The 57,671-nt window shown below is 41.8% G+C and carries 50 protein-coding genes and 3 tRNA genes; 40 read left to right on the forward strand and 13 right to left on the reverse strand.

The window, feature by feature from the left end:
* Nucleotides 1-46: 46 nt before the first annotated feature.
* The 3 genes from NLF92_RS08120 to NLF92_RS08130 all read right to left on the reverse strand — a co-directional run bounded on the left by NLF92_RS08120 (nt 47) and on the right by NLF92_RS08130 (nt 4,067).
* Complete coding sequence (locus NLF92_RS08120) at nt 47-1,378, reverse strand: sensor histidine kinase (protein ID WP_254100687.1); 1,332 nt, start codon at nt 1,376-1,378, stop codon at nt 47-49.
* A 409-nt stretch (nt 1,379-1,787) separates the two neighbouring features.
* Nucleotides 1,788-3,428 carry an MASE1 domain-containing protein gene (locus tag NLF92_RS08125; RefSeq protein ID WP_254100689.1) on the reverse strand — a complete coding sequence of 547 codons (1,641 nt, stop codon included), beginning with the start codon at nt 3,426-3,428 and terminating at the stop codon, nt 1,788-1,790.
* Between the two features lie 3 nt (nt 3,429-3,431).
* The gene (locus tag NLF92_RS08130) at nt 3,432-4,067 is read right to left on the reverse strand and encodes a response regulator transcription factor (protein WP_254100691.1); all 636 of its coding nucleotides are present in this window, start codon (nt 4,065-4,067) and stop codon (nt 3,432-3,434) included.
* A 193-nt stretch (nt 4,068-4,260) separates the two neighbouring features.
* Between NLF92_RS08130 and NLF92_RS08135 the strand changes: the two genes are divergently transcribed.
* The 11 genes from NLF92_RS08135 to NLF92_RS08185 all read left to right on the forward strand — a co-directional run bounded on the left by NLF92_RS08135 (nt 4,261) and on the right by NLF92_RS08185 (nt 16,822).
* A complete protein-coding gene (locus tag NLF92_RS08135; protein ID WP_254100693.1) occupies nt 4,261-5,487 on the forward strand; it encodes an HlyD family secretion protein in 1,227 nt (408 codons plus the stop codon).
* Between the two features lie 9 nt (nt 5,488-5,496).
* Nucleotides 5,497-7,644 (forward strand): peptidase domain-containing ABC transporter, encoded by a 2,148-nt coding sequence (locus NLF92_RS08140; protein WP_254100694.1) that lies wholly within the window; start codon nt 5,497-5,499, stop codon nt 7,642-7,644.
* 109 nt (nt 7,645-7,753) lie between these two features.
* A tRNA-His gene (locus NLF92_RS08145) sits at nt 7,754-7,829 on the forward strand.
* 53 nt (nt 7,830-7,882) lie between these two features.
* Nucleotides 7,883-7,967 (forward strand) — tRNA-Leu (locus NLF92_RS08150).
* Nucleotides 7,968-7,978: 11 nt separating this feature from the next.
* Nucleotides 7,979-8,055 (forward strand) — tRNA-Pro (locus NLF92_RS08155).
* A gap of 346 nt (nt 8,056-8,401) precedes the next feature.
* A complete protein-coding gene (gene tig / locus NLF92_RS08160) occupies nt 8,402-9,712 on the forward strand; it encodes a trigger factor (RefSeq protein WP_254100696.1) in 1,311 nt (436 codons plus the stop codon).
* 90 nt (nt 9,713-9,802) lie between these two features.
* Nucleotides 9,803-10,420 (forward strand): ATP-dependent Clp endopeptidase proteolytic subunit ClpP, encoded by a 618-nt coding sequence (gene clpP, locus NLF92_RS08165; protein WP_284700398.1) that lies wholly within the window; start codon nt 9,803-9,805, stop codon nt 10,418-10,420.
* Nucleotides 10,421-10,509: 89 nt separating this feature from the next.
* Complete coding sequence (gene clpX / locus NLF92_RS08170; RefSeq protein WP_254100698.1) at nt 10,510-11,790, forward strand: ATP-dependent protease ATP-binding subunit ClpX; 1,281 nt, start codon at nt 10,510-10,512, stop codon at nt 11,788-11,790.
* A 189-nt stretch (nt 11,791-11,979) separates the two neighbouring features.
* Nucleotides 11,980-14,331 carry an endopeptidase La gene (gene lon / locus NLF92_RS08175; RefSeq protein ID WP_254100700.1) on the forward strand — a complete coding sequence of 784 codons (2,352 nt, stop codon included), beginning with the start codon at nt 11,980-11,982 and terminating at the stop codon, nt 14,329-14,331.
* Between the two features lie 276 nt (nt 14,332-14,607).
* Nucleotides 14,608-14,880, forward strand: coding sequence for an HU family DNA-binding protein (locus NLF92_RS08180; protein WP_254100702.1), 273 nt, complete (start codon nt 14,608-14,610; stop codon nt 14,878-14,880).
* An 88-nt stretch (nt 14,881-14,968) separates the two neighbouring features.
* Nucleotides 14,969-16,822, forward strand: a complete 1,854-nt coding sequence (locus NLF92_RS08185) for a SurA N-terminal domain-containing protein (protein WP_254100704.1) — start codon at nt 14,969-14,971, stop codon at nt 16,820-16,822.
* Between the two features lie 118 nt (nt 16,823-16,940).
* On the opposite strand, the gene NLF92_RS08190 is transcribed toward NLF92_RS08185, so the two are convergent.
* From NLF92_RS08190 to rpsT, 3 genes are all read right to left on the reverse strand, one after another.
* A complete protein-coding gene (locus tag NLF92_RS08190; protein WP_254100706.1) occupies nt 16,941-17,117 on the reverse strand; it encodes a hypothetical protein in 177 nt (58 codons plus the stop codon).
* A gap of 17 nt (nt 17,118-17,134) precedes the next feature.
* A complete protein-coding gene (locus NLF92_RS08195; RefSeq protein WP_254100707.1) occupies nt 17,135-18,613 on the reverse strand; it encodes a M20/M25/M40 family metallo-hydrolase in 1,479 nt (492 codons plus the stop codon).
* Nucleotides 18,614-18,808: 195 nt separating this feature from the next.
* Nucleotides 18,809-19,069, reverse strand: coding sequence for a 30S ribosomal protein S20 (gene rpsT / locus NLF92_RS08200; protein WP_254100709.1), 261 nt, complete (start codon nt 19,067-19,069; stop codon nt 18,809-18,811).
* A gap of 169 nt (nt 19,070-19,238) precedes the next feature.
* Between rpsT and murJ the strand changes: the two genes are divergently transcribed.
* The 13 genes from murJ to NLF92_RS08265 all read left to right on the forward strand — a co-directional run bounded on the left by murJ (nt 19,239) and on the right by NLF92_RS08265 (nt 34,545).
* Nucleotides 19,239-20,792, forward strand: a complete 1,554-nt coding sequence (murJ, locus tag NLF92_RS08205; RefSeq protein WP_254100711.1) for a murein biosynthesis integral membrane protein MurJ — start codon at nt 19,239-19,241, stop codon at nt 20,790-20,792.
* 91 nt (nt 20,793-20,883) lie between these two features.
* Nucleotides 20,884-21,294, forward strand: a complete 411-nt coding sequence (locus NLF92_RS08210; protein WP_254100713.1) for a hypothetical protein — start codon at nt 20,884-20,886, stop codon at nt 21,292-21,294.
* Complete coding sequence (locus tag NLF92_RS08215; RefSeq protein WP_254100715.1) at nt 21,291-21,494, forward strand: helix-turn-helix transcriptional regulator; 204 nt, start codon at nt 21,291-21,293, stop codon at nt 21,492-21,494. Before NLF92_RS08210 ends, NLF92_RS08215 begins: the two co-directional genes overlap by 4 nt.
* A gap of 126 nt (nt 21,495-21,620) precedes the next feature.
* Complete coding sequence (ribF, locus tag NLF92_RS08220) at nt 21,621-22,541, forward strand: bifunctional riboflavin kinase/FAD synthetase (RefSeq protein WP_254100717.1); 921 nt, start codon at nt 21,621-21,623, stop codon at nt 22,539-22,541.
* A 21-nt stretch (nt 22,542-22,562) separates the two neighbouring features.
* Nucleotides 22,563-25,385, forward strand: a complete 2,823-nt coding sequence (ileS, locus tag NLF92_RS08225; RefSeq protein ID WP_254100719.1) for an isoleucine--tRNA ligase — start codon at nt 22,563-22,565, stop codon at nt 25,383-25,385.
* A gap of 28 nt (nt 25,386-25,413) precedes the next feature.
* Nucleotides 25,414-25,908, forward strand: a complete 495-nt coding sequence (lspA, locus tag NLF92_RS08230) for a signal peptidase II (protein WP_254100834.1) — start codon at nt 25,414-25,416, stop codon at nt 25,906-25,908.
* Nucleotides 25,909-26,352, forward strand: a complete 444-nt coding sequence (fkpB, locus tag NLF92_RS08235; RefSeq protein ID WP_254100721.1) for an FKBP-type peptidyl-prolyl cis-trans isomerase — start codon at nt 25,909-25,911, stop codon at nt 26,350-26,352. It abuts the gene before it with no gap.
* 13 nt (nt 26,353-26,365) lie between these two features.
* On the forward strand, nt 26,366-27,310 hold the full coding sequence (gene ispH, locus NLF92_RS08240) for a 4-hydroxy-3-methylbut-2-enyl diphosphate reductase (protein WP_254100723.1): 945 nt from the start codon (nt 26,366-26,368) through the stop codon (nt 27,308-27,310).
* 575 nt (nt 27,311-27,885) lie between these two features.
* Entirely contained in the window at nt 27,886-28,524 is a 639-nt protein-coding gene (locus tag NLF92_RS08245; protein ID WP_254100725.1) for a PilV family protein, read from the forward strand.
* Nucleotides 28,521-29,384 carry a PilW family protein gene (locus NLF92_RS08250; protein ID WP_254100727.1) on the forward strand — a complete coding sequence of 288 codons (864 nt, stop codon included), beginning with the start codon at nt 28,521-28,523 and terminating at the stop codon, nt 29,382-29,384. The genes NLF92_RS08245 and NLF92_RS08250 overlap by 4 nt, the downstream gene beginning before the upstream one ends.
* Nucleotides 29,385-29,389: 5 nt before the next feature.
* Nucleotides 29,390-29,956: a PilX N-terminal domain-containing pilus assembly protein gene (locus NLF92_RS08255; RefSeq protein ID WP_254100836.1), complete on the forward strand. Its 567-nt coding sequence runs from the start codon at nt 29,390-29,392 to the stop codon at nt 29,954-29,956.
* A gap of 13 nt (nt 29,957-29,969) precedes the next feature.
* Nucleotides 29,970-34,070 (forward strand): PilC/PilY family type IV pilus protein, encoded by a 4,101-nt coding sequence (locus NLF92_RS08260; protein WP_254100729.1) that lies wholly within the window; start codon nt 29,970-29,972, stop codon nt 34,068-34,070.
* Nucleotides 34,071-34,083: 13 nt separating this feature from the next.
* Nucleotides 34,084-34,545: a type IV pilin protein gene (locus NLF92_RS08265; protein ID WP_254100731.1), complete on the forward strand. Its 462-nt coding sequence runs from the start codon at nt 34,084-34,086 to the stop codon at nt 34,543-34,545.
* Between the two features lie 6 nt (nt 34,546-34,551).
* Here the strand turns inward: NLF92_RS08265 and NLF92_RS08270 are convergent, their stop codons facing one another.
* The gene (locus NLF92_RS08270) at nt 34,552-35,094 is read right to left on the reverse strand and encodes a GspH/FimT family pseudopilin (RefSeq protein WP_254100733.1); all 543 of its coding nucleotides are present in this window, start codon (nt 35,092-35,094) and stop codon (nt 34,552-34,554) included.
* A 233-nt stretch (nt 35,095-35,327) separates the two neighbouring features.
* On the opposite strand from NLF92_RS08270, the gene nadE reads away from it, so the two are divergent.
* Together nadE and NLF92_RS08280 are read left to right on the forward strand one after the other, a co-directional pair.
* Entirely contained in the window at nt 35,328-36,173 is an 846-nt protein-coding gene (gene nadE / locus NLF92_RS08275; protein ID WP_254100735.1) for an NAD(+) synthase, read from the forward strand.
* Complete coding sequence (locus NLF92_RS08280; protein WP_254100737.1) at nt 36,174-36,512, forward strand: P-II family nitrogen regulator; 339 nt, start codon at nt 36,174-36,176, stop codon at nt 36,510-36,512.
* A 167-nt stretch (nt 36,513-36,679) separates the two neighbouring features.
* Here the strand turns inward: NLF92_RS08280 and NLF92_RS08285 are convergent, their stop codons facing one another.
* Nucleotides 36,680-37,165 (reverse strand): FKBP-type peptidyl-prolyl cis-trans isomerase, encoded by a 486-nt coding sequence (locus NLF92_RS08285; RefSeq protein ID WP_254100739.1) that lies wholly within the window; start codon nt 37,163-37,165, stop codon nt 36,680-36,682.
* 17 nt (nt 37,166-37,182) lie between these two features.
* A complete protein-coding gene (gene ygfZ, locus NLF92_RS08290) occupies nt 37,183-38,109 on the reverse strand; it encodes a tRNA-modifying protein YgfZ (protein ID WP_254100741.1) in 927 nt (308 codons plus the stop codon).
* A gap of 118 nt (nt 38,110-38,227) precedes the next feature.
* Between ygfZ and NLF92_RS08295 the strand changes: the two genes are divergently transcribed.
* Nucleotides 38,228-38,479, forward strand: coding sequence for an FAD assembly factor SdhE (locus NLF92_RS08295; RefSeq protein WP_254100743.1), 252 nt, complete (start codon nt 38,228-38,230; stop codon nt 38,477-38,479).
* Between the two features lie 594 nt (nt 38,480-39,073).
* Entirely contained in the window at nt 39,074-40,093 is a 1,020-nt protein-coding gene (locus tag NLF92_RS08300) for a MaoC/PaaZ C-terminal domain-containing protein (RefSeq protein WP_254100745.1), read from the forward strand.
* A 51-nt stretch (nt 40,094-40,144) separates the two neighbouring features.
* Here NLF92_RS08300 and NLF92_RS08305 read toward each other — a convergent pair whose 3' ends face one another.
* Nucleotides 40,145-40,927 (reverse strand): sulfite exporter TauE/SafE family protein, encoded by a 783-nt coding sequence (locus tag NLF92_RS08305; RefSeq protein ID WP_254100746.1) that lies wholly within the window; start codon nt 40,925-40,927, stop codon nt 40,145-40,147.
* Between the two features lie 60 nt (nt 40,928-40,987).
* Nucleotides 40,988-42,589 carry an L-aspartate oxidase gene (nadB, locus tag NLF92_RS08310; protein ID WP_254100748.1) on the reverse strand — a complete coding sequence of 534 codons (1,602 nt, stop codon included), beginning with the start codon at nt 42,587-42,589 and terminating at the stop codon, nt 40,988-40,990.
* 214 nt (nt 42,590-42,803) lie between these two features.
* Between nadB and rpoE the strand changes: the two genes are divergently transcribed.
* The 10 genes from rpoE to NLF92_RS08360 all read left to right on the forward strand — a co-directional run bounded on the left by rpoE (nt 42,804) and on the right by NLF92_RS08360 (nt 51,739).
* Nucleotides 42,804-43,382: an RNA polymerase sigma factor RpoE gene (rpoE, locus tag NLF92_RS08315; RefSeq protein WP_254100750.1), complete on the forward strand. Its 579-nt coding sequence runs from the start codon at nt 42,804-42,806 to the stop codon at nt 43,380-43,382.
* Nucleotides 43,383-43,476: 94 nt separating this feature from the next.
* The gene (locus NLF92_RS08320; RefSeq protein ID WP_254100752.1) at nt 43,477-44,049 is read left to right on the forward strand and encodes a sigma-E factor negative regulatory protein; all 573 of its coding nucleotides are present in this window, start codon (nt 43,477-43,479) and stop codon (nt 44,047-44,049) included.
* The gene (locus tag NLF92_RS08325) at nt 44,049-45,152 is read left to right on the forward strand and encodes a MucB/RseB C-terminal domain-containing protein (RefSeq protein ID WP_254100754.1); all 1,104 of its coding nucleotides are present in this window, start codon (nt 44,049-44,051) and stop codon (nt 45,150-45,152) included. Before NLF92_RS08320 ends, NLF92_RS08325 begins: the two co-directional genes overlap by 1 nt.
* 12 nt (nt 45,153-45,164) lie before the next feature.
* A complete protein-coding gene (locus NLF92_RS08330) occupies nt 45,165-45,680 on the forward strand; it encodes a SoxR reducing system RseC family protein (RefSeq protein ID WP_254100756.1) in 516 nt (171 codons plus the stop codon).
* Nucleotides 45,681-45,853: 173 nt separating this feature from the next.
* Nucleotides 45,854-47,650 (forward strand): translation elongation factor 4, encoded by a 1,797-nt coding sequence (gene lepA / locus NLF92_RS08335; RefSeq protein ID WP_254100758.1) that lies wholly within the window; start codon nt 45,854-45,856, stop codon nt 47,648-47,650.
* Entirely contained in the window at nt 47,650-48,537 is an 888-nt protein-coding gene (gene lepB, locus NLF92_RS08340; RefSeq protein WP_254100760.1) for a signal peptidase I, read from the forward strand. Before lepA ends, lepB begins: the two co-directional genes overlap by 1 nt.
* Nucleotides 48,538-48,572: 35 nt before the next feature.
* Nucleotides 48,573-49,265 (forward strand): ribonuclease III, encoded by a 693-nt coding sequence (gene rnc / locus NLF92_RS08345; RefSeq protein ID WP_254100838.1) that lies wholly within the window; start codon nt 48,573-48,575, stop codon nt 49,263-49,265.
* A complete protein-coding gene (gene era, locus NLF92_RS08350) occupies nt 49,258-50,169 on the forward strand; it encodes a GTPase Era (protein WP_254100762.1) in 912 nt (303 codons plus the stop codon). The genes rnc and era overlap by 8 nt, the downstream gene beginning before the upstream one ends.
* 102 nt (nt 50,170-50,271) lie before the next feature.
* Complete coding sequence (pdxH, locus tag NLF92_RS08355; RefSeq protein WP_254100765.1) at nt 50,272-50,913, forward strand: pyridoxamine 5'-phosphate oxidase; 642 nt, start codon at nt 50,272-50,274, stop codon at nt 50,911-50,913.
* A gap of 34 nt (nt 50,914-50,947) precedes the next feature.
* Nucleotides 50,948-51,739: a TatD family hydrolase gene (locus NLF92_RS08360; protein WP_254100767.1), complete on the forward strand. Its 792-nt coding sequence runs from the start codon at nt 50,948-50,950 to the stop codon at nt 51,737-51,739.
* A gap of 13 nt (nt 51,740-51,752) precedes the next feature.
* Here the strand turns inward: NLF92_RS08360 and NLF92_RS08365 are convergent, their stop codons facing one another.
* On the reverse strand, nt 51,753-52,385 hold the full coding sequence (locus NLF92_RS08365) for a hypothetical protein (RefSeq protein WP_254100769.1): 633 nt from the start codon (nt 52,383-52,385) through the stop codon (nt 51,753-51,755).
* A gap of 37 nt (nt 52,386-52,422) precedes the next feature.
* On the opposite strand from NLF92_RS08365, the gene serB reads away from it, so the two are divergent.
* The gene (serB, locus tag NLF92_RS08370) at nt 52,423-53,427 is read left to right on the forward strand and encodes a phosphoserine phosphatase SerB (protein WP_254100770.1); all 1,005 of its coding nucleotides are present in this window, start codon (nt 52,423-52,425) and stop codon (nt 53,425-53,427) included.
* An 18-nt stretch (nt 53,428-53,445) separates the two neighbouring features.
* Here serB and NLF92_RS08375 read toward each other — a convergent pair whose 3' ends face one another.
* A complete protein-coding gene (locus NLF92_RS08375; RefSeq protein ID WP_254100772.1) occupies nt 53,446-55,878 on the reverse strand; it encodes a PilZ domain-containing protein in 2,433 nt (810 codons plus the stop codon).
* Nucleotides 55,879-55,967: 89 nt separating this feature from the next.
* Here NLF92_RS08375 and radA point away from each other — a divergent pair, with 89 nt between their 5' ends.
* On the forward strand, nt 55,968-57,344 hold the full coding sequence (gene radA, locus NLF92_RS08380) for a DNA repair protein RadA (protein ID WP_254100774.1): 1,377 nt from the start codon (nt 55,968-55,970) through the stop codon (nt 57,342-57,344).
* Nucleotides 57,345-57,671 lie beyond the last annotated feature (327 nt).

Raw genomic sequence — 57,671 nt, forward strand, 5'->3', positions numbered from 1 at the left:
CTTCAGCACATGTTTAATTTAAGCAGGGTGAGAACCGTAGGTTTGACTATTTTGCCGAATTGATAGGGATGCGTACTGTGATTTTTGTGCCATTGTAAGATTCTATATGGAATGTTGCGCCGATAGTTTTCACGCGGTTTGCCATGCCAGAAAGTCCAAAACCACCTTTTGTCTCAGTGCTCTCAAGACCTACCCCGTCATCCATTATATACAACACAACTTCATCACTTAATACCGTTAAATTGACGATAAAGTTCTCTGCTTTGGAATACTTGATGGCGTTACTCACCGCTTCTTGAACAACTCTAAATAATACAAGTGAAATATTTTCATCCAGTAAAGCTTCACTTGGTCGATTGGAGGAATTGTCAGGCATGAGTAATGATTCGTTATCGGACATACCTATTCCATCCACCACGCACATATATTTAATCTGTCTTAATTTTAGTTTTTCTGCAAAGTAGTCACTTCTCAGTGTTTTTACTAGGCCATTTTCCCGCAATGTTTTGGGGTGTAGCCAATGTACAATTTCCTCTATGGAATGACTGATATGACTGATGAATCTACTTACTTTCTTGAACTGTGCTGGGTCTGCTGTCGGGTTATTTTGCTCAAGCCAAGCTAATTGATGGTGTAATTCAGGTAAGTTACTCCCTACATGCTGCTGTAACTCATGGGTAAGGCGTTGACCTTGCGCCATATCATTGGAGAGTAACTGCTGATTCAGTGATTTGATGTTTTCGGTAACTAATTTAAGCTCGTCATTTGAGTTGACCATTTCAATTTGACTATCTTGGATGGATTTTTTGATTTTATCTAATTCATATATGAGTGGGTTGATCAAAAGTGCCACTAGATTAAAAGTCAGTAAAAACCATATCATTTGTGCAAAGGTAAAATCTGTATGCTGAATCAAACGATCATTCAACAGGGAATAACTGACAGTATGCCATGTGTTAACGTCGCCCAGACTAAGGTCGCTGTGTTTTACAGCTAAAAAAAGTGGAAAAGCTAAAACGACTAGATTAATAATAAGGACAAAGGTTGATAAGCCCCACCAACGAAATTTATAACAAAACCATAGGCTTGGGACGATCAGAAATGGTGCAAACAACGATATTAAATCTTTGCCAGTAATGAGCAATCCAAATGCAACCAGTGCAACAGAAAAGATGATTAGCGACGAAGTATTATGAATTTTCCATCTTGGATACACTTTATTCGTATAGAGCATCAGTCCCATAAAAAAAGTATTTGTAGCGATAAACAGCGCGCTGATATTAAACAAAGTCTGCAATAATAGAACATCCTTGTTTTGCACTAGCGTAGTTGTTGCATAACCCTCTAGAGCCATTATCGTAAGTTGATATGTCAGCATAAAAACACTAGCGCTTAGTATGAGCAGATTGGTATGCGTTAATTGAAACATATCATATTTAAATATTACCCGTTTAACGCAATAAACCGTTACTAGCAAAATGATAAACAAGGAGCAGAATGTCACAACAATATTTTGCACGGGTCCATGAAAACTCAGGTGCAGTAGAACAAAGCACAATGTACTAGGTAAGATCCTCAAGCATAAGACGTTCTTGGCCAGCACAGTACTGAAAAGGAAGATGAAAGAAACGGTTACGGGGAAATAGAGCGGATCAACATGAAATAATATTTGGTCAAAACAGAAACCAACAGCAAGGACTACTATTTGCCATCCCCACAGAGTGCATAGACTGACCTTAGAGAATTGCTCTGCGTCTATAGGGTTTAGACTTGGTTGATGTTGGGGTTTAAACAGGTAACTGAACATGTAATTCTGCCCCGTTATGATTATTTTGTATTGACATGGAACCGCCCAAGGCCATCACATTATTTGCAATGCTTTTCAACCCCAAGCCATATTCTTCAGTTAAAATAGTCTTCGGATAGCCTACTCCGTCATCGCGAAAAGATAACTCAACGTAGGAATTTTGCATTGTGATAGTTAATTCACAGTTACTACAACAGCTGTGTTGAAGGACATTATCTACGCATTCTTGAGTGGTTCTGAAAATAGCAATTTTAACTGCATCCGGGAGTGCATTGACAAAATCGGTAATCGTGGTTGTAAATGCAATGCCTTTGTCCTGTAAACGTACTGAGAAAAAATAGCCTTCTAAGGTATTTTGTAATCCTTGCTCATCAATAATACGAGGTCTCAACCAATGCATAAGTTGGTATGCGTTATCGTATACTTGATCCGTGATATCTCGCATTTTTTGTAGATATTTTAAGTCTTCATTCTGGAAGTTATGTTGTTTGTCTAGCAGCGAGATAGCGATGCGAAGCGCCGTGATGTTTTGCCCAATTTCATCATGTATTTCTTGGGATAGGTTTTTCTTTTCTTGTTCTTGGAAGGTGACAATATCTGTGGCTAAACGTTGCATCTGTTCTTGCAAAGCAGACAGCTCTTGGTAAGTATTGGCTAATTTCGTTCTTTGGAGTTCCAGAGCACCTCTAGAACGTTTATCTTCGATTTGTAAGCCGGCAGTAACCAAACCAATTAAAAAGTAGGTCACTATAAAGGGTTGAAAACCCACTAATGTTTCTGGTGCTGCATTCGTCAATAGCACTAACAGCACAATATTAATCCAGATCGCACAAAAAACACTGCCTAGCCAAGTGTATTTGTAGCCAAACCAAATGATAGGAAGGAACAATAAGAGCTTCATTATTTCCTGAGTTGTAGGGTGTAAGTGAAACATGGCAATCATCGCCACAGTCATCAATAACACATATTCTAGGATCACTCCTTTGGTAGGATCTGATATTTTTATTTGATTATCGTTAAACCAACGCACAAGTAAATACACACAAACACCCATTAAAACACCCGGGTAAGCTGCTATGTTGTGTTGTAAGAAGATTGAAAATTCTTGCTCGGGAGTCGCTCTATCGTAAACAGATGTATTGGAAATAAAATAAAAACTGATATTTGTTAATCTGACTAACATACCCAAAAACACCAGAATAATAATCGACTTTAGAGTAAACAGATGTTTGTTTATATAGTATTTTCGAGCGTAAACGATGATGGGTAAAGTATGCAAGACCATACACATAGTTAAGAAAAAGTGTTTGAGATATTGATAATAAATGGACCCTTCAAAGCGCAGGGATAGACCACTACCAATACAGATTGCCAAAACGGCTATTGGCCAATACCGATAGGGTAAAAACATAAAAATAATGAACTGGAAACCTAACGGAAAGTACCAAATGACGAAACCGGGCACAACGGTATAATTAAACGATAAGGTGAAAAACAAAAATTCACAGAGACAAACGAAACACAAGACAATAACATTGGCGAGAAATTTCTGGCTCATTGTCGCATTAGCAGAAAAAATGCGGGTCCAGTTGTGAGTGCTTGTTAAAACAGGTTCAGCCATAGCTTAGAGTTCATCTTGCTCGATTAATCCGTACTTTAAAGCAAATTTAGTTAATTGAAACTGATTAGAGAATGCAAATTTGTTTAGGATATTGCGGCGATGCACATGCACTGTTTTGGATGCTATTGTTAATTCCTGAGCTATTTTTTTAGGCTCTTGCCCTAATGCTAAATATTTAAATACTTCTTTTTCACGGGATGTTAAGGCTAAGTATTCATTGTATTCATCACTTGTCGTGGTATGTTCTTGTACACTAGGACTGAAATACTCCCCCCCAATGCTAATAATATTCAGTGCTTTTACTAGTGTTTCGGAAGCATCGCGTTTTGAAATGAACCCGTTTATTTTGTGTGATTTTGCGGTCAATACATAATGTGGATTTTCATACATACTCAAAATGATAACCATAAGGTTCGAGTGTTGCTCTTTCATATCACAAGCGTACTGCAAGCCACTTTCGCCTCCTAATGAAATATCACATACTAAAATATCGACGTTGGCATAGTCAGCGGCTGCCATGGCTTCTTCTGCACTGTTATATGAACCAATTACCTGAAAGTTATCTTCGCTTTCTATTAATTGCTGAAAGCCTTCTCTCACCAATTCATGGTCATCAATTAAAACAATGCGTTTTGCCATAGTGCCTCCAAAGTAAAAATTCATTGTAAGGCTATTTCTTTTTTTTTCACTAAATATCGTCTAAGAAAATTTCTTAGATAAAAGTGAAAAATTAGGTATTTAGAACAGAATTTTAGTCCTTAGTAATAGTTGAATTAGCAAAAACACTTTTTTCTATCCAGTCTGATATGTATCTTAAATAACTGGATATGTTATGCGCTTATTTCGCCAAGAAGCGGTTATGGGTTCGTCTAATCACTTCGCCCCTATAGTGATATTTAACAGCAAACAATTTTTGCATTTGTTTTTTGCTACACTTGCACTATTTGTATTATTAGTGGGGTTTATTCTCACCCAAAATTATGCACAAAAGATCGCATTGAATGGGCGTTTGTCAGCTCATGAAGTCGACAGTGTTCTGTATGCAGATAAGCCCGGTTATGTGGCGGATATTCATTACGAGATTGGTGATGAAGTCGCAGAGGGAGCAACGATCCTCACTTATGTTCCTCAGCAAGCTTTTAGTAATAAGTCAGTGACGTATATTGAGATGCTTCATAATGAGCAACAGATCACGTCAATTACCCATCTTGAAGCGCAATTGAACACACAAATTACAGCCCAATCCGAAAGTGTCAGAGGCCAACATGTGTTAGTGGATAAACAACTTCAAACCCTCGCCAAACAGATACAACACTACCGTGACCAAGTACAACAATTACATACTTTTCACACTGAGGTGACTGATTTAGTCAAGCAAGGGGTACTGCCTAAAACGCATCTTTTAGACAGTGCGCAAAATCTACTACAGATGAAGCAGTTACTCGCAGACAAACAAGTGCAAATAGATACTTTGGCGCTGCAAAAAGCACAAATAACGGCTAATCAACAACTATATCTAAACCAAACTAGTCAGACTCTGGAGCAGTATAAAAATGATAAATTACGATTAAGTGCAACGAATCTAGGGCTGCAAAAGCAGCAACTTATTGCGGTCAAAGCAACGCGTCAAGGCTATGTGGCGGCGCTGCCCAAACGCCCTTCTGAACATTTCACCCCGATGACCATGCTGACTGTGATCAAACCATTAGAACAGCATATTTTTGTGAATTTGTATTTGCCACATAGTCAAAAAGGCAAAGTCCTCCTGGGCACCAATGTGAACTTAGAATTATTGAGTTTTACGCGCAATCAATTTGGGTTTATCCGCGGGAAAGTGGTTGATATTCATCAAAACAGTCAAGCAAATCCAAATGGATTAAATTTCGATACGATTGTGGTTAGGCTTCCTCAACAATTACCCCAGTCCTTTCGTCAGGCCACATTACAAACAGGCATGTTGGTGGAAGGCAACGTCTTACTCAAAGAGCAACCTATTTGGCGTTGGTGCTTCCAGTTCGTCACACAGCTTTTTAATAATGAACTAAATGCTGAGCTATAGGAGGAAGGTATGTCTTTACTGAGTTTTCAATATCTCAACTTTTCTTTTCGTCGCAGTGTACCTTTGATCCTGCAAAGCGAAATATCTGAGTGCGGACCGGTTTGTGTTGCTATGCTGGCTGGGTATTTCGGCAAGCATATTGATTTAGCCGGATTAAGAGTCACTTGTCAGCGCTTGGGGTTTTCACCACAGGGGAATAACTTATCTGAATTAATAACCTTAGCGAATGAGCTTCAGCTAAATGGCACCGCATTAAAAGGCGAGGTACATGAACTCCTTGATGTGCGCTTACCGTGTATTTTGCATTGGCAACTGCAACACTTCGTTGTTTTAACCAAAATTACTCGTAGAAATAATCAGTATGAATATCATATTAACGACCCAGCCGAAGGTGAAGTCGTCGTTAATGCACAGGATTTTAGTGCCGCATTTACGGGTATTGTTTTAACCTTAGCCAAGCAGGATACATTTCAGACCACTGCAGCTCCTAAAAAAATCAGTTTCCGTGGTTTATTTGGTCATTGTTCAGGATTAACAAAACAATTTGCGATTATTCTGACGCTCTCATTTATTCTTCAGTTACTAAGCTTAGCTATTCCATTGTATACCCAAATTATCTTTGACGAGGTATTTGCATTGAATGCGAGTGCGTTGCTCAATAGCTTGGCCATCGGGTTTACGGGTTTAGTGATTTTCCAAGTTGCCATCAGTGCGTTGAGGGAGTGGTCTTTAGTCAAGTTACAAAGCATCTTGGGAATTCAGTTGGCACATAATGTCTTTGCTCATCTGCTCAAACTACCTTATCAATATTTTAGTAAACGTCATATCGGTGATATTCAATCGCGTTTTGGCTCTATCCAAAGCATTCAAGAACGTATGACAAGTGGACTTTTGGCTACGCTTATTGATGGCATCATGGCATTTTTTTTGATCATATTGATGTTTTTGTATGCTTGGGAGTTAGCTTTGTGTGTGGTGGTCGCTGTACTGATTTACAGTGGTATAAAGTGGGTATGTTTTTACAAAGTCCAAAAACACCAGTTAGTGTTGATTAAGCATGATGCGAGTTTACAAACCCATTTTTTAGAAACCTTACGGCATATCAAAACATTTACTCTGTTCAATCTACAAAAACGGCGAGAACAAACTTGGTTGGTGCAGCAATCACATGTTGTAAACAGTGGGATAAAAGTGGCGTTATGGCACTTAGTGCTGAATCATTTGCAACAAATTATCTTTGGTTTAGTGAATATTGGAGTGCTGTACTTAGGCGCGAAGGAAGTCTTGCAACAAGGTTTGTCTATGGGGATGTTAATTGCTTTTATGGCTTATAAAAACCAATGTACGCAACGTTTGACTGGATTAGTCGATCAACTTTTTCAGTTCAAATTATTACATCTGCATATGGACCGAGTCGCGGATATTGCACTAGCTGAGGTAGATAGCCCAGTCGTTCCCCAAGGCAGTGGTGAATTGGCTAAAATAAGACAAGAATCACCAAAACGGCAATTAGAGTTAGTGAATGTCAGCTTCGCTTATCCTGGTCAACCTCCGATATTGGAAAATATTAATTTACAGGTTGATATGGGAGATTCAGTGGTTATTACTGGGGAGTCAGGTTCTGGTAAAACGACCTTATTGCATATTATGCTCGGTTTATTAAAGCCAACGACTGGCGAGGTCAGGTACAACGGTCATAATATTCATCAAATGGGGATCCGTGACTATCGCCAGCATATCGCTGCGGTGTTACAAGGTGAACATTTATTAAATGGCAATGTGTTAGAAAATATTACTATGTTTGCTGAACAGCCCAACTTGCAGAAGTGTGGTAAAGCACTAGAACAAGCTCATATGGTTGAGGCACTACAGAGTTTACCTTTGGGTTTGTATACCCTCGTGGGTGGCTTAGGGAATATTTTCTCAGGCGGTCAAATACAAAGGTTATTATTGGCTCGAGCGCTGTATAAAGAACCTAACATCTTATTCCTCGATGAGGCGACGAGCCACTTGGACAGTCGTACTGAGCAACAAATCAGTAGCGTGATTGCTAATCTGACGTTGACTCGGATTTGTATTGCGCATCGCAGTGAGACGATTGCCCAATTCTCTAGGAAACTATGTCTAAAAGATGGTAATTTGAACCACATGGTTTAAAATTAGGCAGTCAGTATAAAAATATCAAAGATATTGCAATTATGCCTTGACACTTTGGGCGCTAACTTTTACTATGCGCTCCGCTTTGAACGGCAGTGAAAATACAGTGGTGGGCGTAGCTCAGTTGGTAGAGCCCCGGATTGTGATTCCGGTTGTCGTGGGTTCAAATCCCATCGTCCACCCCATTTTTCATGTGCAAACGCTGTATACAAAGTGTCGAAGAGATTCTTCTAAAGATGCGGGAGTGGTGGAATTGGTAGACACGCTGGATTTAGGTTCCAGTGCTTCACGGCGTGAGAGTTCAAGTCTCTCCTTCCGCACCAATATATAAGATCGGTGAGTGGCGCAGCTTGGTAGCGCACTTGGTTTGGGTCCAAGGGGTCGTAGGTTCAAATCCTATCTCACCGACCATCTTATACATTCAAAATATTTTTCTTATTTACAAAACTTCTTTATTAAATACATCTTCTTAGACCTTCATTCAAAATATTTCCAAAAGTCATTTTAAATCACGATGCTAGTGCCTATATAATTCTCATTTTTGGAATGCATTATGTGGTCAATGCAATACTGCTGATGACTCAGTCTAAATCAACATGCGCTTAGTCTGACCTTAGAAAGAAATTCCTTAATTTGAAGACTGTACTATTTATCCCGCTAACTGTATAATGCGCCGTCTTTTATTATGGTTCAGAATCTTTAGATTCTATTAAAACCGCATTAACCGCGCAAAAAAGCGCACAGTTGAGGTAGAATAATGCAAGTTTCAGTCGAGACGACTCAAGGTTTAGAACGCCGCGTAACCGTTACTGTTCCAGCAGCAAATGTTGATGATGCAGTAAAAGCACGTTTACAACAATTAGCTAAAACACAACGTATTAACGGTTTCCGTCCTGGTAAAGTACCAGTGAAGGTATTACAAAAACGTTTCGGTGCATCAGTTCGTCAAGAAGTTGCTGGTGATATCATGCAACGTCATTTCTACGAAGCCATTATTCAAGAAAAAGTGACTCCAGCTGGCATGCCAACGTTTGATTTGACCAAAGACGTGGCTGGTGAAGATTTAGAATTTGTTGCTACATTTGAAGTATATCCAGAAGTAGAATTAAACGCACTTGATAAAATTGCAGTTGAAAAGCCAGTTGTAGAAATTAAAGACAAAGACTTGAAAGAAATGATGGTTACTTTGCAAAAACAACATGCTGACTGGAAAGAAGGCAAGCGTAAAGCGAAGAAAGACGACCGTGTTACTATTGATTTTGTCGGTACTATTGACGGTGAAGAATTCGAAGGCGGAAAAGCTGAAGATTTCCCACTAGAAATGGGTAAAGGTCGTATGATCCCAGGTTTCGAAGACAACATTGTTGGTCTTAAGCCAGGTGAAGAGTGTGTTGCTGACGTGACATTCCCAGAAGATTACCATGCAGAAAACCTGAAAGGTAAAGCGGCTCAGTTTGCTATCACCGTGAAAAAAGTGGAAGGTTTAAACCTACCTAAAGTTGACGAAGAATTTGCGAAGCTGTTCGGTGTTGAAGAAGGTGGTGTTGAAGCATTAGAAGCTGAAGTACAAAAGAACATGCAGCGTGAGCTAGATCAGACTGTTAAAGCTAAAGTAAAAGAAAATGTTATTGAAGCTTTATTAGGTGCGCACGAAGTTGAGATTCCAAAAGCGTTAATCGATCAAGAAGTGAATGCTTTACGTGAACAAGCAAAACAGCGTTTTGCTCAACAAGCCCAAGGACAAACAGCTAACTTACCAGAGTTACCAGCTGAACTATTTACTGAAAACGCACAACGTCGTGTTTCAATTGGTCTGATCTTGGGTGAAGTAATTAAAGTCAACGACTTGAAAGCCGATGAAGATAAGGTTAACGCATTAATCGAAACAACAGCTTCTGCTTACGAAGATCCACAAGAAGTAATTGAATATTACAAGTCTAACCAAGAGCTAATGAGCCAGATGCAGAACGTTGCATTAGAAGAACAAGCTATTGAGTGGGTACTAGAGCAAGCTAAAGTTAAAGAAGTCAAAACTAAATTTGACGAGATCATGAACAAACAAGCATAATTTTATTATGAACGTTTGACTTTTATGGTCATACCCTGATTAAATGCCCAGTAACAACTGGGCTTTTTTTTACCTAAAAGGAAATTTACATTGAACACATTTGACGATGTCCAAAACGCGCTAGTTCCGATGGTTATAGAGCAAACTGCAAAAGGTGAGCGCTCTTTCGACATTTATTCTCGTCTCCTTAAAGAAAACGTTATCTTCTTAGTGGGTCAAGTTGAAGACCACATGGCTAACTTGATAGTCGCCCAAATGCTTTTCTTAGAAGCTGAAAATCCAGAAAAAGATATCTTCTTATATATTAATTCACCGGGTGGTTCTGTGACAGCTGGTATGGCGATTTACGATACCATGCAATTCATCAAACCAGATGTGAGTACCGTATGTATTGGTCAAGCGGCTAGTATGGGCGCTTTCTTATTGTCTGGTGGTGCCAAGGGTAAGCGTTATTGTTTACCTAACTCTCGTGTAATGATTCACCAACCGCTAGGTGGTTTCCAGGGCCAAGCGTCGGATTTTGAAATTCATGCCCAAGAAATCTTGTCTATCAAAGAGAAATTAAATCGCTTAATGGCCGAGCATACCGGCAAAGATTACGAAGATTTAAAACGCGATACGGATCGAGATAACTTCCTAAGTGCCCAAGAGTCACTTGATTATGGTTTAATTGACCATATTATGAAAACAAGAACAGACGTAAATTAAGCTTTTTCCTTATTCTGGTCTATAGTTACTAAATAGACCTGATTAAGTGAGACTAATCTTACAAAAATGATAGCTTACGAGGCGATTAAATGAGTGATAAACAAAACAGTGATGGTGACAACAAACTTCTGTACTGTTCTTTCTGTGGAAAGAGTCAGCATGAAGTACGTAAGCTCATTGCTGGCCCGTCTGTTTTTATTTGTGATGAGTGTGTAGACCTGTGTAATGACATCATCAGAGAAGAGATTAAAGAGATCTCGCCAAAACAGAAAAAAGATTCACTACCTAAACCCCATGAGATCCATAAGCATTTAGATGATTATGTTATTGGCCAAGAGAAAGCAAAAAAAGTACTTTCGGTCGCTGTATATAACCACTATAAACGCCTGAAAAATGGTGATATGCATGATGGTGTTGAATTAGGTAAAAGTAATATCTTGTTAATAGGACCAACTGGAAGTGGTAAAACACTTTTAGCTGAGTCGTTAGCTCGATTGCTAGATGTGCCATTCACTATGGCTGATGCAACCACGTTAACCGAAGCGGGTTATGTGGGTGAAGACGTTGAGAACATCATTCAAAAACTGCTACAAAAATGCGATTATGATGTAGAAAAAGCACAGCGTGGTATTGTTTACATCGATGAGATTGACAAGATTTCTCGTAAATCTGATAACCCATCGATTACGCGTGATGTGTCTGGTGAAGGTGTGCAACAAGCCCTACTGAAATTGATTGAAGGAACCGTCGCTTCGGTGCCTCCACAAGGCGGTCGTAAACATCCTCAACAAGAGTTTTTACAAGTCGATACATCTAAAATCCTATTTATTTGTGGCGGTGCCTTCGCAGGTTTGGATAAAGTCATCGAACAGCGTGCACAGACTGGCACTGGTATCGGTTTTGGTGCGAATGTAAAAACCAAAGAGCAAGAAAAAGCCGTTGGTGAATTGTTCAAGCAAGTTGAGCCAGAAGATCTTGTGCGTTATGGTTTGATTCCAGAGTTCATTGGCCGTTTGCCGGTTGTGACTTCCTTGGAAGAATTGGATGAAGCCGCATTGATTCAAATTCTTACTGAACCTAAAAACGCAATTACAAAACAATACGGTGCACTTTTCTCACTAGAAAATGCCGAGTTAGAATTTCGTCAAGATGCATTGCAAGCAATTGCTCATAAAGCGATGGAAAGAAAAACAGGGGCGCGCGGTTTGCGTTCTATTGTTGAAGCAGTGTTACTCGACACCATGTATGATTTACCGATGCAAGAAAACGTCAGTAAAGTTGTGATTGATGAAACAGTCATCCAAGGAGAGTCGAGTCCTATCTTGATTTATGACAGTGGAGATCAAGCAGCTGGTGCTGAAACTGACTAAAATTTGATATTATTTAAAAAGGCCTGCGGGCCTTTTTTTGACTAAGCTAGACACTAAAGTATAAAAATAATACTGCTAAATTATTTTCTTACTTATTTACTGCATTTCATTGATGTAAAATATGAAGTGATGTTGAACTTTCTAGTACCATCCCCATATAAACAGTACAAGAATTTATAGAGAATCAGAATGTCATCAGATACCGACCTAATGCAAATGCCCATTCTCGCGTTACGAGACGTCGTAGTATATCCACACATGGTGATCCCATTGTTTGTTGGACGTGAAAAATCTATTCAATGCTTAGAAGCTGCGATGGAGAATAATAAACAAATTTTCTTGGTTGCTCAAAAAGATGCGAGTATTGATGAGCCCACTACCGATGATATTTATCAAATCGGTACCATAGCAACTATTCTACAGCTTTTAAAATTGCCAGATGGCACTGTCAAAGTGTTAGTCGAAGGCTCTATTCGAGCTAAAATTGAAAGTTACTCCCAGAAAGAACCATTTTTTCAAGGTTCTGTCAGTACTATTCATGACACCGATCTAGGCGATGCTGAGGCAGAAGTATTATCTCGTTCTGCTATTTCCCAATTTGAAGGCTATGTAAAGCTCAATAAAAAAATTCCACCTGAGGTACTTACGTCATTAACAGGTATTGAGGATGTTGCTAGATTAGCAGATACCATGGCAGCACATATGCCATTAAAGTTAGCTGAAAAACAAAAAGTGCTTGAAATGAATGGGGTTGAAGAGCGCTTAGAGTATTTAATGGCTTTGATGGAGGGGGAGATTGACTTATTACAGGTTGAGAAAAAAATCCGTACTCGCGTTAAAAAGCAAATGGAAAAATCGCAACGTGAATACTATCTAAATGAGCAAATGAAAGCGATTCAAAAAGAACTTGGAGAGTTAGAAGATACTCCTGATGAATTTGAAGCGTTAAATCAAAAGATCCTCGATGCCAAAATGCCAGATGAGGCACTAGATAAAGCGAAGTCTGAGTTACAAAAATTAAAAATGATGTCACCGATGTCAGCAGAGGCAACGGTGGTACGTAGTTACATAGAATGGTTAACCAATGTACCGTGGCACAAGCGCAGCCCAGTTAAAAAAGATTTAGCAAAAGCGGAAGATATATTAAATAAAGATCACTATGGACTAGAAAAGGTTAAAGAGCGCATCTTGGAGTACTTGGCAGTCCAACAGCGCGTGAAAAAGTTAAAAGGGCCTATTCTTTGTTTAGTAGGACCACCTGGGGTGGGTAAAACATCCTTAGGGCAGTCTGTAGCAAAAGCCACAGGACGAAAGTACATCCGCATGGCATTGGGTGGTGTTCGCGATGAGGCGGAGATACGTGGGCACAGAAGGACTTATATAGGTTCTTTACCGGGTAAGCTGATTCAAAAAATGGCTAAGGTAGAAGTCAAGAACCCATTATTCTTGTTGGATGAAATCGATAAGATGTCTTCTGATATGCGTGGAGATCCTGCATCTGCATTACTCGAAGTGTTAGATCCAGAGCAAAACTCTAGTTTCAGTGATCATTATTTAGAAGTGGATTACGATTTATCTGATGTGATGTTTGTCGCTACATCAAATAGTATGAACATCCCAGGCCCATTGTTAGATCGTATGGAAGTCATTCGTCTTTCTGGTTATACAGAAGACGAAAAGCTCAACATTGCGACACAGCACTTAATTTCTAAGCAGATGGACCGAAATGGTTTAAAAACCAATGAAGTGGTTATCGAAGAGTCTGCGATCATTGGCATTATTCGTTATTACACACGAGAAGCTGGGGTGCGTAGTTTGGAACGTGAGATTTCAAAGATCTGCAGAAAAGCAGTGAAGTTAATCTTGTTAAAAGAACAAACTGCCCCAGTTATCGTTAATCAAGATAACTTAGGTGAGTTCTTAGGTGTTCAGCGTTTTGATTACAACAAGGCCGAAGAGAATAATCAAATTGGTCAAGTTAACGGCTTAGCATGGACAGAAGTAGGTGGTGACCTACTCACGATTGAATCGACCTCGGTGGTGGGTAAAGGTAAAACAACGTTTACTGGGTCACTAGGTGATGTCATGCTGGAGTCAATTAAAACTGCGATGACCGTCGTACGTTCTCGTGCTGAAAAATTGCGTATTAATGATGATTTTCATGAAAAACGTGATATCCACGTTCACGTCCCTGAAGGTGCAACACCCAAAGACGGCCCAAGTGCTGGTATTGGAATGTGTACCGCATTGGTTTCTAGTTTGACGGGGAATCCGGTTAAAAATGACGTGGCAATGACCGGAGAAATTACTCTGCGTGGTGAAGTGCTAATGATAGGTGGCTTAAAAGAAAAGTTACTTGCGGCACATCGCGGCGGGATTAAAACGGTCATTATCCCTAAAGGTAATGCGCGAGACCTTGAAGAAATACCTGAAAATGTTAAATCAGATTTAGCGATCCATCCGGTACAATGGATAGATGAGGTGTTGGATTTAGCTTTAGAACATCCAGTTGCTCAATTTTCAATCAAAACTAGTGCATAGGATTGTCATAAATCATTCATAAATCCATATAAAATGCCTGTTTCAGGCATTTTTTGTTTAAAAATAGAAAAAAACGAGATAATTGTTAAATTTTTTTCTATTTAGGGCTTTATTATTACAAAATATGTGATACCTTAAGGCTGAGATTGCTTAGAGCCCTTATTCAATAAGACTTTGCAATCCTTATAAATTGTTTATTATTTGTAAATTTTGTTAATTCAGAGTTTATTGATAAACGAACTAATAATCACAAAAATAATATGTAGGGGATCTTACGTGAACAAGTCTCAACTAATCGATCAAATCGCTGAAGAAGCGGAAATCAACAAAGCACAAGCAGAGCGTGCTTTAAATGCATTCACTAATGCAGTAACAAGTGAGTTAGCTAAAGGCGGCGACGTTGCTTTAGTAGGTTTCGGTACTTTTACTGTACGTGATCGTGCAGCACGTACTGGCCGTAACCCACAAACTGGTGCGGAAATCCAAATCGCAGCAGCAAAAGTTCCTGCTTTTAAAGCTGGTAAGAAATTGAAAGACGCTTGTAACTAAGTTTTTACTTGTGTTTTTAAAAGGCGATGGTTTACCATCGCTTTTTTGTTTTTATTAATAAACTTTTTTCTGGAGTTAACAGAGTCTTATGTTAGAAAGAATGAGAGAAGGGATGCAAGGTCCTTGGGCCATGGGTATTGTTGCATTAATCGTTTTGAGCTTTGTGTTTGCTGGCGTTGGTAGTTATTTAGCTGCTCCTGCAGAAACTGCTGTGGCCAAAGTAAATGATGAAGAAATTGCAGAAAGAAGTTTAGAAATTGGCTATCAAAACGAGAGAGCACGTTTAGAAAGTCAATTTGGAGAGGGCATTTCAGCATTATTTGCTAACCCTGATTACCTCGCTAATTTTAAGCAGGGTGTGTTAGAACGCATCATTGCTGATAAATTAATTGAGCAAAAAGCGATTGAATTAGGTTTGCGTGTATCTGATGAGCAAGTACGAGAAACGATTCTAGCGATGCAGGAGTTTCAAGTCGGCGGCCAGTTTAATAATGACCGTTACCTTGCGTTAATTCGTCAAAGTGGGTTCCAAGTAGATACCTTCAGAGAATACATCCGATTACAAATGACGAAAGAACAGCTTTCTAGAGCATTAATGGTGTCTGATTTTACTAGTGAAGTTGAATCAAATCGTACATTTGCTTTGGAAAACCAAACGCGTGATGCACGTTTTGTAGAAATTCCTCAAAATTTGTTTACGGATTCTGTCACAGTGACCGAGGAGCAAATTACTCAATTTTATCAAACCAATATCGAAGCATATGATACGGAAGAAAAAACAAGTATTGCTTATGTTGAATTAAAGGTTGCAGATATTCTTGAGACAGTTGAAACCACTGATGCAGAACTAGAAGCATACTACCAACTTAATATTGCAGATTATCGCACTGAAGAGAAGCGTCGTGTCTCACATATTCTTATTGAATTAGATGACACGGCTACCTTAACTGAAGTTGAGGCGAAACTAGCGGCTGGTGAAGATTTTGCTGAATTAGCTAAACAATATTCTGTCGATACTTTTTCGGGTGAAAATGGCGGTGATCTAGAATACATTTCTTTGGGTGATTTTGATCCTGAATTTGATACAGCGGCGTTTGCTTTATCCTCTGTGGGTCAAGTAAGTGAAGCAGTGACCACTGAATCAGGTATCCACTTTATCAAATTGACGGAATTGACACCTGCTGTTACGGCATCGTTGAGTGATGTTTTAGATGATGTGAGAGCTGCTGTAAAATATGAAAAAGCGTCGGAAGAGTTTTTCGAATTACAAACAACGATGGCTGATTTAGCGTTTGAAGTGCCTGATACATTAGAAGATGTTGCAGAAGCAGTTAATCGTCCAGTTGTTGTCACTGATCTATTTACCAGAAATACAGCACCGGCACCTCTTAATACGCCTGTGGCTTTGAATAATGCATTTTCTGAAGACTTCATCGCAGACGATTTAAATTCAGATATTATTGAAGTGGCAGATGAGCATATCATCGTGATGCGTATTGCTCAGCATGAACCTCAGCGTACTCAGTCACTAGAAGAAGTACGAGAACTGGTTGAAGCTTCTCTACGAGCTGATTTAGCTAAAGAAGCCGCATTAGCATTTGCCCAGGAAGCGGTTGATGCAGATGACACTATGGCGTCACTAGCGACGCAATCACTGAGTTTAAGTGATTTCAATGGGCTGACAAGAACAGCTACAGATGCGAATCCGGCAGCGGTTGATGCTTTATTTACATTAGCTAAAGCCGGTGATCAGGTAGTTGTGGATTTAAATAATGGTAATGCGGGAATTGTTGAGCTCGTTGCTGTTAATACGGTAGAAGCATCAGATGAGCAAGCACTGATTGCATTGCGAAATCGTATTGCAGGTCAACGCGCCCAAGATGAATATCAATTATTCGTTGATGCTTTGAAAGAACAAGCTGAGATTGTGTATATCAACTAATAAAGCTTATGACTGTTATCTAGTCAAATACTCGTCAAATAAAAAGCTGACATAGTTTGTATGTCAGCTTTTTTTATTTTAACGGTTAGGTGCTAGGCATTTACAGCCAGTCTTTTATTTACTGCGCTTGGGTAAGCCACATCATGATCATGTAAAACAGTGCTATTACGCTGGAAAATATGAGGATGTAGATAAAACCTTGTTTGCCTTGTTTCAAACTATAGTTATTGGCTTTTAGGTACAAGATCCACATAGTACTCAGCACCAATGGGATAAGAAATAAAAGTCTAATCATTGTGAAAACTCCTTTGTCTACTGGACATTGGGCGCTGGACGTGGGTCAAAATCACTCATGGCCATGTATGTAGTTAGTAAGGACCAAATCGTTTGGTTTTGACGAATGTCATCTTTGTTAATTTTATCCAAGGTATCGTTTGGTGTGTGATGATAATCAAAGTAATAGTAGCCATCTTGTTTTAACGCAACAACAGGAACACCATATTTAGGTAACATAGACACGTCAGGGCCACCATTAGTGGTGTTATTACCCAGTTCTACTCCCATATCACTAAGTGCACTGTAGAGTGTTTTAGGGGTGTCTCTAACAGCTTGTGCAAAACGGGTATCTAAGCGATAGATTTTACCTGCACCAAAATCTGATTCTGCTGCCACGATGATATTACTTAGCTCATCCTTATTGGCACGTACATATTCATAGGCACCTATTAATCCGATTTCTTCCGCTGCATACAGAACGACCCTAATTGTTCTTTCTGGCTGACCTACAGCATCTTTTACATGCTTAGCTGCGGCCATTACAATACCGACGCCTGCACCATCATCTAAAGCACCGGTGCCTTCATCCCAAGAATCCAAGTGACCGCTTATCAAAACAACTTCGTCAGGGCGGGTGCTTCCCGTAAACTCACCAATAACGTTATATGAAGTCTGCCAGCCTGCGTCTTTCGCTTGCATTTCTATATCTAGAATAACTTCACTAGGTTGTTCAAACATTGCTTCTAGCGTGTCCGCATCTGCAGTAGAGATTGCGCCAGCAGGGATTTTTTTCACTGCATCGTCATAACGCATTACACCGGTATGCGCAAAGCGGGAGTTGTCAGTACCAACTGAGCGAATGATAACCGCCAATGCATTCTTTTTAGCAGCTTCAACAGCACCTCTGACGCGATTTGGCACCACTTTGCCGTAAAATCTGCCGGCCTTATCTCGTTGCATTCGAGTATTTAAAAAGACGATTTTCCCATCTACCGTTGAGGGCTCTGCCGCACTTAAGCTGTCCAGTGAGTCAAACATGACGACCGGAGCGGTCAGACCGCCTTCTGGTGTGGCTATGGAGCCTCCTAAAGCGGTTACAACTAATTGTTGTGCAAAGGGCGCTATAACCCTTGCATCAGCAAACCCGCGCTCCCAATTACGGACACGGACAGGTTGTTTGTAAATTTTATCAAAACCTAACTCAGCAAATTTCGCTTCCGCCCAAGCGACAGCTTTTTTATCACCGGTCGATCCTGCAATACGAGGACCTACCTCTACGGTTAACGATTTCACAATGTTATAAGACAAGTAACTTTGTTGGCTATTGTATGTCACTTGTGCCAAGTGTTTATCCATGTCTGAAAGCACTTTTGGTGCCTGTTTTGACGGGGATTTTTCTTGGTAAAAAACACTATTTTGTGTGGCGTTACAACCACTTAAAGCGATAGTAGAAGCCAAAGCGAGTAAAGTAAATGGTTTGGTTAACTGTTTAGAGACGAAGGTTAGATCTGTCATCAGTAAAGTACTTCCTGTTTATTATCGTTGTTGTTATGGACATAGTAAAACAGGACAAATAAGAATACTAGATATGGCAGTGCAAACGCTAGAACTGGAGTGCTAACCAGCGTTTAAAAGTGGAAAATGTACTGGTGGAGATGAATTTTAAGCATAAAAAAACCAGCCGTAGCTGGTTCTTTACAAAAACAAAAATTAAAGCGCTTTAATTTGAGCGTTTAAACGACTCTTATGACGAGCTGCTTTGTTTTTGTGGATAAGGCCTTTAGTAGCCATACGGTCGATAATTGGTGTTGCAACAGCCATAGCTGCAGTTGCACCTTCTTTATCGTTAGCTGCGATTGCAGCAATTACTCTTTTAAGACAGGTACGAGTAAAAGAGCGACGGCTCGCATTATGCTGACGACGCTTCTCGGCCTGAATTGCACGTTTTTTAGCAGACTTGATGTTAGCCAATGTGAACTCCGAAATTCATTCAATGTAAAAATTAGGGCGCAGATTATCGTTTTTTATAGACTCGATGTCAAACCATTTAGTGAAGTTTTTGAGTTTGCGTACACAAATCACACACTTAATGCTAATCTAGCCACACTTTCGTTGGTATTATATAAAAGATCTACAATAAATGTTGTTAAAATCAGGACTGATTGTTAGTTTTATGACACTTGTGTCGCGAGTGCTTGGCTTAGTGCGTGATGTCGTTGTCGCGAACTTTATGGGCGCGGGAACGGGCTCTGATGTTTTCTTTTTTGCCAACAAAATACCCAATTTTTTACGTCGTTTATTTGCAGAAGGTGCATTTGCACAAGCCTTTGTTCCTGTTTTATCAGAAGTCCACGCCCAAGAAAACGAACAAGCATCGTTAGCATTTATTGCTAAGATCTCTGGTACATTAGGTGTTATTGTGTTTTTCACATCCATTTTAGGGGTCCTAGGTTCAGGTGTGATTGCAGCTATTTTTGGTACGGGTTGGTTTATTGATTACCTTAATGACCAGCCTGCTGGAGAAAAATACGAATTAGCTAGTACCATGCTAAAAATTACGTTTCCATATTTATTCTTTATTACTTTAACTGGACTTTCAGGGGCGATTTTAAATACCTTGAACAAATTTGCAGTCGCCTCATTTACTCCCGTCTTGTTAAATATCTCGATTATTACTTGTGCTTATTGGTTGCATGATGACTTCTCTACGCCTGCATTTGCTTTAGCTTGGGGCGTATTCATTGGTGGGGTCGTACAACTAGCCTTTCAAATCCCATTTTTATACAAAGCTGGCGTCTTGGTGAGGCCCCGATGGGGTTGGGCCGATCCTCATGTGAAAAAAGTTCGCACGTTGATGATTCCTGCACTCTTTGGTGTGTCGGTGAGCCAAATTAACCTCTTATTTGACACACTGATTGCTAGCTTTTTAATGACCGGCTCTATCAGTTGGTTGTACTACTCAGATAGATTGATGGAATTTCCACTGGGTTTGTTTGGCATTGCGATTGCTACGATTATTTTGCCAACACTATCTCGTGATCACGTCGCTGACAATGCCAGCGCCTTTCAAAATAATATGGATTGGGCATTCAGAATGGTGTGCTTATTGGGTGTGCCATCGTGTTTTGGTTTAATTGTTTTGGCAGAACCGTTGTTATCCGTCATTTTCGAACGAGGCGCATTTTCGACCGACGATGTGACGATGGCGGCTGCTAGTTTGTGGGCTTATGGTGCTGGTTTGGTGAGTTTCATGCTGATCAAAGTTTTTGCTCCAGGTTTTTACGCCAGACAGGACACTAAAACCCCGGTTAAGTTTGGTATTGTGGCGATGGTCTCCAACATGATCTTCAACGTGATTTTTGCCATTCCATATAGCTATGTTGGGTTAGCTATTGCTACGAGTTTATCCGCAACATTAAACGCCGCACTATTATATTTCACCTTGCACCGTCAAGGTGTCTTTAAGCTTTCTAGTAGCACAATGGTACTGCTTATTCGGATTGTGTTGGCTGCGCTGGTGATGGTCATCATGTTGTCTTATATGCAAAGCACAATAGATTGGACTCACCTCACACAATGGCAACGCATCTTTCATGTTAGCCAGTGGTTAGGACTTGCTGCAGTAGTCTTTGTATGCGTTTTACTTCTACTAGGTGTGCAACCTAGACACTTTAAACAAATCACTGACGCATAAAAAGTAAAGGTAACTTGACTTTGTTGTGTATGTTATTATACTTTGACTAAAAGTAATGCTTACTTTACTTTTTGATAAGAGGATTTGACTTATGAGTGCATCAGAAAATTATTGTGACAAAGAAAAACGCAATACCAAAAGCATCGCAGTTTGGACCGTACTTTGGTTACTGTCTACTGCCGCTTTGGGGTTTGGGCCAAAGTTTATTTGGGATTACCATATGCTTATTAGCCTGGTGTTAGTGTGGGTAAACTTATTCTTTGGTTACAAAATGGTAGTGGCGAATAAGCAATTATTAGAAGATTTAGATGAACTGCAACAAAAGATAATGTTTCTAGGGATGGCTTTTGCTTTGGGCTGTACCGTTGTCGTAGCGACGGTACTAGGGTTACTTGAAGCGATACGTTTAGTTGATTCTGCCATCAATCCATCGACTATTTTGTTTGTTACAGGTATTACGTATTTAATTGGTATTGCTATGGCAAAGCGGAAATACTCATGAATAATCGTTTAAAAGTACTCCGTGCAGAGCGTAATTGGACCCAAGCCGAACTTGCCGAACGCTTGGATGTATCTCGACAGACCATCGTAGCGATTGAAAAAGGGAAGTATGATCCCAGTTTGCCATTAGCGTTTAAAGCTGCGCGTTTATTTGGGATGCCCATTGAATCGATTTTTCAAGATGAACCTAGCCCAGACTGATCTGTTTAAAGCCTTACAATACCCACCAATGTTTTAAGGCTTCATCCGCTTTTACCATAGCTTAAATTGAGTAAGTCGTTTATAATCACGCGCCTAAAAATACCCAGTTTAAAAAGACATTATCTAATGGAACTCATCCGTGGCTTACATAATATTCGAGCACAGCACAAAGGCTGTGTGTTGACTATTGGTAAATTTGACGGGGTCCATTTAGGTCATCAAGCGGTCTTAGAAAGCTTGATGCAAAAAGCCAAAGAACTCGATTTACCTGCTACGGTGATGGTTTTTGAGCCCCAGCCAGAAGAAGTCTTTACGCCAGAGCATGCGCCAGCCAGGTTATCACGCTGGCGTGATAAGTATACGGCCTTAAAACGCATTGGGTTAGATCGCCTGATATGCATTCCTTTTACCGCTAAGTTTGCGAGCCAATCACCACAAGAGTTTATTGAACAAATTTTAATCGAATCTTTAGGTGTTAAATTTTTAGTTGTGGGCGATGATTTTCGTTTTGGCTACAAACGCAAAGGTGATTTTAGCATGTTGCAAGCTGCTGCTGAGCAACAAGATTTTCAGGTTGTGAATACCCAAAGTTTCCGTTTGGCTGATTGTCGAATTAGTTCGACAGCGATTCGCGAGGCACTTGCTGAAGATGATTTCAGTCGAGCCAATGAGATGTTAGGGCGTGAATTCACCATCAGCGGTAAAGTCGTACACGGCCAGAAAAAAGGAAGAACTATTGGGTTCCCTACGGCGAATGTAAACTTAAAACGCGCCAAAGCACCGGTTAAAGGGGTATTTGCGGTCCATGTTTATCACGATGATACACGTTATTTGGGTGTTGCAAATATTGGTGCTAGACCCACTGTAGATGGACAAGATGCATTATTAGAAGTACATATCTTTGATTTTACTGGTAATATTTATGGCCAGAAAATTAAAGTAACTTTACAACATAAACTGCGTGGCATCATAAAATTTGCTACATTTGCAGAACTTAAAACGCAGATTCAGCTCGATGCTGAACGTGCACGACAATTATTACGTTAACTCAACTGGATTACCGATTTTATGAGTGATTACAAAGCCACCTTAAACTTACCTGAAACAGCATTTCCGATGCGTGGGAACCTAGCCCAGCGTGAGCCTAAAATGCTTAAAGCGTGGACCGAGAAAAAACTATATCAAAAAATTCGTGAGGCCAAGGCTGGTAAAACTCCGTTCGTACTTCATGACGGCCCTCCATATGCTAATGGAGACATTCATATTGGACACGCAGTTAACAAAATCCTTAAAGATGTGATTGTTAAAGCCAAAACATTAGCTGATTTTGATGCTCCTTATGTGCCAGGTTGGGATTGTCATGGTTTGCCTATTGAGTTAATGGTTGAGAAAAAAGTCGGTAAGCCAGGTAAAAAAGTGTCTGCTGCTGAGTTTAGAGAAAAGTGTCGAGCCTATGCCCAACGTCAAATCGACGGCCAAATGAAAGACTTTATTCGCTTGGGCGTCTTGGGTGATTGGAATAATCCATACAAGACGATGGATTTTTCTTCTGAGGCAAACATCATTCGTGCTTTGAGTAAAATCGTGGATTCAGGGCATTTAGAAAAAGGCTTCAAACCTGTTCATTGGTGTACAGATTGTGGTTCAGCATTAGCAGAGGCAGAAGTAGAGTACCAAGATAAAGTATCTCCGGCAATTGATGTGAAATTTGCCGTTAGTGATACGGAGCAAGTGAGTCAGGCATTTGGTGGTGCTGACGTCGCGGATGCCGCAGTGGTTATTTGGACGACAACGCCATGGACCATCCCAGCGAACCGCGCAGTATCGATTCATCCTGAGTTACAATACGCTTTGGTTCAGGTACCAGGTCAAAAAATTATTATTGCTGATGAGATGGTAGCAAGTTGTTTATCGCGTTATGGGATTGCCGAAGATGCAGCTCAAGTAATCGCGACATGTGTTGGTGCTGACCTAGAAAACGCAGCGTTAGCGCATCCATATTTAGATATCACAGTGCCTCTTATTTTAGGTGAGCATGTGACAACTGAGTCCGGTACAGGGTGTGTACATACTGCTCCAGCACACGGTGTTGACGATTTTAACGTCGGTAAACAGTACGATATTGAAGTGTATAACCCAGTGGGTTCAAATGGTGTTTACTTAGAAGGTACACCAGAGTTTGCAGGCCAGCACGTATTTAAAGCGAATGGGCCAATTGTTGAGTTTTTACAAGCCAAAGATGCCTTAATGTTAGCGACAGAATACGAGCACAGCTATCCGCATTGTTGGCGCCATAAAACACCCATTATTTTCCGAGCCACTCCACAGTGGTTTGTTGCGATGGATAAAAACGGTTTACGCAAAGATTCTTTAGAGCAAATTAAACAAACGCAGTGGATCCCAGAGTGGGGTGAAAACCGCATTGCCACTATGGTAGAAGGACGTCCCGATTGGTGTATTTCACGCCAACGTACCTGGGGGGTGCCGATTCCATTATATATTCATAAACAAACAGGTGAAATTCACCCGAACTCATCTGAGTTAATGGAGCAGGTTGCTGCTGCCGTTGAAACAAAAGGTATTCAAGCCTGGTGGGATATTGATGATGCCGCGTTACTAGGGGCCGATGCAGACTCGTATGACAAAGTCACTGACACACTAGACGTTTGGTTTGATTCCGGTGTGACGCACCACTTTGTGGTGTCTTGTCGCGATGATTTGCCAGCTTCTGCAGATTTGTATTTAGAAGGTTCGGATCAACATCGCGGTTGGTTCATGTCTTCTTTGATGACCGGTGTGGCAATGGATGGTGTTGCCCCATACAAGCAAGTGCTTACTCACGGTTTTACTGTTGACCAGCATGGCCGCAAGATGTCAAAGTCAGTGGGTAACGTGGTTGCACCACAAGAAGTATTTAATAAATACGGTTCTGATATTTTACGTTTGTGGGTTGCTTCTACTGATTATAGAAGCGAAATCGCAGTTTCAGATGAGATCTTAAAACGTTCTGCAGACGCATATCGTCGTATTCGCAATACGGCTCGTTTCTTGTTATCCAACCTGAATGGCTTTGATCCAAAAACTGATTTAGTACCTGCAGAAGAAATGGTAGCGTTAGATGCATGGGCTGTAAAAAAAGCCCAAGAAACGCAAGCAGAAATCACGGCGGCCTACGATAAATACGATTTACTCGTCGTCACTCAAAAAATGATGCAATTCTGTTCAATCGATATGGGTAGTTTTTATTTAGACATCATCAAAGATCGCCAATACACGGCAAAATCTGATGGTTTAGCTCGACGCTCTTGTCAAACCGCTCTATATCATATTATCCAAGCGTTGGTCCGCTGGATGGCGCCAGTGACCAGTTTTACCGCTCAAGAAATCTGGGAAACGTTACCACAGGTGACTGACGCAGATGAATTTGTGTTTACGGATACTTGGTACACGGCATGGCCAGAAATGAACACGCCTCAGTTAACGACGTTCGATGATGCTTTTTGGCAGCAAGTTCTAGCCGTGAAAGATGCGGTCAACAATGCTCTAGAGCAAGCACGTAAAGATGATGTTTTAGGTGGTTCTTTGGAAGCTGATGTGGTGATTTATGCCGATGAAACGATTAGCGCCCAATTAGCGAAGCTAGAAGATGAACTTCGTTTTGTCTTGATTACCTCGACAGCAACAGTTCAGCCACTTGCTGAAAAATCTACTGCTGCGGTAGGAACGGCCTTACCGGGTGTATTTGTTCACGTGGCGAAATCCAGTGGTGAGAAATGTGTGCGTTGTTGGCACCACCGTGAAGATGTAGGCACTGTAGCTGCGCATCCTGAACTGTGTGGACGTTGTATAGATAATGTTGATGGTGCAGGTGAAACCCGCGCTTACGCGTAAGGAATAGTGGATATCTATGGCACCTAGTATGCGCGATTTATTGACCCAGACCGGTTTCCGTTTTTTATGGATAGCGTTACTCGGCCTGCTCTTGGACCAATATACTAAGTATTGGGTTTTAGAAAATTTTGCCCTGTATGAATCGATACAAATTACCGGTTTTTTTAACCTGACATATGTGCGCAACTACGGCGCTGCGTTTAGTTTTTTACATGATGCAGGCGGTTGGCAACGCTATTTCTTTACAGCCATCGCATTTGTCGTCAGTGCAGTGATTCTTTGGTGGCTAAAAAACAGTCCCAAAGAACAAGTCCTTTTACCGGTCGCTTTTAGTTTTATATTGGGCGGCGCTATCGGTAATGTTATTGATCGTTTAGTGCACGGTTATGTTGTGGATTTTTTAGATTTTTATTACGGTACTTACCACTGGCCTGCATTTAATATTGCAGATAGTGTGATCTTTATCGGTGCGGGTTTGCTAATTATTGATATGTTTGTCAATAAAGAAGAAGAGAATAAATAAATGAATGAAGTCATTGGTGATAACAGCGAAGTTATCCTACATTTTGATTTGAAATTAGAAGATGGTTCCGCCGCAGATAGTACACGAGTGAATAATAAGCCTGCTAAAATGGTCATGGGCGATGGTAGTTTAACACCTAATTTTGAAGCCTGTTTACGCGGCCTTACTATCGGTGAAAAAGCATCTTTTACCCTTGCGGCTAACGATGCATTTGGCATGCCCAACCCGGATAACATTTATCACGTAGATAGAACTAAGTTTGCGGCCGATATGGATTTACAAGAAGGGATGATTATGGGATTCGCCCAACCAGATGGTTCTGAGTTACCTGGTATTATCAGAAACGTTGAGGGTTTATCAGTTACGGTTGATTTTAACCATCCTTTGGCAGGGCAAACGGTTATTTTTGACGTAGAAATTATTAACGTCGTCAACGCAAAATAGATTAGGACATATTATGGAAATACAACTCGCTAATCCTCGTGGCTTCTGTGCTGGTGTAGACAGAGCGATTACGATTGTGGAACGTGCGTTAGAGATGTTTGAACATCCTATCTACGTGCGTCACGAAGTTGTACATAATAAATTTGTGGTCGATGGTCTAAAAAGCAAAGGCGCTGTATTTGTTGCTGAACTTGACCAAGTACCAGATGACAGTATCGTTATCTTTTCTGCTCATGGTGTTTCTCAAGCGGTTCGTACTGAAGCCGATCGTCGTGGTTTAAAAGTATTTGATGCAACCTGTCCCTTGGTCACTAAAGTGCATATGGAAGTGATGCGCGCCAGCAAAAAAGGTATCGAGTGTATCCTCATCGGACATAAAGGCCACCCCGAAGTCGAAGGGACCATGGGGCAGTATGATAATCCTGAAGGAGGTATTTACTTGGTAGAAACTGCAGATGATGCACGTCAACTACAAGTAAAAAATCCAGAAGCCTTATATTACTGTTCACAAACCACATTATCTGTTGATGATACCGCAGATGTGATCGATGCTTTACGAGCCACTTTTCCAAAGATTGATGGTCCACGCAAAGATGATATTTGTTATGCGACTCAAAATCGACAAGATGCTGTGCGTGATATGGCTGGATCTTGTGATTTGGTTTTAGTCGTTGGGGCAACCAATAGCTCAAACTCAAACCGTTTACGTGAATTATCTGAAAAACTAGGTACCCAAGCCTATTTGATTGATGATGCGGATGCCATTCAACCTGCCTGGTTAGTCGGTAAAAAAGCCATTGGGGTAACTGCTGGAGCTTCTGCACCTGAAGTATTGGTCCAAGGCGTGATTGATACCTTAAAAGCCCACGGTGCTGGTGATGTCACCGAAATTACTGGTCGTGAAGAAAATATTGAGTTTGCCGTACCTAAAGAGTTACAAATCAAACAGGTATTATAAAAACCTACTGAGATGGTTTTATCATTCTCTGCTCACTTGTCGGCTTGCGCCTAAATCGTTCACAGCGAACGACAAACCCATTAGCTTAGAGTTACCTGTCTAGGTTGATGAGTATTGGATAGCTATGTTTTTCTTGAATGATTTGCATCCGAAGGATGCTAAATGAAAGAAAAATGTAGTGATACAAAATCATATAAAATCACTCTTTTATCCTAAAAGTATCTTAAGTATTCATGTAAACCTACATAAAACATGCAAAATTCCACTGAGATGGTTTTATCATTCTCTGCTCACTTGTCGGCTTGCGCCTAAATCGTTCACAGCGAACGACAAACCCATTAGCTTAGGGTTACCTGTCTAGGTTGATGAGTGTTGGATAGCTATGTTTTTCTTGAATGATTTGCATCCGAAGGATGCTAAATGAGAGAAAAATGTAGTGATACAATCAGTTCAACAATATAAACAAACCTGTTTAGTCTAGTTTTTACATACCTAAGTTTTGTTCTCAATACTCTATCCTTTCTTTTCTAGGGCTATTCTTCTATTTGTATAAAGAAGCAAATAGAGGCGAGTGGATGTTCACCCAACCTAATGTAGGTGTATTTCGAAAAGACATTAAAGGCATCGGTATGATTGAAATACTGGTGACGTTAGTGATTTTGGCGATTGGGCTGATGGGGGTTGCGAGTTTACAATTTATTTCTGCTTTGAGTAATTCTGATGCTATGGCGCGCTCGCAAGCCGTTTTAGTAGCAGAACAACTCAGTGATCGTTTAAGAACAGCGTCTCGGCTTTCCGACAATAGTGATGGGCTAGTGGTTGATAATGCTTATTTTGTGGCTAACAACTTTAACTTTGCGGGGTTGAGTTGTTCTGATACCAGTAAAAGTTATTACAATTGTTTTTGCTTGGCTATACCAGCTGATATTCCTAATTGTGAAACCGGGACATGTACGCCTGCTCAGACTGCACAATATGATGCTCATCAGTTGAGTTGTGCGGCGGTGCAGACGAATCCTTTGATGGAAGTGTCTTTGGGGTGCAATGATAATGATACCTCAGACACAGATAGCTGTAGTGCGGGTTCTCGTCACAGTATTTTAGTGCGTTGGCCGGTGGCACCTTGGCAAAATAAAAACTTAGCGGTGAACAGTGTTTGTAACTCTTCGACTACTGAGTTATTTGCTTGTGTCAGTGTGGAGTTGTTTTTATGAAAGGTCTGCACGCTACACGTCTAATCAGTGCGCAACGTTCACAAGGTTTTACGTTGGTCGAAGTCATGATTGCGTTAGCCTTAGGTGCTGTTATATCTCTAGCGGTTATCCAAGTCATGATCAGTAATTCCGTCACCGAGAGATTAAATCGAGCATTAACTTCGGTGCAAGAAAATGGGCGGTTTGGCATGTTGCGTCTGCAACAAGATGTTTTGTTATCCGGTCGCTATGACCCGCTATCAGCTGATTTAAATCGCTCTGTGGATATTGCCGAAGAGGATTTTTTTGTGCGTCAGCATCCGGTTGTGTTAGTCAATGAATTTAGCTCTCGTGCAGCTTTGGGGATCACGAATGGGGCTGATGGTAGTAACGATCGCTTAGTCGTTGTCGGACAGCATAATGTGGATTGCCGGGGTTATCACTTGGGCTATGCTACAGGAGAAGAGTTTCCGGTGGTTAACGAATACTTTGTTGCAGAAGGCACTTTAAAATGTCGCGGTTTTGATCTGCGTGTTTTACGTGGTTTGCGCACCGCTGTGGGACACAATAATCACGCCGCTTATAGCTTGCTAGATGGCGTCGAAAGTTTCCAAATTTTGTACGGCATAGATGCCTTAAATAACGGACGTGTCAGTCAATACGTCACAGCAGATAATGTTTTGGTCAGTGAGCAAGTTATTGCTATTCGTATCGGTATGTTATTGAAAAGTACTGACGCGATAAATGTGAATAACACACAAAGCTTTGCCGTTCTCAATGAAGCCCCTATTTTGCCAGAGAGTAGTCATGTGTATCGTCAGTTTGAAAACACCATACTGTTGCGGAATATGAAATACTATGTAGAAGGGGGCCTCCTATGAATAGTATGCGACACCAACATGGCGTTGTAATGATTTTTGCGCTGCTAGTGTTACTTTCCTTGACTATGTTAGGCGTTGCCTCAGTGTCATCTGGTTTGCTCCAGACTAAAATGGCCAGCTCGCAAGAACAACAGTCGTTAGCGTTTAACGCTGCAGAAGCAGCCTTAGCCGGAGCGGTATTTGAAGCAGAGGATGAATCAGTATTAAGCGATGCGAGTTTACTTGATCCTTTGTCAGAAGCTCGTCAAGCGGCCGTGTTAGACCCAGCCGTAACAGAACTGAGCTGCTTTGCTAATCAAGGGTTTATCCAACGCAATGTCACCAGTAATGGACTAAACTTTGGGGAGCGTCATATCACTGTAGCCAAATCTGACTCTCAGTCCCGTCTCACGAGTTGGTCGCGGACGGCTTTTGTCAAAGAACAAGCATGTCGAGGTTCCTCCAACGTTATTGGCGGCAGTAATATCAGTTGCCATATGTTTGTCGTGCGTGGCTGTGGGCAATTAGATAATAGTCCATTTGCGGTAGCAAACTCATTGACCGCATCGGTGTTTGCGCCTGCTTCTCAATAACGAGGTCATTTTTATGCATGTATTATCAGCTACTAAGATCCATCGTGTACCGGTATTTTGCCTTGCTTTTATATTGACCTGTCTAGTGAGTTTGGCCAGTTGGGCGGATGATTTAGAAATTTATCTTGGTACGGGTAATCAAGCCGTTACCTACAATCCTAATGTACTTTTTATCATGGATACATCTGGCAGTATGAGTGGCAAAGATGGTACCTCGCAAACCCGTTTATTACGGGTACAAAATGCGTTGAATGCAGCGCTCTCAAGTGCCACAAATATCAACGCGGGACTCATGCGGTTTTCCGATTATGGTGGTCCAATATTATATCCGGTAAGAGATATTGATAGCGTGGTGGCTCCTGAGATTATTGCACCAATTGCACAAGGATTGGATGATGCGGTTGAAGTCAATAACACAGTCAATACTAGCTCGACTAACTTAATCCTAGTTGATGGAACCGACACTCGATATACAGGATTACGCTACCAAAAACTGAATATTCCTCGCAATGCCATTATTACCAAGGCTTATTTGCGGTTTACAGCGCGAGTGGCGAATACCGAAAATGCGGTAATTCAGATACATGCTGAACTATCCGGTTCTGCAGCCGATTTTTCTACTAGCGCAATCTCCACCCGAAATTTGAACACCCAGCCTGTCATCTGGGATTCAGATAATATCTTTGCTAATACCGGCAGTGTCATTAATTCACCAGACCTAAGTGCTTTGGTCCAAGAAGTGGTGAATCAAAACACTTGGTGTGGTGGTAATGATCTTGCGTTAATTTTGCTTGGGACGGGGAGTACTGCCAGTGCGCAAAGACAAACGTATGGGTTTGAACAAGGCACTGGTGCTGCGCCACAACTCGTCATTGAGTATGATGACTCAACCGCAACAGGTTGTACTGCTGGAACCTTCACCTACCAAGTGACTGACCAATCTGAGAATGCTGAAGAGCGCAGTAATGGTCGAGAATCTACCGGGAGTGAGCTGACGTTCCGCAGTCAATCTAACGATTACATCGGAGTGCGTTTTCAAAACATAAATCTGCCACAAGGGGCAACTGTAATAAATGCTTACATTGAGTTTACAGCTTACCAGACTAACTCAGGCAGTAATGCGCGTATGACTATCCAGGGGGTAAACCAAGATGACCCTGATGATTTTAGCCCTTATATTCGATATATGCTCAGAGATAAGCCCAAAACCGTAGCAGTGCAATGGGAGAATATTGGTGCATGGAATCGTAATAATACTTATCAAACTCCTGCGTTAACTGGGATCGTCCAACAAATACTGAACCGTTCAGGCTGGCAACCGAATAATGCAATGATGTTTATATTTTCTAATTTCAGTAGCGCTAAACGTGGAGGTTACACGTATAACGGAAAGCCGTCTGGTGCCGCAAAATTAATCATTGAATATCAGGCAAACGCAATCCCAGGTAGTTCTTCCACCGTGCGAGAATTACTGCAAAGTAAAGTGGATAGCCTGACACATAGTGGTTTAACGCCGATCGTTGATACATTATATGAAGCCGTTTCTTATTATGGCGGGCGAAATGTGGAGTATGGCTTGCAAAGAGGACCCAATGGGATCAGTTCCACGGTACGTCGCAACACGCGAGTGAGTCATCGCTTATCCTATACGGGGAGTGACGCCGTTCGTCCATCTGGATGTACCGAAGATAATTTAGATGCCAGTGCATGCGTCGGGGAGTACATACCTACTCCAGCGACATATATCTCCCCAGTGACCGATTTGCAGTGCCAAACCAATAACCATATTGTATTGTTATCGGATGGGGCCGCTAACAATAATCACAGTGTGAGTAAAATTCAAACTTTGCTTGGTAAAACATGTTCCGGAAGCGGGGGAGAAAAATGTGGTTTAGATTTGGTTGACAATGTATCGCAATCAAACAGTTCAGCCATAGGTGCTAGAGTGATCACACATACGATTGGTTTTGCTGCAAACGCCACTGCGAATAACTTTTTGAACCAACTCGCCTTGCGCGGCGGTGGTGGATTTTACCAAGCAGACAATTCAACTGAACTAGTCGATGCCTTTCAACAAATCTTACGCTCGGTAAAAGACGTCAACGCGACATTTGTTTCTCCTGGGGTAGCGGTGAACCAACTCAACCGTCTCACGCATAAAGATGAATTGTATTTTGCCTTATTCAAGCCTTCAGAAGGTGCCGTGTGGCCTGGTAATTTAAAAAAATATAAAATCACTGGCGATACGATATTAGATAAAAATGGTGCAAATGCCGTAGATACCACTACCGGCTTTTTTTCAGAATTTGCACATTCTTATTGGTCTACGCTAGCAGATGGCAATGATGTTCGACAGGGTGGAGCTGCGAGTAAACTCAGTTTGGCTCGCAATGTATATTATTTCTCGAACACGCCTGGCAGTATATTTAAAACCTCTAATCGCTTGAGTGAGAGTAATCTGGGGATCAAGACGAGTGACTTGGCATTAGATACATTGCCGGATCCTACTGGATTAAGAAATCTTGTTTTGCAGTGGGCTCGCGGTGTTGACGTACGTGATGATGATGGCGATGGTGATAATACGGATATTCGTCAACAAATGGGGGACCCTATACATTCCCAACCTGTGATCATGAATTATAGTGCAACAGACAGTGCTATTTTGGTCGCGACGAATCACGGGATGCTGCACTCGTTTGATGCGGAAACCGGAGTTGAAAACTTTGCAATTATGCCGCAAGAACTCATGTCGAATCTCTATGAGTTTTACCAAGATGGGTCCTCTTATAATCATATTTATGGTTTAGATGGCGATTTGGTGTTACGTCGAGTCGGTGACAAAACATACCTATACGTAGGGATGCGTCGAGGTGGTGACAATTATTATGTCTTTGATATAAGTAGTAAATTAGATCCTAAACTGGTCTTTACCATAGACGGCGGTCAAGGTGCTTTTAGTAAGCTTGGGCAAACGTGGTCACGTCCAACAATAACTAAAATGCAAATTGGCACTGAGTCAAAGAATGTGATGATCATTGGTGGGGGCTATGACGACAGTCAAGACACCAAAACAGTTCGCAGCCCAGATTCAGTCGGTAACGCCATTTTTATTATTGATGCTGATACTGGTGCGAAATTATTTGAAATAAGCGCATCATCAGCAGATTTAATCGTGAGTGATATGGATTATGCTATTCCTGGACGGATTTCTAGTATTGACCGTGATAATGACGGTTACGTGGATCATCTATATGCGGCAGATACCGGCGGTCAATTATTTCGTTTTGATATTTATAACGGCCAGACCGGTGCCAACCTCGTCAAAGGACAACGAATCGCTGATTTTGGTGGAGACACAGAGGCCACAAATAGACGTTTCTATTACGGCCCCGACATTTCTGCAATCAGTCAAGATACACAGCCTTTTTACGCGATTGCTATGGGTTCTGGGCATCGAGCACACCCACTGAATACCACGATTCAGGATGGTTTTTATATGTACCGTGATGAAGGCGTGTTTAAGCGAGATGAAAATGGAGCATTTACCTTTCCATCCAGTACGATAACCCCTGCGAGTTTGTATGATGCGAGTGCACACTTGTTGACCACCGGGAATGAATTAGAAAAAGCCGCAGCGTTGACGGCCTTTCAAGGCAAACAAGGTTGGCGTATTGATCTTCAAGCAGGTGGTGAGAAAGTGTTAGCTTCACCTTTGATTCTGGATTATCAGGTGTTTTTTACTACTTACGTGCCAGCCTCATTGAGTAATAGTTTATGTGCTCCTCCTTCAGGTAATTCCAGAGCGTATTTGGTGAATTTATTTAATGGTAATGCGGTCACTGACCTCAATGAAAATACGATTACAGAAAGTGTTGACCGCTACGCTCAACTCAGTCAAACCGGGATTGCGCCTGACACTAAAATTTTGATTGAGAATATTGTGAAGCCGGTGGTATGTCTGGGCGCTGAATGTGTTTCAGCGGTAATCGAGTATGACAATGATGGTAATGAAATTACGTGCACAGGCGACTTTGCATGCCTTGCTCGCAACATTTATGGACGCTTCGAGCGCGTTCAACAACAGTCATGGACGACCGAAATAGAGAAAAACTAAGGGTGGATTCTTTATGCAACGACAATCAGGTTTTACATTACTCGAATTAATGATCACGGTGGCTATCATTGGGATTATTGTAACGGTCGCTTTTCCTAGTTATCAAGGCATCACAAACCAATCGGCAAGAGCAACTGCCCAAGCCGATTTGATGGCGTTTGCTGCAGCAATGGAGCGCCATAAAGCGGCTCATTTTAGTTACGCTGGTGCAGCGGCTAGTGGCGCCGATACTGGTGCACCAACTGTATTTCAAACGTTTTCCCCTGCAACGGGAACGAACAGTGCTAAAGATTATGATTTAACAGTGAGTGCCATCAATGGCAATGGTCTGACTTACGTGTTAAAAGCGACGCCAGTTACGGGCAGCCCCTTGGCTAGTGATGGAGCGTTATATGTTTTTTCGGATGGTCGTAAAGGATGGGATAAAAATAATAATGGCAGTTTGGAAGCGAGCGAGTATTGCTGGCGCTGTTAGTGTAACTCAAGAACAACTTAACGCTGTACCGCTATTCGTTTCGTGGATCCCATCATTATCGGAGTCTTTGCTGACGGTCGCTCTACCTTGGAGTGAAATAAACAGCCCTCGAGCTGATGTGTCATTAGCGTCTTGGGCACAGATTTTTATCGTTGCTGGAGATGCACTAGCACCATTAAAATTAAATTGTACCGGTGAAGATGGGCCACTGATTAGCACATCCGTCGTTTGTGTCAGTGTTGTTAAAATGATCTCATCCCCGTCTAGAATATTATTGGCATTGTCGTCAACAAATACCATTTTGTGACTATTCCAGTCTGTCCCACAAGACACAAAATCCGAGGTGGGACAGATGATTGTTGTATTTTTTGTGTTAATGGCATGGTGCCTAGCAAATTGTATGACGCTACTGGTGTGGTTTAATTCGCCAATAATCAGGTTCTTTTGGTAAAGCTGATTCGCACTGGGCCCAACAAAAGTAAATGTGATCGCTAAGATACTCAAAGCAATCATCATTTCTAATAGCGTTAATCCATATTGCTGTTTCATATGCCCCTCTTTAATAAAGCATTTTCAGTGCTATAATCCTAATGCAAATTCATCTGTTTTTAGGTATTCTTATGTATACAAGGCATTGTCTGTCATACGTGGGTTTGCAACCTTACTTTGCAACCTTACAAAGTACCAACGTTGTATCGTTTGCCGGTATTGGATAATGACAAAACTTCAGTTGTAAAACGACTGTCTCAATGGTGTGTTTTCGCAAAATTAAGGATTTCAAAATGTCAGTGAATGATATTTTACAAGAGATGAGAGTCTTACCTGAGATTGATGTAGCACAAGAAATTGCTCGTCGTACTGCGTTTATCCAACAGCAGCTCAAGTCTTCAGGTTGCTCGACATTGGTACTGGGTATTAGTGGGGGGATTGATTCGTGCACTTTAGGGCGTTTGGCTCAATTAGCAGTTGATAAACTCAATGCAACAGAACAAACCGATAAATACCAGTTTGTTGCAGTGCGCCTTCCTTACAACACCCAAGTGGATGAAGCAGACGCTCAAGCGTCGATTGATTTTATTCAGCCTTCACAAAGTGTTACGGTGAATGTGGCGCCTGGAGCCGACGCAATCCATGCATCTGTTACCCAAGGGTTAAACGAACAAGGTTTAATGCCTAGTGCAGAGTCTCATATTGATTTTGTTAAAGGTAATGTCAAAGCCCGCACACGGATGGTTGCCCAATACGAAATAGCCGGTTTACTTGGCGGTTTGGTTCTAGGGACGGATCATAGTGCAGAAAATATTACGGGTTTTTATACGAAATATGGCGATGGAGCATGTGATCTTGCACCTTTATTTGGTTTAAATAAACGTCAAGTAAGGGCCCTAGCGAATGCAATGGGAGCGCCTGAATTTGTGGTCAACAAAGCGCCGACTGCTGATCTGGAATCACTGAATCCGCAGTTAGCAGACGAACAAGCATTAGGGTTAACATACGATGAGATAGATGACTTTTTAGAAGGTCGTCAAGTAGCTGCCCATGTCACCGATAAACTGGTGAGTATTTATTACAAAACACAGCACAAACGAGTGCCAATCCCAACAATTTACGATAATGAGATGGTATAAATGAAAAAAATTGAAGCAATTATTAAACCTTTTAAGATGGATGATGTGCGTGAAGCACTAGCCGAAGTGGGTGTTAATGGTATGACTGTAACCGAAGTAAAAGGCTTTGGTCGTCAAAAAGGTCATACTGAATTATATCGTGGTGCAGAATATCAAGTAGATTTCTTACCGAAGATGAAGCTAGAAATGATTTTGGCTGATGAACAGGTTGACCGTGCTATTGAAGCTATTATGAGTACAGCTCAAACTGGTAAAATCGGTGACGGTAAAATCTTTGTTTATAACGTTGAACAAGCATTGCGTATTCGTACGGGTGAGAGTGGCGACGAGGCTATATAACTAGCCTTGTAAAGCAAGGCCTATACAAAAAGCCCATTGTTAAATCGCTACACTATGCATGACAAAGCATGTTTTACATAGATAGGGACATTAACAATGGGCTTTTTTTGTGAGTATAAACCGTGTTTTAGGCTAGTATGGTCTATTTTCTAGACCACACAAACCTTTTAGTGATCGTGTCCACAACCGCCCGGTGCATGGGCATGTCCGTGAGCGATTTCTTCATCAGTCGCTGCGCGTACATCTAAAATTTCAACATCGAATTTTAATTCAACACCTGCCAATGGATGATTACCATCTACCACCACTTCTTCTTCTGTAGCATCAATGACCATTACGGTTTGTTCACCGTCGTCGGTTTGGGCACGAAATGTCATCCCAACGTTGACTTCGTTATCACCGAATAACGTTTTTGGTACGGTTTGCACTAACTGTTCATGACGCTCGCCATAAGCATTTTCCGGTGACACTTCAATTTCATACTTATCACCAACCGTTTTACCCAGTAATGAATCTTCTAAACCTTTGATTAGGTATTGGCTTCCCTGAAGATGCATCATGGGCTCGCCCGAGCGAGAAGAATCGATTTCTGTACCGTCGGTAGTCGATACTGTGTAATGCATGGTGACAACTGTATTTTGAGCAATGTTCATGGTGCGCGCGTTCCTGTCTAATCTTCTAAAGTGTAAGGTAGAGGTTTAATCTTAAAAATAACCTCTGGTTGTTCTTTTAACCTAAGCGGTGTAGCAGTTTCGATATCGTTGGGTAAAACGGCGAATACCCAATTTTCTTCAGCTAGCCCTGCGGAAGTTAAAACTTGTCCAGCGCGACGCCAATTTTCACCTAACTGTTGCTCTATAATGGCACCAACTGGAATATTTGTCACCTCTGAGCTATGTAAAATATAGCCGGCACGTTTATTTTTACCTAAATACTTGGTTCTAGCGACCACTTCTTGGCCCATATAACAGCCTTTGGTAAAGTCGATCGCACCGGGTAAAGCTTGGAGGTTCAACATCTGTGGCACAAATTCACCACTGGTTACCGCTTGGATGCTGCCAATCCCGTCGCAGATATTTAAGGCTTCCCAAACATGACTACCTGAGCTTAATTCGTGATCGACTGATTTATAAGCAATCAAATAACGTGAATGTGTGCCAGCAAAACCGATTACAATAGTATCTTCATTTTTGGCTGGATCTTTATCAACATTTAATGTCGAAAATATGTTCGATTCGGGTAATGCCCCGACAACCGCATATTCATCGGATACATCGGTGATGGTAACTTTTGAAAAAACGCCATATTTTTTTAATTCAGCCAATGATTTTTCGGTCGCTGATTGATGCATAAATAAAAACAGACCGTCATGAGCGCGAAATGCCAAGAACATACTCCACATTTTGCCTTTAAAATCACAATGCGCCCCAAACGTGTGTTCACCTATGGCTAAGGTTTCAACATTACAGGTGACTTGTCCCTGGATATAGCTAATCGCATCGTCACCGGTGACAGAGATGACTGATAAATGTGTCAGTTCAGCGTCCCAAGTCGGACTGAGCTCTGACAATAAAGGGGGAATGGTTGCAACCGTCATATTTTTTCCTTACATCGTTACATGTCTTAAGACTATTCAATTATAAAGAACAGCTGATTTTTTGATGGATTTGATTATAATATCTTTAAATTACGTTATCGACTCAAGAGAAGCAAACATGTTTACAGAAAAACGCTTAAATCGTCTTAAATGGGCCTGCCGCAGAGGCATGTTGGAGTTAGACGTATTGTTTTTGCCCTTCGTGTTAGAAGCGTTTGATGATTTAAGTTATGCTCAACAAGAGACCTTTGAGCGTTTATTGACCTGTGACGACCCTGATTTATTCGCTTGGTTTATGGGACATCAAAAATGCGACGACCCTGCTTTGGCTGAAATGGTGGATAACGTATTACACCGAGTTAAAGTATAAATGATACGGGCAGTCCTCAAATCGAGCACTGCTTTTTTTTACTCTTTCTTACTTCCTTTACTACAATCCTTTCTGTCAGCCTTTGGTGCCTCATCGTCCCAATTGTTGTTACTCAAAAGACGCCAACGTTTGTTACAAATGGTGCTATTGTCAGAAGACCAACCCAGAGCACTTGCGCAGAAAACCCCTTTTACTATCTATGTCCTAGCTTGGCAGAAACATACATTCCCTTTTGTTGAGCGAAACGCTCGGCAAACTATACGAGTATATCGTTGCGGGTATAGCCAAGTCGTGTTGGTTGATTTAGCCGGGGAATACTTTTACATCGCTCCAAGTTCGAGGTGCGCTAGGTTGTTTACCTATCTAAAATTGGTACCTTTTAGCCCAAACCCTAATAAAACCAAAATAAAACAGCCGCAATCGCTGGCGAAACCAACCACGTTATTGACCTGGGTGCTTGCAAGATGGTCGAGACCTAAGCCACAATTCTTCACTATTTGGTGTTGGCAATTTAAGCACAATCAGCAACGTCGTTTGGCGTATTTTATCCGGCATGCTATGGTTTGTGGATAATAACAACAAAAAGTACAACCGATGTTTAAACTCTTATTTAAAAAAACACACCCAGACGTCAGTAAAGGACGAGTAGAGCCTGTTTTACCTGATATCGCTGTGCATACAGAGATTGATTTCACCGCTCAAGCAGCACAGCTTGATCGTTACCATGCGATGACCCAATGGCCACAGCTGTTTTCAGATATTGTGCATCCAGCATATTTAGCCATGCGAGCTTTGACCTTGCAAGCCCCCTTAATTAGTGATCCAAAGCAGCCTTTTGCTGGTCTAGGTTTGGTCCATATGGGCAATAAAATGCACTATACCCGCATGTTAAAAAGGTCTGAAAAAATCACGTTATCTTGTGCTTTTGGACAGCTTTGGGACCATAAATTAGGCTGGGTGTTTTCTGTTAATAGTCGTGCATATGCAGTGGCTGATCCGGATACCTCACTGCTGGAGCTAGAAAGCCACTATCTATATCGGCAAAAACGCAAACCGGAACAATGTCATCTGCCGCAGTATTGCCCTAATAAGATCCCCTTTATGCAGTTTGCCTCTCAGAGCCTGCCACTGAAGATTGCAGCGACGGGGACTACAAGTCAGCAAACAAGCGAGAAAATTACCATAGATAACCGTATGGCTAGAAGCTATGCACATTTGTCAGGCGATTATAATCCCATCCATTTGTTTACTTGGACGGCGCGTTTGTTTGGCTTTAAACAACCGATTATTCATGGAATGTGGACCAAGGCTCGAGTACTTAGTACATGGTTTAGTCACCAAAAAACGTTTGCTGTGAATCAGCCTTGTACAATTGATGTCCAGTTCATGCGTTTTATTAGCCTACCCAATGCGTTTACCGTCCATGCGGTTCAGGTGGTCAAATCCACATCGGATGAAGCGATATCTCAGGGCGAACAGGGGCCACCAACAACGTATCTTGCTGGGATGCCTGTAGCTTGGTCAAAAGATCTGAGCCCAGCACAAGTCACACAAGACACAGCAGGTACAGAAATAGAACCGCACAAACCTTTTATCCAGGTGAGTATTCGTTGATAACGTTACTTTTGCTGGAGGTTCGCGCTACCGATGGTGAAATCTTGGGACTCAAGCATATACATCATAGAAAAAATAGGCAGTTAGACATACGCTGACAATACCTATGATATGTTTGATGAGTTGTGGGTTTACACGCTTTGAATACAAAGAAGCAAAGTAGGTGCCGATGACCGAACCGACCAATACAATGCCTCCGGCGTACCAAGCAATGGCATCATTGGCAATAAAGACAATGATGGAGAAGATTGAAATGACACTGCTCAACCACAGTTTTATCCCATTCATAAAGTGGATGTGGGTATAACCCAAGAGGCTCATACAACTGAGTATCACAATACCAAGTCCAGCATTAAAATAGCCACCATAGACAGAGACACCGAACATAAGTAAATAGGTGGCGCCCCATACGCCCCAAGTTTTCAGACGACCATTTGCGCGGGTGGATTGAGCAAAGTGCTGAGCTAGAAATGCGTTAAGTCTAGGGCCTAGAAAAAATAACACAGTAGCAATGAGCATAAGCCAAGGGATCAGATTGGCAAAGATTGTTGCATCGGTACTCAATAATAAATAGCCACCAGCTAAACCACCTAACAATCCGACGATAGAAAAACCAATGACGATCGCCTTCTCGGCCAACAGTTCTTTGCGAAAAGCAAAACTCCCACTGAGATAACCACCGCAAGCTGAAAACGTATTCGTTGCGTTGGCTATAACTGGCGGTAAGCCAGCGAACAAGAGCGCAGGAAATGATATAAAGCTCCCGCCACCCGCAATGGCATTGACGCCACCTGAAAGGAGTCCTGCGAGAAACAAAAAGAGCAGTTCGAACATATAATGCAGTGCCTAAAAAAAATGATGCAAAACAAAACAACAACCTTAAAGAAGTGGTGTCTATTCAACCCAGCCCAGTTCTTTGGATAATATCGTGGGTCCTGATTCAGGCAACATGTCTGGGTAATCCAGGTTGTAGTGCAAACCTCGGGACTCTTTTCGCTGCATCGCACACAGTACGATCAAGCGCGCCACGGTGACCAAATTACGCAACTCTAAAAGGTTGTTACTGACTCTAAAGTTGGCGTAGTAATCGTGGATCTCTAATTGCAACAACTCGATTCTGCGCAAAGCTCGTTCCAAACGTTTATCTGTCCGCACGATACCTACATAATCCCACATACACAAACGCAACTCATGCCAATTGTGTTGGATAATGACTTCTTCATCTGAGTCGATGACTTGACTCTCATCCCAAGGGTAAATCACTTCATCAGGCACAGGGGAATCTAAGCGACCAATAATATCAATCGCCGCCGAACGTGCATATACGACACATTCTAATAAAGAGTTACTGGCCATGCGATTGGCGCCATGCAGACCGGTATAAGCAACCTCACCAATCGCATATACGTTATGTAGATCCGTGCGGGCAAATTGGTCAGTGACGACACCACCACAACTATAATGCGCTGCTGGAACTATAGGAATTGGTTGTTGCGTGATATCGATTCCTAATGAGCGACATTTGCGATAAATATTGGGGAAGTGTTTGACAATAAAATCAGCAGGTTTATGGGAAATGTCCAAAAACATACAATCAGCACCCAGACGTTTCATTTCATAATCAATCGCTCTGGCCACGATATCTCTGGGTGCTAAATCACCGCGCTCATCAAATTTATGCATAAAGGGCGTACCATCCGGATGGATGAGCTTGGCACCTTCGCCACGCAACGCTTCGGTGATTAAAAAGTTGCCAGCATCTGGGTGGTAGAGGCAAGTTGGGTGAAATTGGTTGAACTCCATGTTAGCAACCGAGCAACCAGCACGCCATGCCATAGCAATTCCATCACCTGAAGCAACATCAGGATTTGAGGTATATTGATAAACTTTACTCGCACCGCCTGTGGCTAATACCACAATCTTACTTTTTATCGCATCTACGGCGTTGTTTTTACGATTTAAAATATACGCACCTAATACGGCTTTTTCATCGTTATTAGAACGGATCAGGTCAATCGCATTATATTTTTCAAAAACATGGATGTTGGGGTGTTGGAGTACCGCGTCAACGAGGGTAACTTGAACTGCTTCACCGGTAGCATCAGCAGAATGCAGGATGCGTCGGTGGCTATGTCCCCCTTCTTGGGTGAGGTGATATTCAGCATCTTTGCCATGCTCATCACGGCGATCAAAGGGCATCCCTAACTGGATCAGCCATTCCATCGCGTCTTTGGCATTTTCAGCGGTAAAGCGCACCGCAGCTTCTTCACAGAGTCCAGCACCTGCAATGAGGGTGTCTTGGACATGCGAATCAACGGTATCTTTTTCATCAAAAACAGCGGCAATCCCACCTTGGGCATAGCGGGTTGAGCCTTCACGCATATCAGATTTGCTCAGGACAATCACTTGGCAATGGTCAGCAATACTCAATGCTAAGCTTAGGCCTGCTGCACCGCTACCAATTATCAAAACATCACAATTATGTTGCACACTCACAATCGATTCCTCAACGGGTTATTTGCGCTGCATTTATAGGGCTAGCAAGGCTCGCAATATTAATGAAAACCCAATAAAACTCAAGTTTCTATTCACTTTACACAAAAAAAAACAAATAATATCGAACTAAATTATAAACATGCAGTCAATAATAGTGCTCGCAGTAGCCTAGAAAGAACAACAAAGACTAAATACTATGGGAGTGCAGGCTCGAATGAGCGAGCAAATAACGGACCAGCAGTTGGTGGAAAAAGTCCAAAATGGTGATAAACAAGCCTACAATTTACTGGTGTTAAAATATCAAAACCGCGTGACAAATTTAGTCGCTCGGTATGTAAAAAACTCAGGTGATGTTGCGGATGTTACCCAAGAGGCATTTATCAAGGCCTACCGCGCACTTCCGAATTTTCGTGGAGAAAGTGCTTTTTATACGTGGTTATATCGCATTGCGGTAAATAGTGCGAAAAACTATTTAGTATCCCAATCACGTAAGCCGCCAGCAAATGATGTTGACGCAGATGAAGCAGAGTTTTATGAAGGTGGAGAAGTCTTACATGAAATGGCGTCTCCAGAGAAAAAACTATTAACGAAAGAGATTGAGACGGTATTACTAGGTGCAGTAGCAAAACTTCCCGAAGACTTACGGATGGCAATTACCTTGCGTGAAATGGAAGGCATGAGTTATGAAGATATCGCAACGGTAATGGAATGTCCGGTGGGTACCGTTCGATCTAGAATATTTAGAGCACGAGAAGCAGTGGATAATGCTATTCGCCCTTTGTTGAATAGTTAGGCGAAAGCACCGAAAAGGCTCCTTAAGTCTAAAAAGTGTACAAATTTTTATAAAATGATATATTGCTCGGTACGGGCATCTTAGGAATGTTAATATGAGTGACAGGCAAGAAAATTTATCTGCATTTGTCGATGGTGAATCAGCACAGTTTGATATAGACCAACTACAAAATGACAAGGAATTACAAGCCAAGTGGCAAAACTACCATCTCTTGGGTGACACGCTACGTGGTGATGCTGTCATGGTTGCTGATACGTCAATTCTTGATGCTATTGCAGATGCCTTGGATGATGAGCCAACAATACTAGCACCACGCCGAAGCAAGCGTAAAACAGTATGGGACAATGTCGTCTCACTGAGTAAGCAGTCCTCTCAGTTTGCCGTCGCTGCAGGTGTCGCTGCTGTGATGATTTTAGGTGTACAGAGTTACAATACCGAACAAACACAGCCTTTTATGACCGCACCGACCTCAGGGCCTCAAGGTGGTTTGTCACCAGTGAGTTTGTCCCAATCTAGAACGATTGAAAATCCTAACCGTCAAGCGGTTGTTGAACAACGTAAGCGAATCAATGCGCTGCTTGTTGACCACAAACAGCAAGTACGTCTCCAAGCTGTTTTGGATGAAACCACGGAACCTGAAACTGTCCCAGAAGGAAAGCCTAAGTAATGGGTTTACGCACTTTTCCAAGCGGCCTGTTACGGGCCGTTTTTGTTTGTAGTTTATATTTGACTTCGAGCACATTCGCATTTTCTGCTGTTAGTCAGGCATCCTCAGATAACTCTATCGCAAAGCCACCTGCTGTCGTTGAAGCGAACGCTCAAGAAGTATTACTCAAAGTTTCTCATGCAGTAAATACACTCAATTATGAAGCTTCTTTGGTCGTATTTCGCCCCGGTAGTGAGCCCGTCCCGTATATTTGGCGACATGGTATTTTACCCGATATGGCAGTCACAGAATCCGATCACGTGAACAGCTCGCCCAAACCAAAAACGCTAGCTCCATCGACACCCACCAATAATACTGTTGAATATTTGAACAGTCTGAACGGACCGGGCGCACAAGTGGTACGGGTCGGAAATAAAGTGAGTTTCTTTGAAGCAGATAAGCCTGCTTTTGCTTTGCAACAATCACATATTCACGGTCCAATACCGCATAACTTAATCAGAAATCCCGCTGCTATATTTGCCGCTTATGATGTGGTTTTAGTTGGCAAAAGTCGGGTGACTGGCAAGGCAGCATTGCATTTTCGAGTGTTGAGTAAGGACGGTAGTCGTTACAGTTATGCACTGTGGGTCGATAGTGAAACCTACCTTCCATTGAAGTTAAATACACTGACCTTGAAAGGCGAAGTATTAGAACAAGTGCAAGTGACGAATTTAGTGATCACAGATTCAGTCCATGCTGATTTTCTAAAGTTGGAAGCTCAGCAATTACCCCAGGTTCGCCATATTAATCCTCCGAAAGAATTTGCCTTGAAATGGTCAATTACCTCTTTGCCGGTGGGGATGAAAGAAGTCAAACGCGATATTCATCGTTTGGCGATTACGGGTGAGTTAGTCGAGTATAAATTGCTCTCAGATGGGTTAGTAGATGTGTCGATTTATCTACAAAAAGCCGGTACTGTACCTCAGGATGATGTCTTGATTCGGAACCAATCAGAAACCTTTTTATCGCGGGTTAGGGATGGCCTGCAGTTAACGGTTGTTGGCAAAATACCAGCCCCTACAGCGAACAAAATTATGGAAATGATTGCTCTGAGTAGTACCTAAAGCAGGCCTGTCATGATTGAAGAACGCGGAACGATTACAGCCATTACTGAGCTGCCTGATGGACAGACAGGCATCGAGGTACACACTTCGGTGAAAACGACGTGTGGCAGTTGTAGTGCAAAAAAATCATGCAGTACGAGCGTAATTGCGGAGCATTTTACTCCGCATAGTGATGCCTTGTATTTTACGACCGACCAAGCGGTGCAAGTAGGCCAATCTGTGACCTTAGGGATCCGAGAAGAGACCTTATTAAAAGCGTCATTTATGGTGTATATATTGCCTTTGTGCAGTTTTATTGGCACTTTTATGTTGGCCCAATGGGTATTTTCTCAAACCGTTCTGGATCATGAGTTATTCCACTTGTTATGTGCGGTGTTGAGCACATTAGGCTTACTTGTTTATGTCAGTCGTCAGACGAAAAATAAGCACAATCAATACGCACCTAATCTATGTCATATTCTACCTGTACAACCTACAGCACAGTCTAGCGTCATAAAGGTGCAAGCAAGCACACCAAAGTCTCAGTAAATATCGCTTTTATCTAGGAAAGGCGGTAAAATAGTTAAAATTTTAGAATCGTTTAGAAAGCGGAGCATTAGGCTCACGACACTGGTGTATTGCGTATATTTGAAAAATACGAGAATGACTATAGTGATAAACGACTTCATTCAGTCTTGTACTTAAAGGTGGCATTACAACCTATGCAGCATTCTCATATTCGTAACTTCAGTATCATTGCTCACATTGACCACGGCAAATCAACCTTATCAGATCGTTTGATCCAAGATTGTGGTGGTTTAACTGAGCGTGAAATGGCCGCTCAGGTCCTTGATTCAATGGATATTGAAAGAGAACGTGGTATTACTATCAAAGCGCAAAGTGTCACGTTAAATTACACTGCGGATAACGGTGAGACCTATCAGTTAAACTTTATCGACACGCCTGGTCACGTCGATTTTACCTATGAAGTCTCGCGTTCCTTAGCGGCCTGTGAAGGAGCGCTGTTAGTTGTGGATGCAGGGCAAGGTGTCGAGGCACAAACCTTGGCTAACTGTTACACCGCGATTGAAATGGATATGGAAGTGGTCCCCATTTTAAACAAGATTGACTTACCCCAAGCCGACCCTCTGCGCGTTGCTGAGGAGATTGAAGACATCGTCGGTATTGATGCTTTAGATGCCGTCCGTTGTTCGGCTAAAACCGGTGTCGGTATCAAAGAAGTTTTAGAAGAAATTGTGGATAAAGTGCCGCCACCAGAAGGTGATCCGGATGCCCCACTAAAAGCTTTAATTATCGATTCATGGTTTGATAACTACCAAGGCGTCGTTTCTTTGGTACGTGTCATTGATGGTGAATTAAAAGCCAAAGACAAGATCAAAATTATGTCGAATGGTACTACACACTTGGCAGACAATGTCGGTATTTTTACGCCAAAACAAACGAAAACGGGTGTCTTACGCAGTGGCGAAGTTGGGTATGTGATTGCCGGGATCAAAGAAATTCACGGCGCTCCAGTCGGTGATACTATTACTTTAGCGAGTGAACCTGCTGCAGAAATGCTCCCGGGCTTTAAAAAAGTAAAACCACAAGTTTATGCCGGTTTATTCCCAGTGAGTTCTGATGATTACGAAGATTTTCGTGATGCACTAGCAAAATTAAGCTTAAATGACGCCTCTCTATTCTATGAGCCAGAAAGCTCATCTGCATTGGGTTTTGGTTTCCGGATTGGTTTCTTGGGTATGTTACACATGGAAATCATCCAAGAGCGTTTGGAGCGTGAGTATGATCTTGACCTGATTACGACCGCACCAACCGTGGTCTATGAAATTTTGACGACCAAGGGTGAAACCCTCTACGTGGACAACCCATCTAAACTACCAGCAGTGAATGATATTGAAGAATTGCGCGAGCCGATTGTTGAAGCCAACATATTAGTACCGTCAGAGTTTTTGGGTAACGTCATTACACTGTGTATTGAAAAACGTGGTGTCCAAACGAACATGGCTTACCACGGTAAGCAAGTGGCAGTGACCTATGAATTACCGATGGCAGAAGTGGTCTTAGATTTCTTTGACCGTCTAAAATCAACCAGCCGAGGTTTTGCTTCACTGGATTATAATTTCAAGAAATTCAATGCCGCAGATATGTGCCGTTTAGATATCTTAATTAACCAAGAACGGGTAGATGCACTTGCGATTATTACGCACAAAGAGAATGCGCAATATCGCGGTCGTGAGTTAGTGGAAAAATTAAAAGAACTGATCCCGCGGCAAATGTTTGATATTGCGATCCAAGCCGCTATTGGTAACCATGTCGTCGCTCGTAGTACAGTAAAACAGTTACGTAAAAACGTGATTGCAAAATGTTACGGTGGTGATATCAGCCGTAAGAAAAAGCTATTGCAGAAACAAAAAGATGGTAAAAAACGCATGAAGTCCGTAGGTAATGTAGAATTACCACAAGACGCTTTCTTGGCCGTTCTCAAGGTAGGTAAATAATGGCACAAACCTTTTCCATTTTTTTGGTGATATTGACCGTTGTTTCAGGACTCATTTGGTTAATCGACAGTCTCTTTTTTGCGCCAAAACGCAGAGAAAAAGCGATGGTAACCGGTGGTAAAGCCAGTGATGCTGAATTACCGTATCTAGTGGATACTGCACAACAAATCTTTCCTGTTGTCGCTTTCATCATGGTGTTGCGCTCGTTTCTGTACGAACCTTTCCAAATCCCTTCTGGCTCTATGATGCCAACATTGTTGGTCGGGGATTTTATTTTGGTTGAGAAGTACACTTATGGCCTCAAAGATCCCGTTACACGGACCAAATTTTGGGATATCGGTGCACCTGAACGAGGTGATATTGTGGTTTTCAAATACCCACCTGAACCACAGCTTGATTACATCAAGCGAGTAGTTGGTTTGCCTGGTGACCGCATATTTTATCGTCAAAAACAGATCACTGTTGTCCCTGCTTGTCCAAGTGGACAGGACTGTGCAAAACCTTTCATAGTCCCCATGAAACAAGTCGACAATGATGAATTTGTGCAAAATATGGTGCCTCTAAATCGTTTTGTTGAGCAACTTGGCGATGCGCAACACGAAATACTCCAGCACCCAATCTTGGCGGCATCACCTTCACAATTTTATCGTCAACCCGGTACAGCGATGGATGAGTGGGTAGTGCCACAAAATGCTTATTTTGTCCTGGGTGATAACCGTGACAACAGCCGTGATAGCCGTTTTTGGGGCTTTGTTTCAGATGAGCATTTAGTGGGTAAAGCAACAGCAATCTGGATCAGCTTTGAATTTGAACGCGGCGCAGATAGTATGTTGCCTAGCTGGATCCCAACTGGCATTCGTTTTAATCGCATAGGCGGTTTGCAGTGAGTCAAACAGGTAAGCACAATTCAGCCAAAAACAGCATGGCTAATAGAAAAGGCTTTGAACCCTTAGATATTTTAGAAAAGAAATTGGGTTATGTTTTTTCTAATAAAGCGCTTTTACAGCAAGCCTTGACGCATAAATCTGCAAGCAAAAAACACAATGAACGCTTAGAGTTTTTGGGTGATGCGGTGTTGGGTTTGGTGATTGCTGAGTATTTGTTCGAGCGTTTTCCTGAATTATCAGAAGGAAAACTGACTCGCATGCGCTCCACGCTGGTCAAAGGGGTTACTTTAGCTGAGATTGCTGCAGAGCATGATATTGGTAGTTATTTGAAACTCGGCCCAGGCGAACTTAAAAGTGGTGGTCAACGTCGAGAATCCATCTTAGAAGATGCTGTCGAATCGTTGATTGGCGCGATGTACGAAGATGCGGATATTGCCACATGTCGTGACTTTATTATGCGTTGGTTCGCATCACGAATTGCTGCGCTAGATCCCAATGAGCATCCCAAGGATGCTAAAACCCGATTACAAGAATATTTGCAAGGTCGCAAATATTCCCTTCCTGAATACGAAGTGACAAATATTAGTGGTAAAGATCATGATCAGACTTTTACAGTAACCTGTACGAGCGATGCTTTCCCTGAGGCGATTACCGGTAGCGGTAATAGTCGTCGTAAAGCGGAGCAAGAAGCTGCGCGCGTAATGTTAGAGAAAATACAAAATGCATGATCTTCCTGAAGTTAATACCTATTGTGGCATGGTTGCAATCGTTGGCCGTCCTAATGTAGGAAAATCTACCATATTGAATGAAATTATTGGCCAAAAAGTCAGTATTACCTCGCGTAAACCGCAAACTACCCGTCACCGTATTATGGGGATTGATACACTCGATGATCGCCAAGCAATTTACGTGGACACGCCAGGCCTGCACAGCGAAGAAAAAAGAGCCATTAATCGCTATATGAATCGAGCTGCATCGAGTTCACTCGGTGAAGTGTCATTGGTCTTATTTGTCGTCGAAGGTACCCGCTTCAATGATGACGATAAAATGGTGTTAAAGAAGATAAAAAATTCTCGTTTACCGGTTTGGTTAATAGTTAACAAAACGGACAAAGTCGAAGATAAAAATGCGTTAATGACCCATCTACAATGGCTGCACGAGCAACATGATTTTGCTCACGTCATTCCTGTGAGTGCTAAGCAAAACAAATACATCACAGAGTTACGTGATATGGTGATGGAGCAGTTACCGCCTAGTGAGTTCTATTTCCCAGAAGAGTATATTACCGACCGTTCTAGTCGCTTTATGGCAGCAGAGATTATTCGTGAAAAACTCATGCGCTATACCGGGGACGAGTTACCTTATTCAGTGACGGTCGAGATTGAACAGTTTAAGATGACTGAAAATGGTGTCTACCGCATAAATGGTTTGATTTTGGTTGAACGCGAAACTCAAAAACGCATGGTCATTGGCAAGCAAGGTTCACATCTGAAAACGATGGGTTCCGATGCACGTAAAGATTTAGAAGAGTTGTTTCAGAACAAAGTCTTCTTGGAATTGTGGGTGAAAGTCAAGTCCGGTTGGGCAGATGATGAACGCGCTTTACGTAGTTTGGGTTACGATAATCAATAAGCGATAGTGACCTATTTTCAGTGATTGTCGTATTAGTGACTTTGTAGATAAGAAAACAACAGACCCTAGTGTTGTTGTTGATTACACAATGATGAGGTTTGCATGAGTACATTTAATCAATATCGCCGTGAATATACGATGGGTTCTTTGGAAGAACAAGATCTCGAACAGGACCCTTTAGTGCTCTTTAAGCAGTGGTTAGACAATGCGATTGAGTCAGGGATCCCAGATCCTAATGCCATGACTGTAGCGACTGTCGATAGTTCGGGGCAGCCTAGTCAACGGATCGTATTGCTCAAAGATTTCTCTGCAGATGGTTTTGTGTTTTATACTAATTTGGGTAGTCGCAAAGCGCAGGAATTAAAGCAAAACTCTAAGATTTCCTTACATTTCCCATGGCATATGTTAGAACGTCAGGTACGCATTTGTGGTGAGGCTGAGCCCTTATCACGAACTGCAGTGGCTAAGTATTTCTTTTCTCGTCCCAAAGATTCACAAATCGGGGCTTTGGCTTCTAAGCAGTCACAGCCGATTAGTAATCGTCAAATGTTGTTAACTCAGTGGCGTCAATTAAAAGAAAAGTTTGCTGAAGGTGCTGTGCCTTTACCTGATTTTTGGGGTGGGTATTTAGTCAAACCTCACCAAATTGAATTTTGGCAGGGCGGCGAACATCGTTTACATGACCGTTTTGAGTTTTCGCGCACAGAGTCAGATACTTGGCAAATCCAACGTTTGAACCCTTAAGACTCAGGCTTACCTAAGCGAGGTGGCATGCACCATGAAAGTTGATACTCATTGCCACCTAGATCTATCTGTTTTTGCGGAGGATATCGACGAGGTACTGTGTCGCGCCACACAGGCCGGTGTCAGTGAGTGTATCATTCCAGCTATTGATCCAGCGCATTGGCAAAAACAATTTACGTTAGCGCGAACCTACCCCCACATTCGTTTTACACTGGGTTTTCATCCTTATTTTCTCAGCCCTTTATTAGCCAAATATGCGGTAGACCAATTAATCTCTCAGTTGGACCAGACTATTCAAGAGACGCTAACTGGTCAGCTTAAAACGCAGTTTATTGGGGTGGGGGAGATTGGCGTAGATAGAGCAATTGAACTTGATATTAAGATCCAAGAAACCATGTTTGTAGAGCAACTCGGACTCGCTAAGCAGTATCATTTACCGGTGATTGTGCATCATCGAAAATCCCATGACCGCTTACTGGGACTTATCAAACAATCAGGTTTCACTGGTGGCGGTATTATTCATGCCTTTTCAGGTAATGCTCTCGTGGCCCAAGCGTATATTGAGCTGGGATTTAAATTAGGGATCGGGGGGACGATCACTTACCCCAGAGGCAGTAAAACTAGAGAAGCATTATTAGCGGTGGGTTTGGAGCATTGCGTGCTCGAAACGGATAGTCCGGATATGCCAATGTATGGTCGACAAGGTCAGCGCAATGAACCTGCATTTATTACTGATGTTGTGACAGTCCTGGCCGATTTGTTTGGTGTTGAAGAGTCAGTGGTTGAGGCTTTGACTACGCAAAATACGCGATCTGTTTTCGCATAACGGTCCGGTGACTTTAACTATCCATACTGTGTGTTTTATAGAGTCTTCTGGCATTTAAATAGTACAGGCGCATACACAAAATCCCAAAAATCATGCCTACTACTAGGGCACTGGTAATCAATACGTTTTGCCCTTTGCTGAGTTCCAACATGGTCTGATTTAAAATATCATCTCTGATGACAAAGCGGATATAACCGATAGTTTCATCATTATGTGAAATAGGTGAGACATATACCGTATATGGAGCACTTTCGCCCAATGCCAAATCCTTGATATTTGGATACTCACCGACCGATGCGAGGGTGACGCCGTAACGGTCAAACAAACGAATACCTTTGAAGTCCCCCATAGTTAAATAGTGCTCTAAGGTATCTTGAAGTTGTGCGGTATTGGATTTTTTATTATCTATGTTCTCAATTAACCAAGGGCTCAATGTGCCAGCTGAAATACTACTGACTCTCTCACCGAGTTGCTGCGTGTATTGGGTATATTGATTTTCCAGGACGCGCGTTTGGGTTTGCCATAAAAAAACAATAGCAAGGAGGGTTAAAATAATAAAAACAGCGCGAAACAATAAGCGATACATAGATTTATCTAATAAATTAGGTACACTTACCACATTAGAACAAGTCGGTCTTTTTGCCAAGCAGTACTTGCGTTTTTGTTTTATTTAAAGGTTTCTCATGGCTCATTTTTTCTCTGGTAATGCACGTTTTTCATATACTGATTTTATCAATTACATGCAGCAATCCACCTTTCATACCTACGCTTGTCAGTCCCAACAATGGTCAGCTAGTCAATCTTCGAGCTCGTCTGCACCGGTTGTCACTGTGGTGACAGATAATCCAAATGCTCACATTATTGAATCTATTATCAGCACGTTGGCAGAGCAGGTGACATGTGAGCAAGTCTATGTGCATGCCATGAGTGAACACTTGGGAGCTACTGGAATTTGTATCTCTGTAGATAGGTTGCCAGAACATGCCTTGGTGACTCAACTTTCCGATAAATTTCATGTTGAGATCTTCGCCCAAGAAGCACAGCCTATGCTAACTGAGCCTGGAGTGTTGGTGATGGATATGGATTCAACCGTTATTCAAATTGAGTGTATTGATGAAATCGCCAAGCTTTGTGGCAAAGGAGAAGAAGTCAGTGCCGTCACCGAGCTCGCCATGCAAGGAAAACTGGATTTCGCTGAAAGTTTACTGCAACGCGTCCAGTGTTTGGCAGGGATTGATATTAAACACTTAGCACAAATCAGAGACAGTATTCCGTTGATGCCTGGGATCTATACTTTGTTGCAACATTTACAAGCGCATGGCTGGACGACTGCGATTGCATCGGGAGGTTTTACTTATTTTGCTGAGTACTTACAGGCCCGTCTTGGTTTAGATATGGTGGTAGCAAATGAACTGGGCCAAGAAAATGGCTTATTAACCGGGACGATTAATGGCCCAATCAGCGATGCGCAAACCAAAGCAGATACATTAAATCATCTGGTTGCAGAACGACAAATTCCTCATGAACAAACCATTGCATTAGGCGATGGTGCTAATGATTTAGTTATGATGGCACATGCCAAGCTAGGTATGGCGTATCATGCTAAACCTCTCGTCCAAGAAAAGGCGACAGCGGCAATTCGTTTCGGTGGTTTAGAAAATACGTTGTTTGCCCTGCGAGCAAATTAAATAACGGGGATGAAAGCGTTAGCCAGCGAGATGTTGGTCTGCTTGCAGAGCCTGCTCTACTAGTCCATAGCGGTACATGATCTCATCTGTGACATCAAGGACGTAGCCAAAGGCTTTCATCGACTCGAGCTGTGTTTTGAATAAGGTCGCTTTGTGTTTTGAATGGGACGCCAGGTATTCGAGTTCGACTTGCAGGGTGTCAAAATCCACATTTGCCGTTGGCTGTAGGACGAGTTGGACAGCGATAAAATTCCCATATTCTTGAGCTTTACGGATAAAGTACAAGCGCTGATTATCATCTTTAAAATGCTCATTAAGTACCGGTTTAATCGCTTTATTGATATTGGTAGCCGCTAAATCGAATGCGATATAAATCGTGTGTTGTTGCTCGATTTCTGTATCTCTAAAGTTTCTCAGACACTTTTGGATAAACGGTGATATTTGATGTCGGTCTCGATACAAAAACTCCCAATTAAAAAAGTCTTTTTCCGCAAACATAGATAAAAAAGAAAATAATCGGCCTTCGCCTTGGTTATAAATAGAGAATTCTGGGGCTGAAAAACTATTATTGCGATTGATAAAAAAGGCGACATTGGTTGCGTTTTTAGCGTAAAGGCAACGCAAGGCATAACACAGCCCCTGGACTGACTCTTCTATTTTTTCAGCTTTCAATTTATCTTTATTTTTACTGATCAGGTGATTGAAAAATGCACGTGCACTTTCTGATTTTTTACCAAATGGGCTAATGCGCAAATGCAAAATATGGCGATTAGTATGCATACTCACAATATTATAGGTAAGGCGCTCTAGAGAATGGTTTGTCGTAAGTTCTTGTAACTTTGGAAAACTGACCTTAATTTGCATATCTTCGGTGTACGGCAAGGCTTCATTGAGTTCCAGTCGAATTCCCGAGACAGAAAAATCTTCGGTGTGACCTTTAATCAACTTCCCCGCGACTTCAACAGTGATTGCAGAGCGCAAAAAATAACGTGTTTCATGTCGGATATCTTCATTTTTGTGCCGCGTGATCTCAATCTGTGGGGGTAGATTTTTATGAGAATGGGCAAATTCACTGATCGTTTTGCTATTGCTATTGGTAATTTGGGTGTGCTGATAAAAAAGTTGTCCGTGTTTATCCGTTACGTCAGAAATGACTACAATAAGGCGAATATTTTTGAGTTTAGCCATTAACCTTGCTGGAGGCGGTGTATTCAGTTCTTTCGCATTTTTGTGAGCATAATCAGCAATAGATAATGGTGTATGCACGTCACTTGGGCTTGCATCCGTTAATTGTAATTTAAATACTCGCCAACTCGCCTTATGCGAACCAATACGTAAAAAAACGTCACGAATTTTCCCGTTTTTGTTTAATTCACTTTGCGATGCTGAGTAAAAAAACACCTTACCTTTACTTACGTGATTAAACGTGTACACGTAAATAGATGCGTCTTGGCCTTGCTGTTTTTGTAGTTCTGCCAAACGTGATTGTGAGACTAAATCGCCCAATCGTTGCTGGTGATTTTCATCATACCAATAACTCATTAGTTGGTCGTTAGCATGGTTTAGCATGGCGTATTTGGGGATCAGTTCACCATGCTCATGACTGATAAAAACCGGTAAAGAAGGGAATTTAGGTGTAAAGAACTGCTCACACATTTTATTTTCTAACGCATTAATCGTATTGTCGATATTGAGCTTGTAGCGATACTTGTTGCCCCGAATGAACTTAGTGAGAAATTCATTAAAGTCTGGATCTTCTTGTAACTGACTGCGGTTACAAAAAATCTTTTTGGTCACCCCTTGTCTGACCCCTTTGAGCACCGTAAAACGAATGGGCATGTTTGAAAAATGGGTACTTTGTTCTTCTAAACCCGAAAATACCACATCGATTATTTCACCATCGTTGAGCAGTGGTGAGCCTTCATATTTGAACTGTAAGCCACTGATGGATACATCAATCGAACGGGCGTGGATTTTTTTCCCATCACTGCGATAAATAACCAATGGTATCGATAAATGCATACGCTCGGCGTTGCGTTGGGCAAAATCCAAAAATTTGAATGTCGGAGTGATAAATTCTGCTAATTCACGGGCATCTGCTAGACCTAAGATTAATTCTTGGATCAAGGTATCTATCGATTCGAATACACCTACTGTGTAGAGACCAAAACGCATATGCTCAGTATCAAAACGCTCTTTGATTTCAGGAGTCATATAATGCGTTAAATAAGCGACTTTATACTCTTGGACTTCCTCGAGATTGGTATGCCGCATGTCAATAATAGTTTTACATGGTTGTTGTAATCTAGCGCATTCTGCTTCCACTTCTTGTTGTTGGGCTTTACTTAATGAGAGGTAAAAATGATGTTTTCTGACAGCATCAGGATTCGTTTGCTGAGCATCTAGCAACATTTGTAAAACTTGGGAAAGTGCACTACTTTGCGTCAACATCTAACGGATCCATTTGTCAGGGTTTTAATATACTTAAATATAGTTACAATAAGCATTATCGGCACAAAAAATATTAAGTTGAAGTAAAAATGGCGAAGAAAAAGACCAGTTTTGTCTGTAGTGATTGTGGCTCAGACCATCCGCGTTGGCAGGGCCAATGTAATGACTGCAAAGCTTGGAATACTTTATCTGAATTTGTTGTAAGCCAATCTTCTTCTCCCGCTGTACGAAATTTAAGCGGATACGCAGGGCAAACCACTGCGCAAATTGAAACCTTGTCGAGTATTGATTTACAGGCGTTACCACGATTTTCTTCTGGTTTTAAAGAAATGGACCGTGTGTTAGGCGGCGGTATCGTTCCTGGGAGTGCTGTTTTAATTGGTGGTTCACCAGGTGCGGGCAAGTCGACCCTATTACTCCAAGTCATGTGTCAGTTGGCTGAAGGTAAAAACGTCTTATACATCACCGGCGAAGAATCACTCCAGCAGGTCGCTATGCGCGCTCAACGTCTAGGCCTTGCCAATGACCGTTTACAATTATTAGCCGAAACCAACGTGGAAGCGATTTGTGATTTGGCATTGACGCATAAACCCGATGTCATGGTGATAGACTCGATTCAAGTCATGCATGTGGTCGATGTTACATCCGCCCCAGGCAGTGTGTCTCAGGTCAGAGAAAGTGCTGCGTATTTGACCCGCTTTGCCAAACAAAATCATATTGCGATGTTCTTAGTCGGCCATGTCACCAAAGACGGTAGTCTAGCCGGACCTAAAGTACTGGAACATTGTATTGATTGCTCAATGATGCTCGATGGTGATGCTGACGGTCGTTTTCGTACCTTACGCAGTCATAAAAATCGCTTTGGCGCAGTCAACGAACTAGGCGTCTTTGCGATGACCGAAAAAGGCTTAAAAGAAGTATCCAATCCATCAGCGATATTCTTGTCACGAGATGAACAGCAATCCCCTGGTAGTATCGTAATGGTCGTGTGGGAAGGCACTCGTCCCTTGCTTGTCGAAATCCAAGCCTTGGTTGATTATACCCAAACCCATAACCCGAAAAGAATTGCCGTAGGACTCGAACAAAATCGCATGGCCATGCTATTAGCCGTTTTACATCGTCACGGAAATGTCCAAATGAACGACCAAGACGTTTTTGCAAACGTTGTCGGTGGGGTTAAAGTCGCCGAAACTAGCGCCGATCTCGCTCTATTACTAGCCATGGTCTCCAGTTTTAGGAACAAAGCACTCTCACAAAAACTCATCGCCTTTGGTGAAGTCGGCTTATCTGGAGAAATTCGTCCCGTGCCTAATGGTATAGAGCGATTAAGCGAAGCCGCTAAACACGGCTTTAACACCGCGATTGTTCCTAAATCTAACGCCCCGAAAACCCCTATTAAAGGCCTCAAAGTCATCCCCGTATCTCGATTATCACAAGCCTTGGACGCTATGGCTGATATGGAGTAACCTGCATTCATATTGATACTTGTGGTTAATTTCACCAATATGGTTTTATCACTCTTTGCTCATTTGTCGGCTGGCGCCTAAATCATTCACAAAGACCGATAAACCCATTAGTGGGTGGTAATTTTACTCATGAAGTTTGTTTGGTATTGGATGGCTATGTTTTTCTTGAATGATTTGCATCCGTAGGATGCTTAATGAAAGGAAAATGTAGTCGTACAAAATATTCAGACAGAATCTATATTGATACTTGTGGTTAATTTCACCAATATGGTTTTATCACTCTTTGCTCATTTGTCGGCTGGCGCCTAAATCATTCACAAAGACCGA

This window comes from Opacimonas viscosa, from assembly GCF_024199005.1.
GTDB lineage: Bacteria > Pseudomonadota > Gammaproteobacteria > Enterobacterales > Alteromonadaceae > Opacimonas > Opacimonas viscosa.

What these genes read in the sequence shown, in the direction of transcription:
- tig (WP_254100696.1), top strand. Translation starts at nt 8,402, where the DNA reads ATGCAAGTTTCAGTCGAGACGACTCAAGGTTTAGAACGCCGCGTAACC.
- NLF92_RS08190 (WP_254100706.1), bottom strand. Translation starts at nt 17,117, where the DNA reads ATGATTAGACTTTTATTTCTTATCCCATTGGTGCTGAGTACTATGTGG.
- NLF92_RS08135 (WP_254100693.1), top strand. Translation starts at nt 4,261, where the DNA reads ATGCGCTTATTTCGCCAAGAAGCGGTTATGGGTTCGTCTAATCACTTC.
- fkpB (WP_254100721.1), top strand. Translation starts at nt 25,909, where the DNA reads ATGAATGAAGTCATTGGTGATAACAGCGAAGTTATCCTACATTTTGAT.
- NLF92_RS08245 (WP_254100725.1), top strand. Translation starts at nt 27,886, where the DNA reads ATGTTCACCCAACCTAATGTAGGTGTATTTCGAAAAGACATTAAAGGC.
- serB (WP_254100770.1), top strand. Translation starts at nt 52,423, where the DNA reads ATGGCTCATTTTTTCTCTGGTAATGCACGTTTTTCATATACTGATTTT.
- ispH (WP_254100723.1), top strand. Translation starts at nt 26,366, where the DNA reads ATGGAAATACAACTCGCTAATCCTCGTGGCTTCTGTGCTGGTGTAGAC.
- NLF92_RS08375 (WP_254100772.1), bottom strand. Translation starts at nt 55,878, where the DNA reads ATGTTGACGCAAAGTAGTGCACTTTCCCAAGTTTTACAAATGTTGCTA.
- ileS (WP_254100719.1), top strand. Translation starts at nt 22,563, where the DNA reads ATGAGTGATTACAAAGCCACCTTAAACTTACCTGAAACAGCATTTCCG.
- lspA (WP_254100834.1), top strand. Translation starts at nt 25,414, where the DNA reads ATGCGCGATTTATTGACCCAGACCGGTTTCCGTTTTTTATGGATAGCG.
- ribF (WP_254100717.1), top strand. Translation starts at nt 21,621, where the DNA reads ATGGAACTCATCCGTGGCTTACATAATATTCGAGCACAGCACAAAGGC.
- NLF92_RS08255 (WP_254100836.1), top strand. Translation starts at nt 29,390, where the DNA reads ATGCGACACCAACATGGCGTTGTAATGATTTTTGCGCTGCTAGTGTTA.
- NLF92_RS08330 (WP_254100756.1), top strand. Translation starts at nt 45,165, where the DNA reads ATGATTGAAGAACGCGGAACGATTACAGCCATTACTGAGCTGCCTGAT.
- NLF92_RS08185 (WP_254100704.1), top strand. Translation starts at nt 14,969, where the DNA reads ATGTTAGAAAGAATGAGAGAAGGGATGCAAGGTCCTTGGGCCATGGGT.
- NLF92_RS08130 (WP_254100691.1), bottom strand. Translation starts at nt 4,067, where the DNA reads ATGGCAAAACGCATTGTTTTAATTGATGACCATGAATTGGTGAGAGAA.
- NLF92_RS08120 (WP_254100687.1), bottom strand. Translation starts at nt 1,378, where the DNA reads ATGCTGACATATCAACTTACGATAATGGCTCTAGAGGGTTATGCAACA.
- lepB (WP_254100760.1), top strand. Translation starts at nt 47,650, where the DNA reads ATGGCACAAACCTTTTCCATTTTTTTGGTGATATTGACCGTTGTTTCA.
- ygfZ (WP_254100741.1), bottom strand. Translation starts at nt 38,109, where the DNA reads ATGACGGTTGCAACCATTCCCCCTTTATTGTCAGAGCTCAGTCCGACT.
- NLF92_RS08260 (WP_254100729.1), top strand. Translation starts at nt 29,970, where the DNA reads ATGCATGTATTATCAGCTACTAAGATCCATCGTGTACCGGTATTTTGC.
- NLF92_RS08125 (WP_254100689.1), bottom strand. Translation starts at nt 3,428, where the DNA reads ATGGCTGAACCTGTTTTAACAAGCACTCACAACTGGACCCGCATTTTT.
- NLF92_RS08300 (WP_254100745.1), top strand. Translation starts at nt 39,074, where the DNA reads ATGTTTAAACTCTTATTTAAAAAAACACACCCAGACGTCAGTAAAGGA.
- lon (WP_254100700.1), top strand. Translation starts at nt 11,980, where the DNA reads ATGTCATCAGATACCGACCTAATGCAAATGCCCATTCTCGCGTTACGA.
- NLF92_RS08360 (WP_254100767.1), top strand. Translation starts at nt 50,948, where the DNA reads ATGAAAGTTGATACTCATTGCCACCTAGATCTATCTGTTTTTGCGGAG.
- lepA (WP_254100758.1), top strand. Translation starts at nt 45,854, where the DNA reads ATGCAGCATTCTCATATTCGTAACTTCAGTATCATTGCTCACATTGAC.
- NLF92_RS08265 (WP_254100731.1), top strand. Translation starts at nt 34,084, where the DNA reads ATGCAACGACAATCAGGTTTTACATTACTCGAATTAATGATCACGGTG.
- NLF92_RS08195 (WP_254100707.1), bottom strand. Translation starts at nt 18,613, where the DNA reads ATGACAGATCTAACCTTCGTCTCTAAACAGTTAACCAAACCATTTACT.
- murJ (WP_254100711.1), top strand. Translation starts at nt 19,239, where the DNA reads ATGTTGTTAAAATCAGGACTGATTGTTAGTTTTATGACACTTGTGTCG.
- NLF92_RS08250 (WP_254100727.1), top strand. Translation starts at nt 28,521, where the DNA reads ATGAAAGGTCTGCACGCTACACGTCTAATCAGTGCGCAACGTTCACAA.
- NLF92_RS08325 (WP_254100754.1), top strand. Translation starts at nt 44,049, where the DNA reads ATGGGTTTACGCACTTTTCCAAGCGGCCTGTTACGGGCCGTTTTTGTT.
- NLF92_RS08320 (WP_254100752.1), top strand. Translation starts at nt 43,477, where the DNA reads ATGAGTGACAGGCAAGAAAATTTATCTGCATTTGTCGATGGTGAATCA.
- rpoE (WP_254100750.1), top strand. Translation starts at nt 42,804, where the DNA reads ATGAGCGAGCAAATAACGGACCAGCAGTTGGTGGAAAAAGTCCAAAAT.
- NLF92_RS08305 (WP_254100746.1), bottom strand. Translation starts at nt 40,927, where the DNA reads ATGTTCGAACTGCTCTTTTTGTTTCTCGCAGGACTCCTTTCAGGTGGC.
- NLF92_RS08140 (WP_254100694.1), top strand. Translation starts at nt 5,497, where the DNA reads ATGTCTTTACTGAGTTTTCAATATCTCAACTTTTCTTTTCGTCGCAGT.
- rnc (WP_254100838.1), top strand. Translation starts at nt 48,573, where the DNA reads ATGGCTAATAGAAAAGGCTTTGAACCCTTAGATATTTTAGAAAAGAAA.
- NLF92_RS08280 (WP_254100737.1), top strand. Translation starts at nt 36,174, where the DNA reads ATGAAAAAAATTGAAGCAATTATTAAACCTTTTAAGATGGATGATGTG.
- pdxH (WP_254100765.1), top strand. Translation starts at nt 50,272, where the DNA reads ATGAGTACATTTAATCAATATCGCCGTGAATATACGATGGGTTCTTTG.
- NLF92_RS08215 (WP_254100715.1), top strand. Translation starts at nt 21,291, where the DNA reads ATGAATAATCGTTTAAAAGTACTCCGTGCAGAGCGTAATTGGACCCAA.
- NLF92_RS08270 (WP_254100733.1), bottom strand. Translation starts at nt 35,094, where the DNA reads ATGAAACAGCAATATGGATTAACGCTATTAGAAATGATGATTGCTTTG.
- radA (WP_254100774.1), top strand. Translation starts at nt 55,968, where the DNA reads ATGGCGAAGAAAAAGACCAGTTTTGTCTGTAGTGATTGTGGCTCAGAC.
- NLF92_RS08210 (WP_254100713.1), top strand. Translation starts at nt 20,884, where the DNA reads ATGAGTGCATCAGAAAATTATTGTGACAAAGAAAAACGCAATACCAAA.
- NLF92_RS08285 (WP_254100739.1), bottom strand. Translation starts at nt 37,165, where the DNA reads ATGAACATTGCTCAAAATACAGTTGTCACCATGCATTACACAGTATCG.
- nadE (WP_254100735.1), top strand. Translation starts at nt 35,328, where the DNA reads ATGTCAGTGAATGATATTTTACAAGAGATGAGAGTCTTACCTGAGATT.
- era (WP_254100762.1), top strand. Translation starts at nt 49,258, where the DNA reads ATGCATGATCTTCCTGAAGTTAATACCTATTGTGGCATGGTTGCAATC.
- clpX (WP_254100698.1), top strand. Translation starts at nt 10,510, where the DNA reads ATGAGTGATAAACAAAACAGTGATGGTGACAACAAACTTCTGTACTGT.
- NLF92_RS08295 (WP_254100743.1), top strand. Translation starts at nt 38,228, where the DNA reads ATGTTTACAGAAAAACGCTTAAATCGTCTTAAATGGGCCTGCCGCAGA.